Annotated in this window: 39 protein-coding genes and 1 pseudogene; 33 read left to right on the top strand and 7 right to left on the bottom strand. The window is 64.8% G+C overall.

Features of this window, described 5'->3' with window-relative positions; translation table 11 throughout:
• Positions 1-120: 120 nt before the first annotated feature.
• Both GGD61_RS37605 and GGD61_RS37600 read right to left on the bottom strand, forming a co-directional pair.
• Positions 121-1,548, bottom strand: a complete 1,428-nt coding sequence (locus GGD61_RS37605; protein ID WP_183232245.1) for a serine hydrolase — start codon at positions 1,546-1,548, stop codon at positions 121-123.
• A gap of 146 nt (positions 1,549-1,694) precedes the next feature.
• A pseudogene (locus GGD61_RS37600) lies at positions 1,695-2,757 on the bottom strand (helix-turn-helix domain-containing protein).
• A 339-nt stretch (positions 2,758-3,096) separates the two neighbouring features.
• On the opposite strand from GGD61_RS37600, the gene GGD61_RS37595 reads away from it, so the two are divergent.
• The 3 genes from GGD61_RS37595 (at position 3,097) to GGD61_RS37585 (ending at position 5,538) form a co-directional block, all read left to right on the top strand.
• The gene (locus GGD61_RS37595; RefSeq protein WP_018319445.1) at positions 3,097-4,014 is read left to right on the top strand and encodes a pirin family protein; all 918 of its coding nucleotides are present in this window, start codon (positions 3,097-3,099) and stop codon (positions 4,012-4,014) included.
• Between the two features lie 78 nt (positions 4,015-4,092).
• The gene (locus GGD61_RS37590; protein ID WP_092251509.1) at positions 4,093-5,007 is read left to right on the top strand and encodes a phosphoribosylaminoimidazolesuccinocarboxamide synthase; all 915 of its coding nucleotides are present in this window, start codon (positions 4,093-4,095) and stop codon (positions 5,005-5,007) included.
• A gap of 255 nt (positions 5,008-5,262) precedes the next feature.
• Entirely contained in the window at positions 5,263-5,538 is a 276-nt protein-coding gene (locus GGD61_RS37585; protein ID WP_092251505.1) for a hypothetical protein, read from the top strand.
• Positions 5,539-5,590: 52 nt separating this feature from the next.
• On the opposite strand, the gene GGD61_RS37580 is transcribed toward GGD61_RS37585, so the two are convergent.
• A complete protein-coding gene (locus GGD61_RS37580; RefSeq protein WP_092251503.1) occupies positions 5,591-7,084 on the bottom strand; it encodes an NAD-dependent succinate-semialdehyde dehydrogenase in 1,494 nt (497 codons plus the stop codon).
• Positions 7,085-7,203: 119 nt separating this feature from the next.
• On the bottom strand, positions 7,204-7,524 hold the full coding sequence (locus tag GGD61_RS37575) for a hypothetical protein (RefSeq protein ID WP_018319440.1): 321 nt from the start codon (positions 7,522-7,524) through the stop codon (positions 7,204-7,206).
• 347 nt (positions 7,525-7,871) lie between these two features.
• Between GGD61_RS37575 and GGD61_RS37570 the strand changes: the two genes are divergently transcribed.
• Positions 7,872-9,065, top strand: a complete 1,194-nt coding sequence (locus GGD61_RS37570; RefSeq protein ID WP_183232244.1) for a serine hydrolase — start codon at positions 7,872-7,874, stop codon at positions 9,063-9,065.
• A 119-nt stretch (positions 9,066-9,184) separates the two neighbouring features.
• Positions 9,185-10,879, top strand: coding sequence for an AMP-binding protein (locus tag GGD61_RS37565; protein WP_092251924.1), 1,695 nt, complete (start codon positions 9,185-9,187; stop codon positions 10,877-10,879).
• Positions 10,880-11,032: 153 nt separating this feature from the next.
• On the opposite strand, the gene GGD61_RS37560 is transcribed toward GGD61_RS37565, so the two are convergent.
• Positions 11,033-12,034 carry an adenosine kinase gene (locus GGD61_RS37560; RefSeq protein ID WP_092251499.1) on the bottom strand — a complete coding sequence of 334 codons (1,002 nt, stop codon included), beginning with the start codon at positions 12,032-12,034 and terminating at the stop codon, positions 11,033-11,035.
• Between the two features lie 125 nt (positions 12,035-12,159).
• Between GGD61_RS37560 and murJ the strand changes: the two genes are divergently transcribed.
• From murJ to trmB, 16 genes are all read left to right on the top strand, one after another.
• A complete protein-coding gene (gene murJ / locus GGD61_RS37555; protein ID WP_183232243.1) occupies positions 12,160-13,692 on the top strand; it encodes a murein biosynthesis integral membrane protein MurJ in 1,533 nt (510 codons plus the stop codon).
• An 82-nt stretch (positions 13,693-13,774) separates the two neighbouring features.
• Positions 13,775-14,827, top strand: coding sequence for a tryptophan--tRNA ligase (trpS, locus tag GGD61_RS37550; RefSeq protein WP_018319435.1), 1,053 nt, complete (start codon positions 13,775-13,777; stop codon positions 14,825-14,827).
• A gap of 92 nt (positions 14,828-14,919) precedes the next feature.
• A complete protein-coding gene (locus GGD61_RS37545; protein ID WP_026202179.1) occupies positions 14,920-15,414 on the top strand; it encodes a universal stress protein in 495 nt (164 codons plus the stop codon).
• 303 nt (positions 15,415-15,717) lie between these two features.
• Positions 15,718-16,287 (top strand): NifU family protein, encoded by a 570-nt coding sequence (locus GGD61_RS37540; protein ID WP_183232242.1) that lies wholly within the window; start codon positions 15,718-15,720, stop codon positions 16,285-16,287.
• A 212-nt stretch (positions 16,288-16,499) separates the two neighbouring features.
• Entirely contained in the window at positions 16,500-17,195 is a 696-nt protein-coding gene (tsaB, locus tag GGD61_RS37535) for a tRNA (adenosine(37)-N6)-threonylcarbamoyltransferase complex dimerization subunit type 1 TsaB (RefSeq protein WP_183232246.1), read from the top strand.
• Positions 17,192-17,677 (top strand): ribosomal protein S18-alanine N-acetyltransferase, encoded by a 486-nt coding sequence (gene rimI / locus GGD61_RS37530; RefSeq protein WP_018319431.1) that lies wholly within the window; start codon positions 17,192-17,194, stop codon positions 17,675-17,677. Before tsaB ends, rimI begins: the two co-directional genes overlap by 4 nt.
• Before the next feature lie 39 nt (positions 17,678-17,716).
• On the top strand, positions 17,717-18,172 hold the full coding sequence (locus tag GGD61_RS37525; protein ID WP_018319430.1) for a Fur family transcriptional regulator: 456 nt from the start codon (positions 17,717-17,719) through the stop codon (positions 18,170-18,172).
• Between the two features lie 79 nt (positions 18,173-18,251).
• The gene (locus tag GGD61_RS37520; protein WP_092251493.1) at positions 18,252-18,932 is read left to right on the top strand and encodes an HAD family hydrolase; all 681 of its coding nucleotides are present in this window, start codon (positions 18,252-18,254) and stop codon (positions 18,930-18,932) included.
• Between the two features lie 189 nt (positions 18,933-19,121).
• Entirely contained in the window at positions 19,122-20,516 is a 1,395-nt protein-coding gene (gene miaB / locus GGD61_RS37515) for a tRNA (N6-isopentenyl adenosine(37)-C2)-methylthiotransferase MiaB (RefSeq protein WP_183232241.1), read from the top strand.
• Positions 20,517-20,580: 64 nt separating this feature from the next.
• A complete protein-coding gene (locus GGD61_RS37510; RefSeq protein ID WP_018319427.1) occupies positions 20,581-21,579 on the top strand; it encodes a PhoH family protein in 999 nt (332 codons plus the stop codon).
• A gap of 83 nt (positions 21,580-21,662) precedes the next feature.
• Positions 21,663-22,151: an rRNA maturation RNase YbeY gene (gene ybeY, locus GGD61_RS37505; protein WP_246786149.1), complete on the top strand. Its 489-nt coding sequence runs from the start codon at positions 21,663-21,665 to the stop codon at positions 22,149-22,151.
• 1 nt (position 22,152) lies between these two features.
• Positions 22,153-23,271 carry a hemolysin family protein gene (locus GGD61_RS37500; protein WP_246786148.1) on the top strand — a complete coding sequence of 373 codons (1,119 nt, stop codon included), beginning with the start codon at positions 22,153-22,155 and terminating at the stop codon, positions 23,269-23,271.
• The gene (lnt, locus tag GGD61_RS37495) at positions 23,268-24,881 is read left to right on the top strand and encodes an apolipoprotein N-acyltransferase (protein ID WP_183232238.1); all 1,614 of its coding nucleotides are present in this window, start codon (positions 23,268-23,270) and stop codon (positions 24,879-24,881) included. The genes GGD61_RS37500 and lnt overlap by 4 nt, the downstream gene beginning before the upstream one ends.
• 221 nt (positions 24,882-25,102) lie before the next feature.
• Positions 25,103-25,516, top strand: a complete 414-nt coding sequence (locus GGD61_RS37490; RefSeq protein ID WP_018319423.1) for a helix-turn-helix domain-containing protein — start codon at positions 25,103-25,105, stop codon at positions 25,514-25,516.
• Between the two features lie 85 nt (positions 25,517-25,601).
• Positions 25,602-26,759, top strand: coding sequence for a M20 family metallopeptidase (locus GGD61_RS37485; protein ID WP_183232237.1), 1,158 nt, complete (start codon positions 25,602-25,604; stop codon positions 26,757-26,759).
• The gene (gene trmB, locus GGD61_RS37480; protein WP_092251482.1) at positions 26,756-27,466 is read left to right on the top strand and encodes a tRNA (guanosine(46)-N7)-methyltransferase TrmB; all 711 of its coding nucleotides are present in this window, start codon (positions 26,756-26,758) and stop codon (positions 27,464-27,466) included. Before GGD61_RS37485 ends, trmB begins: the two co-directional genes overlap by 4 nt.
• On the opposite strand, the gene GGD61_RS37475 is transcribed toward trmB, so the two are convergent.
• Positions 27,463-28,545: a DUF2336 domain-containing protein gene (locus GGD61_RS37475; protein ID WP_183232236.1), complete on the bottom strand. Its 1,083-nt coding sequence runs from the start codon at positions 28,543-28,545 to the stop codon at positions 27,463-27,465. The genes trmB and GGD61_RS37475 overlap by 4 nt on opposite strands.
• A 362-nt stretch (positions 28,546-28,907) precedes the next feature.
• Between GGD61_RS37475 and rimP the strand changes: the two genes are divergently transcribed.
• From rimP to pnp, 8 genes are all read left to right on the top strand, one after another.
• Positions 28,908-29,663, top strand: a complete 756-nt coding sequence (gene rimP, locus GGD61_RS37470; protein WP_018319419.1) for a ribosome maturation factor RimP — start codon at positions 28,908-28,910, stop codon at positions 29,661-29,663.
• Positions 29,664-29,665: 2 nt separating this feature from the next.
• Positions 29,666-31,276: a transcription termination factor NusA gene (gene nusA, locus GGD61_RS37465; RefSeq protein WP_018319418.1), complete on the top strand. Its 1,611-nt coding sequence runs from the start codon at positions 29,666-29,668 to the stop codon at positions 31,274-31,276.
• Between the two features lie 23 nt (positions 31,277-31,299).
• On the top strand, positions 31,300-31,983 hold the full coding sequence (locus tag GGD61_RS37460) for an RNA-binding protein (RefSeq protein ID WP_018319417.1): 684 nt from the start codon (positions 31,300-31,302) through the stop codon (positions 31,981-31,983).
• Between the two features lie 69 nt (positions 31,984-32,052).
• Entirely contained in the window at positions 32,053-34,761 is a 2,709-nt protein-coding gene (gene infB, locus GGD61_RS37455; protein WP_092251478.1) for a translation initiation factor IF-2, read from the top strand.
• A gap of 155 nt (positions 34,762-34,916) precedes the next feature.
• Entirely contained in the window at positions 34,917-35,363 is a 447-nt protein-coding gene (gene rbfA / locus GGD61_RS37450) for a 30S ribosome-binding factor RbfA (protein WP_092251476.1), read from the top strand.
• Positions 35,360-36,496 carry a tRNA pseudouridine(55) synthase TruB gene (gene truB, locus GGD61_RS37445; RefSeq protein ID WP_177236844.1) on the top strand — a complete coding sequence of 379 codons (1,137 nt, stop codon included), beginning with the start codon at positions 35,360-35,362 and terminating at the stop codon, positions 36,494-36,496. Before rbfA ends, truB begins: the two co-directional genes overlap by 4 nt.
• Before the next feature lie 2 nt (positions 36,497-36,498).
• On the top strand, positions 36,499-36,768 hold the full coding sequence (gene rpsO / locus GGD61_RS37440; protein WP_008131787.1) for a 30S ribosomal protein S15: 270 nt from the start codon (positions 36,499-36,501) through the stop codon (positions 36,766-36,768).
• A 376-nt stretch (positions 36,769-37,144) separates the two neighbouring features.
• Positions 37,145-39,307, top strand: coding sequence for a polyribonucleotide nucleotidyltransferase (pnp, locus tag GGD61_RS37435; RefSeq protein WP_018319413.1), 2,163 nt, complete (start codon positions 37,145-37,147; stop codon positions 39,305-39,307).
• 225 nt (positions 39,308-39,532) lie between these two features.
• On the opposite strand, the gene katG is transcribed toward pnp, so the two are convergent.
• On the bottom strand, positions 39,533-41,698 hold the full coding sequence (gene katG / locus GGD61_RS37430; protein WP_177236843.1) for a catalase/peroxidase HPI: 2,166 nt from the start codon (positions 41,696-41,698) through the stop codon (positions 39,533-39,535).
• 114 nt (positions 41,699-41,812) lie between these two features.
• On the opposite strand from katG, the gene GGD61_RS37425 reads away from it, so the two are divergent.
• The 4 genes from GGD61_RS37425 (at position 41,813) to GGD61_RS37410 (ending at position 44,844) form a co-directional block, all read left to right on the top strand.
• Entirely contained in the window at positions 41,813-42,739 is a 927-nt protein-coding gene (locus tag GGD61_RS37425) for a hydrogen peroxide-inducible genes activator (protein WP_183232235.1), read from the top strand.
• 7 nt (positions 42,740-42,746) lie between these two features.
• Entirely contained in the window at positions 42,747-43,202 is a 456-nt protein-coding gene (locus GGD61_RS37420; RefSeq protein ID WP_092251472.1) for a GNAT family N-acetyltransferase, read from the top strand.
• Positions 43,184-44,113, top strand: a complete 930-nt coding sequence (locus GGD61_RS37415) for a hypothetical protein (protein WP_244550559.1) — start codon at positions 43,184-43,186, stop codon at positions 44,111-44,113. The genes GGD61_RS37420 and GGD61_RS37415 overlap by 19 nt, the downstream gene beginning before the upstream one ends.
• 134 nt (positions 44,114-44,247) lie before the next feature.
• Entirely contained in the window at positions 44,248-44,844 is a 597-nt protein-coding gene (locus GGD61_RS37410) for a glutathione S-transferase family protein (RefSeq protein ID WP_092251470.1), read from the top strand.
• Positions 44,845-45,025: the final 181 nt, after the last annotated feature.

Below are 45,025 nucleotides of genomic sequence, written 5' to 3'. Positions count from 1 at the left end.
CTAGAGACCTCGCTGGCAATTGCCGTGACCGCGCCCCTCTCTCCTCATGTCCTCAGCCTCCAAGACCGATAACGCAACAGGCCCACAAGGGGAGAGGGGAAGTAGCGCCAAGCTCTACTTTCAATTCACCCCCGCCAGCTTCCCCTTCTCGCGCGTCGCGGCCACCACATCCCGCACCAGATCGAACACGCCATCGGCACCCAGCGGCCCGTTCGGTGAGCGACCGAGCCTCACGATCACCAGCTTCTCCGATGGGATCATGATCGCGTACTGCCCGATTGTGCCCTTGGCGAAGAAGGCATCGCGCGGCCAGCCGTGCGCGATGCGAAACTTTGCACCAATGCTGTCGCCCTGGTTGGTCCAGAAGCCGGCGCCGATGCCGACCCAGGCATGCGGCGTGGCCGACGCGGAATAATTCACCCAGCCCTCGGGCAGGATACGCTTGCCGCCGGCTATGCCGTCGTTGAGATAGAGCTGGCCGAAGCGCGCCCAGTCGCGCGCAGAGGCCAGCATTTCGCCGGAGCCCTCGATCATGCCTGAAGCGTCGAGCTGAAGCGTGACGTTGACCATGCCGAGTGGCGCGAACAATTCGCGGCGTGCAAAGCGGAGCGCATCGGCAGGCTTGCCGCCGGCGGCATCACGCAGCAGATGCGCGAGGACGAGGAAGTTGCCGTCGTGATAATTCCACGCCGTGCCCGGCGCGGTCGCAAGCGGCGCGCGCTCGGCAAAGCTGGCCATATCGTCTTCGGCGTATTTCATGGTGTTGACCGGTTCCAGCGCGGAGCCGAGCGAGGCCTCCAGCGAGCTTCCGAGCGCAATGCCTGCGGTGTGACGCAGCAATTGATCGACGGTGATGGGATGACGCGGATCATCCGGATTTTGCCAGGCAGCGACGGGCGCGGGACCGTCGAGCTTCAACTTGCCCTGGCGCACCAGAATGCCTGTCAGCGCTGACATCACCGACTTCGTCATGGAGAAACCGAGCAGTTGCGTCTCCGGCCCGATGCCGTCGGCATAGCGCTCGGCGATGATGCGGCCGGCCTTCATGACGACGATGGCGCGGGTGCGGCGATAAGGCGGCTGCGTGGGCTCGGCAAAGGCGCGGTCGAGCGCGGCTGCCAGGCCCTCGCTCTGCGGCGGCACGATCCCCGGGCCGGCGATCTCGGGGAGCAGCGCGGGCTGCCTGTCGTCAGGCGGCAACGCGACATCGGCGATCCCCTGCCCGTGCTCGAGCGTACAACCAAGTCCCTCGCGATAGACGGCATGGCTGCGGCCGATTCCGAACAGGGACACCGTGACATCCTTGCGCGTGCGATCGACCCGAAGATCCATCGCCCAGGTGAGCAGACCCGCGCCCGGCATCGCGTCGGTGGTCTCGGCGAGGTCGCGCATGAGATCGAGGCCGGAGACGAATATCTCCGAGCAGAGCGTGTGGGCGATGAAGCCGGTCGCAACCTTCGGCGCGTCGCGGGCGCGTGCGGCGCCGAGCGCGAGGCCGGCACAGGCGATGGTGGTGGTGAGGAGAATGATCTTGCGGCGGCGAGTCACGGGCTTTCTCCGGCTTTGGGGCGAGTGCGGGAGAGCAGGCCGGAGGCGGGCGATACGCGCTCGCCGGATTTGGAAAACGACCTCGTCGAAACTGATCGAGGCTAGTCAATTTCGGAATTCTTACGTGATTTCAAAGGTCTAAAAATCTAGGCCGCATTCACCTTCAGCCGCCGATATTCCGTCGGCGTCACCCCAGTCACCGCCTTGAAAGCGCGATTGAACGGGCCGAGCGACTGGAAGCCGGCATCCATCGCGATGGTGATGACGGGGACCTCGGCCTGGGCGGGATCGGCAAGCGCCGCCTTGGCCTCCTCGATCCGGTGATTGTTCAGGAACACATTGAAGTTGCGATAACCGAGCCGCTGGTTGATCAGCCGGCGCAGCCGGTATTCCGGAATTTTCAGCCGACCCGCCAGCACGCCGATGGTGATGTTCTCCTGACGATAGATCCGCTCGTCCGCCATCAGCCGCATCAGGGCGTCGATGAGTTTTTGATCGGCGGATTCATCGGCCGCAGGCTGACTGAAAACAACCGGCGGGGCGGGCGCCACCGCGGCCGGAAACAGATCCGCCCCATCGATGCGCATCATGGCATAGACGATCGCCGCGACGGTGCAGGCGAGCACGCCGGCATTGATGGTTTCGGCGACATCGCCGACGTGGTGGCCGACGACGGCGATCTGGAGCACCGCGTTCAGCCCGCCAATAGAGCGCGATTGCACAGACGACGAAGACACGAGCGCTGCGGCGGCGCTCGACTAGGTCAGCCGGCCAGGAGGCGATCATCTGCCCGACCGCAAGGGCGATGAAACCGAGCACGATCAGATTGATCACCGTCACCGAGAAGCGCACATGGCCGCTGGGTGCAATCCAGACGCAGCCTGCGAAGCTGAAGGCCGTCACCAGCGCCCAGACCCATCCGTGCCACCAGCGGAGGCGAAACTCGTCGTCGAACAGGGAGCGTGTGAACAGCCAGAACACTACGATGGTGCCAGTCGACAACGCGATCAGCGGTGCATGCCAGAGCGAGATCGGCGAGGTGACATCCACCGAATAGCTCACCGCATGCGCGGCCGAGCTGAGCGCGAAGGCGGCGCCGAGGCGGGCTGCCAGCACGTTGCGAAAGTCGTGCAACAGCGACGCCGCCAGCATCAGTAGCAGCGCAACGCTGGCAGCGCGGAAGGCGAGCTCGGTTGCGGCAAGGGTCATCGGCTGGGGCGAACGGGAGTGGTTGGAACCAGCCGAACATCGTTCGTTGGCGTTATTTTTTCAAGGACCATCCTTACTCACAACAGTCAGCGCCCGGTTTCACAGATCGTAGGGTGGGCAAAGCGAAGCGTGCCCACCGCTTCTTCTCGATCGGAGAAAGATGGTGGGCACGGCGCTAGCGCGCCTTTGCCCACCCTACGGCTCGATGCACCGCTTTCGCGGAGCATGACAGCGGAGTATGTGGAGCTATTGCCCCCGGCGACGGCCCCCGGCCTTTGTCGCGACGGCGACGTCAAATCCTGCTACGATCGCGCTCGCTTAATACGGAAGGAATCCCCCATGAGCTGGCAACCCTCGAACGATCCCGTGCTCGGCGATCCCATGTCCTGCGATGCGCTCGATCTCGTCATCGTGCCGCGCACGCGCGATCTCGGCGACGGATTCGCGGTGCGGCGTGCGCTGCCGCATGGCAAGCGGCAGATGGTCGGGCCCTTCATCTTCTTCGACCATTTCGGCCCCGTCCAGTTCGTCTCCGGCAAGGGCATGGACGTGCGGCCGCATCCGCATATCGGACTTGCCACCGTCACCTATCTGTTCGATGGCGCGATCATGCATCGCGACAGCGAGGGCAACGTCCAGGAGATCGCGCCCGGCGCGATGAATTTGATGACGGCCGGGCGCGGCATCGCGCATTCCGAGCGCACGCCCGAAGCGCAGCGCGCCTCGGGCCAGAAAATGCTGGGCCTGCAAAGCTGGATCGCGCTGCCGGCGGGATCGGAAGAGATCGCGCCGTCGTTCCAGCATTACGGCGCCGGCGATTTGCCGATGATCTCCGAGCGCGATTTCACCGCGCGGGTGATCGCAGGCACGTCGTTCGGCATCACGTCGCCTGTGGCGATGGTGTCGCCCTGGTTCTACACCGAGGTCACGGCCGCCGCCGGCGCGAGCGTGCCGCTCGATCCCGATCATGAGGAGCGCGCGATCTATATCGTCGACGGCGAGGTCGAGATTGCAAACGAGCGTTACGAGGCGCCGCGACTGCTGATCTTCCGCCCCGGCGACCGCATCACCGTGAAGGCGCTGAAAGCGACCCGGATGATGTTTCTCGGCGGCGATGCGCTGGAGGGGCCGCGCCACGTCTGGTGGAATTTCGTGTCCTCCAGCAAGGAGCGGATCGAGCAGGCCAAGCAGGACTGGAAAACCGGCCGTTTCGCGGCAGTTCCGCAGGAACATGAGTTCATTCCGCTGCCGGAATAGGCTAACCCGGTTGCCGGCCGTGCTGTCCAGTGCGGCCGGATATCCTGCCTGAAAGCCAAGTCCGCGAAAGCTCTGCCGATGACCACCATGCTCTCCAGCGACCTGCCCCTGACCAAGATCGGACGCGGCAAGGTGCGCGATATCTACGCCGTCGACGACGACCGCCTGCTGCTCGTCACCACCGACCGCATCAGCGCCTTTGACGTGGTGATGGGCGAGACCATCCCGATGAAGGGCGCGGTGCTGACGCAGATCAGCGCGTTCTGGTTCGGCAAGCTGGAAGGCGTGGTGCCGCATCATATGATCAGCGCCGATACCGACGAGATCATCGCGGCCGTGCCGGCGCTGAAACCGCACCGCGCCGAGATCCTTGGCCGCGCCATGCTGTGCAAGCGCACCACCGTATTCCCGATCGAGTGCGTGATCCGCGGCTATATCTCAGGCTCGGCCTGGAAGGAGTACGCCGCCAGCGGCACGCTCGCGGGCGAGAAGCTGAAGGCCGGCCTCGTCGAGAGCGAGAAGCTCGAGCCTTCGATCTTCAGCCCGGCGACCAAGGCCGAGACCGGCCACGACGAGAACATCACGATTGCGAAAATGCGCGAGGTCGTCGGCGACGAGGTCGCCTACACGCTGGAGAGCATGACGCGCGCGATCTACACGCTCGGCGAGGAGCTGGCGCGCGAGCAGGGCATCATCATCGCCGACACCAAGTTCGAATTCGGCCAGGACAAGGACGGCCGCATCATCCTGATCGACGAAGTCATGACGCCGGATTCCTCGCGCTTCTGGGCGGTCGATGCCTACAAGCCCGGCCAGCCGCAGGCGAGCTTCGACAAGCAGCCCCTACGCGACTATCTCGACGTCGAGCGCCGTGCCGGCCGCTGGAACGGCGACGCCCCGCCGCCGCCATTGCCGGCAAGCGTGGTGGACGCGACCAGCAAGCGCTATCTGGAGGCGTATCGGCGGGTGACGGGCACGGAGCTGAAGATCTAGGCGCGATACTGCCGCACGCCCCGCCTCCTACGTCGACCGTCATTCACACTTCGCTGTCGTCCCGGACAAGCGTAGCGCAGATCGGGAACCGTCCGACGAGCAGAGAATTCGGATTTAAGTGGAGCTCGTCCTTAGGGCGGCGCTTTGGCCCCATCTGGGCTGCGATCTCGACTCCATTGATCCAGATCAAACCGGGAGCCAACGATAAAAGGAAGCTGATCACCTCGGCTTGATACAACAACGAGGGAGGTTGCCATGAGGCTGGTCGGCATCAAGCGAACGCTACTTTTTGCAGCCGTTCTGGGCTGCGGAATTTTCGGCTCAACCGAATGGTCAAACGACGCCGGCATCGTGTTCGGCGTTTCAAGCGCCGAAGCCAGGGTCGGCCGACCGGCCACCCCAGCGAGCGTTGCCGGCGTTGCACGCCGAACCACGCGGCGCGCGGTCGTCGGTGGCGCGGCTGTGGGTGCGGCAGCCGCCGGCGCAGCATGCGTCCGCGTCTATGTGAACGGCGCCTACGTGTGCCGCTGATGCCTTCGCGCCGGCGAGTCCAAATCGCCGGCGCGGGAGCCTCGATTGCCGGTCAGATCCCAGCCATCATCACGTATTTGATCTCGACATATTCTTCCATGCCGTGACGTGAGCCCTCGCGCCCCAGGCCGCTTTCCTTGACGCCGCCGAAGGGTGCGACTTCCGTGGTGATGAGACCGGTGTTGACGCCGACCATGCCGGACTCCAGCGCTTCGGCGACGCGCCAGACGCGGCCGAGATCGCGGGAGTAGAAGTACGACGCCAGGCCAAACGGCGAGGCGTTGCACATCGCGACCACGTCGGCTTCGTCCTTGAAGCGGATCACCGGCGCGAGCGGGCCGAAGGTTTCCTCCTGCGACACCAGCGAGTCCGACTTGACGTCGGCCAGCACGGTGGGTTCGAAGAACGAGCGGCCGAGCTCGCTGCGCTTGCCGCCGGTCACGACCTTGGCGCCGCGCTTCACCGCATCAGCAATGTGGCGCTCGACCTTGTCGACCGCCTTCAGGTTGATCAGCGGGCCCTGCGTGACGCCGCTCTCGGTGCCGTCACCGATCTTCATCGCGGCGACCTTCTTCGACAGCTTCTGCACGAACTCGTCGTAGATCTTGTCCTGGGCGTAGAGGCGGTTGGCGCAGACGCAGGTCTGACCCATGTTGCGATATTTCGAGACGATGGCGCCTTCGACCGCAGCGTCGATATCGGCGTCGTCGAACACCACGAAGGGCGCATTGCCGCCGAGCTCGAGGCCAAGCCGCTTCACGCCGACGGAGGCCTGCTGGTAGAGGATCTTGCCGACGGCGGTCGAGCCGGTGAAGCCGACGAAGCGCACTGCCGGATGCTCGCACAGCACCTTGCCGATCGGCGGCGCGTCACCGGTGATGATGTTGAGCACGCCCTTGGGGATTCCGGCCTTCTCGGCAAGCACGGCGAGCGCCAGGGCCGACAGCGGCGTCTCGTTGGCGGGCTTGAGCACCACGGTGCAACCGGCGGCGAGCGCCGGGGAGACCTTGCGGGTGATCATCGAGTTCGGGAAATTCCATGGCGTGATCGCGCCGCAGACGCCGATCGGCTGCTTGATCGCGAGCAGCCGCGCGTCGGGCCGCTGCGTCGGAATGGTCTCGCCGTAGACGCGGCGGGCTTCCTCCGCGAAGAACTCGATATAGGCCGCGCCGATATCGACCTCGCCGAGCGCTTCCGAGAGCGGCTTGCCCTGCTCAGAGGTCAGGATCAGCGCGAGATCCTCGCGGTTGGCGATGATCAGCTCGAACCATTTGCGCAGGATGTTGGAGCGCTGCTTGGCGGTGTGCTTGGCCCAGGCCGGAAAGGCACGCTGAGCGGCCTCGACCGCCTTGGTGGTATCGTCGGCACCGAGCTGCGGCACTTTTGCAAGCTCGACACCGGTCGCGGGATTGTTGACGGCAAAGAGCGGCGTGCCGACCCAGGTGCCGTCGATGTAGCAGGCCTCCTTCAGGAGCGAGGGGTCTTTCAACCGGTCGCGCAGGGTGGCGGTGGCTTGCGTGGCGCGTGCGGCAGCGGGCGGGGTCATGGCGTTACTCCTCGAACGATCATTTCGGGGCGATCGGATCGGCCGGAATATAGGGACAAGCAGCGCGCAATGCACCGTCCCACAACGCACATCTGATGGGAGCTAAACCGGCAGCGGCCTTAGGCCGCGCCGCTCATATAGGTCTCGCGGCGACCGATCATGCGTTCGGCCGCGGCCTTGGCGTCGGCCTTCGACGAGGTTGCGCAGGTACGGTATTCGAGATCGGGAACGTCGGACGGGTTGCGGCGGCCAAACCAGTTCTTCGAGCCCACCGGCAGCAGCGCCAGCGCCTGCGCCAGATTGTCGACTGCACCGAAGGAATAGAGCGCGCCGGTCCCGGCGATCCGCACCTCGTAGATCCCAGGCGAGATCGGCGCCTCCAGGTTCTCGCCCCGTCCGGGACGGGGATAGCGCTTCCATTCGCTCCAGGTCGAAATCATCTGAGGTCCCCCCTCGCGGCCGCTCGGCGACCGCCAAATTTGCATCAAGTCTTAACGTCGGCCGTCGATTGGCCGAGTGCTGAACGCCGCAACGCACAAAATGTTTCAAGTGCTTCAAACACAGGAATCATATCGCCAGCGCCCATTCACGGTCACGGCGAGATGCGGTCATCCACCGCAGATTGTGACGGAGTGTTGCCGTTCGGCCTGCTTGTCGTCCTGCGTGGGGCACGGACCGTCAAGTCACGACATCGCGACCGAAGCGGGCATCTGGACGCGCTTGCCGCGCGGAGCGTGCGGGAGGACAATCGATTACTGCCAACAATAATCAAACTCGAGGAAACGCCATGCAAAGCAGAGCTGAGATCGACGAGATTCTGCGTCAGAAGAGCGACGCCAAGGAGATCCCCGGCGTCGTCGCCATCGCCGCCAGCGGTAACGACGTGCTGTATCAGGGCTCGTTCGGCAAGCGCGACCTGTCCAAGCCCGACGCGATGACAGCGGACAGCGTGTTCTGGATCGCCTCGATGACGAAGGCGGTGACATCGGCGGGCGCGATGCAGCTGGTCGAGCAGGGCAAACTGTCGCTGGACGCGCCGATCGGCGACGTGCTGCCCGATCTCGCCAATCCGCAAGTGCTCGAGGGCTTCGATGCCAAGGGCGAGGCGAAGCTACGGCCGGCCAAGGGGCCGATCACGCTGCGCCAGCTGATGACCCACACCGCCGGCTTCTGCTACAACATGTGGAACGGCGATCTGGCGGTCTATCTCGACAAGAACGGCATTCCCGCGATCACCACCTGCCAGAACGCGGCGCTGAAGACGCCTGTCATGACCGATCCCGGCACGCGCTGGGAATACGGCACCAACATCGATTTCGTCGGCAAGGCCGTGGAAGCCGTCAGCGGCAAGCGGCTGGACGCCTACCTGCGCGACAATCTTTTCGCGCCGCTCGGCATGAGCGACACGGCGTTCAAGATCACCGACAGCATGCGCAAGCGCCTCGTCGGCATGCACGCGCGCGGCGAGGACGGGCAGCTCGCATCGATCCCGTTCGAGCTCGAGCAGAATCCGGAATTCCACATGGGTGGCGGCGGCCTCTATTCGACCGCAGCCGACTACATCAAATTCACCCAGATGATCCTGAACAAGGGGAGCGGCAACGGCAACCAGGTGCTGAAGGCCGATACGATCGCCATGATGAGCCAGAACCAGATGGGCGATCTCAACATGACCAAGATGACGACGGCGGCGCCCATGTACACCAACGACGTCGATCTCTATCCGGAGCAGGTCAAGAAGTGGGGCCTCAGCTTCATGATCAACACCGCCAAGACGGCTGAAGGCCGCAGCGCCGGCAGCCTCGCCTGGGCGGGCCTTGCAAACACTTATTACTGGATCGACCCGGCGCGTGACGTCACCGGGGTGATCCTGATGCACCTGCTGCCGTTCGCGGATGGAAAGTGCCTGGAGACATTCGCGGGCTTCGAGCGCGGGGTGTACGCCGGGCTCGATGCGGGGAGCGGGCAGAAGGCGGCCTAGCCACTTAGTATGAGGTGCGCGGCGTCGCGCGCCTTCGCCGCAATCGATAACCTCGTGCCCAAGGCCATCGGCTTCAGGCACGAGGCACCAGCTTTGAGGAGACGAACTTGGCGGACGATCTGGCACATAAAGCCGACAGCTACGTTTGCGGCATCTCGGACACGCCGCTGCTCGGCGACACCATTGGCCGCAGCCTCGACCGCGCCGTGCGGCGCTGGGGCGATCGCGAGGCGCTGGTCTCGCCCAGCCACGGCGTCAGATGGACCTGGAGAGAATTCGCCGAGCGGGTCGATGCGCTCGCCGCCGGCTTTCTCGCGCTCGGGCTCGAACGCGGGGAGCGGATCGGCATCTGGTCGCTGAACCGGCCGGAATGGACGCTGACCCAATTCGCCGCCGCCAAAGCCGGCCTGATCCTTGTGACGATCAATCCGGCCTACCGCCTCAGCGAGCTCGAATTCGCCCTGAAGAAGGTCGGCTGCGCTGCAATCGTCACGGCAACCGCGTTCAAGACCAGCAACTACATGGACATGCTCAACACGCTGTTGCCGGAGCTGGCGGGCGCAAAGCCCGGACAGCTGCAGGCGGCGCGATTGCCGGCCTTGCGGATGGTGATCCAGATCGGCGGCCCGGCGGCCTCAGGCACTGTCGCGTTCGAGGAGGTCGCGCGCATGGGCCGAGCGGAGCATCGCGAAAAACTTGCCGCGCTCGGTGCTGCGCTCCAGTTCGACGACCCCGTCAACATCCAGTTCACCAGCGGCACCACGGGATCGCCAAAGGGCGTCACGCTGACCCACCACAATATCCTCAACAACGGCTATTTCACGGGACGCGCGATGCGGCTGACGGAGCAGGATCGCATCTGCATTCCGGTGCCGCTCTATCATTGCTTCGGCATGGTGATGGGCAACCTTGCCTCGGTCACGCTCGGCACCACCATGGTCTACCCGGGCGAGGGCTTTGATCCGCTCGCGACGCTGCGCGCGGTCGAGCAGGAGAAATGCACCGCGCTGTATGGCGTGCCGACCATGTTCATCGCGGAGCTCGATCACCCCGAATTCAAGAATTTCAATTTGAAATCACTGCGCACCGGCATCATGGCCGGCGCGCCCTGCCCGATCGAGGTGATGAAGCGCGTCAACACCGAGATGAACATGCGCGAGGTCACCATCGCCTATGGCATGACCGAGACCAGCCCGGTGAGCTTCCAGAGCGCGACTGACGATCCGCTCGAACGGCGCGTCTCCACGGTGGGGCGCATTCATCCACACGTCGAGGTCAAGGTCGTCGATCTCGAAGGCAAAATCGTCAAGCGGGGCGAACGCGGCGAGCTCTGCACCCGCGGCTACAGCGTCATGCTGGGCTATTGGGAGGAGAAGGAAAAAACGTCCGACGTGCTCGACGCCAATGGCTGGATGCACACCGGCGACCTCGCCACCATCGATGCCGCCGGCTATTGCAACATCGTCGGCCGCATCAAGGACATGGTGATCCGCGGCGGCGAGAACCTTTACCCGCGCGAGATCGAGGAGTTTTTATACCGTCACCCCAAGATCCAGGACGTGCAGATCTTTGGCGTCGCCGACACCCGCTACGGCGAGGAGCTCTGCGCCTGGATCCGCGTCAGGCCGGGCGAGACGCTGACGGCCGAGGAGGTCCGCGCCTTCTGCGACGGCCAGATCGCCCACAACAAGATCCCGCGGTACGTCGAGTTCGTCGATGAATTCCCGATGACGGTCACGGGCAAGATCCAGAAATTCGTGATGCGCGATGCCGTTGAGGAGCGGCTGGGACTGAAAGCGGCGAAGACAGCGTGAGGACTGAACACTTTGCCACGCAATCGCTGTCATTCCCCGCGGAGGCGGGGAATCCAGTACACTGCAGCTTCTCGATTCAATCACAACCGCCTCTGGAATACTGGATCGCCCGGTCGAGCCGGACGATGACAGCGAGGCTGGTGCGCGACTTTTCTAAACCGTCAGCCCGCGCTGCTGGGCCAGCTCCCTCAGCGACACAAGCGGACGTGCGCCGATGTGCTGGATCACTTCGGCGGCCGCGAGCGCGCCGAGCTCGCCGCACTGCTTGTGCGCGAGGTTACGTGAAAGGCCGTAGAGGAAGCCCGCTGCGAAGAGATCGCCGGCGCCGGTGGTGTCCACCAGTTTCGTGACCGGCGAGGCCGGGGCTGCGACGGCGTCGGTCGGCGTCACCACGACGCAGCCCTTCTCGCTGCGGGTGACCACGCCGAGACTGACGTCGTTGCGCAGCTGCTTCAGGGCGGTGTCGAAATCCGAGGTCATGTAGAGCGAATGCAGCTCGGATTCGTTGGCAAAGACGATGTCGACGGTGCCGTTGCGCATCAGCGCGAGAAACTCGTCGCGATAGCGATCGACGCAGAAGGAATCCGACAGCGTCAGCGCCACCTTGCGCTTGGCATCATGGGCGATCTTGGCCGCCTTGACGAAGGCGTCCTTGGCGTTCTTGGGGTCCCAGAGATAACCCTCGAGATAGACGATGCCGGCGCCGGCGATCTCCGCCGGATCGATGTCGGCGGGCGAAAGATCCTGGGCGGCGCCGAGATAGGTGTTCATGGTGCGCTCGCCGTCACCGGTGACCAGGATGTAGGAACAGCCGGTGGCGGGGCCGTCCTGCGCGGCGGGCGTGTTGAAGGCGACGCCGGCAGCGCGGATGTCATGGACATAGAGCTTGCCGATCTGGTCATCCTTGACCTTGCCGACATAGGCGGCACGTGCTCCCAAGCTGCCGATGCCGACGATGGTGTTGGCGGCAGATCCCCCCGAGACTTCCGTGGCCGGCCCCATGTCCTTGTAGATGGCGGCCGCCCGCGCCTCGTCGATCAGGGACATGCTGCCCTTGGTCATGCCATGCTTGCCCAAAAAGGCCTCGTCGGTCCTGACCAGCACGTCGAACAGCGCGTTGCCGATGCCGAGAACGTCATATTTCACGTCAGCCATTCACCTTGATCCTGTTTGGCGGATTGCGAACCCTGCGGAAATCCGCTTCCTGTCGGCCTGAAATCTGGCTCGCGGCCTATCACGACCGGGCCTGCGCGAGCAAGCAACGGTATGATAAAGAGCCGATGATCCGCTCCTTCCTGACCGTCTCGACGGGAACACTGGCCTCGCGGCTGCTGGGCTTTGCCCGCGATTCCCTGATCGCGGCGCTGCTTGGCACCGGCGCCGTGGCGGACGCATTCCTGGCTGCCTTCCAGCTGGTCAATGTGGTGCGCCGCCTGCTCAGCGAAGGCGCGCTGAACGCGGCGCTGGTCCCGGCCTGGCTGCGCATCCGTGACCGCGACGGCCCGGCGGCTGCGGCGGCGTTCGCCGGACGCGTGCTCGGCACGGTCAGTGCGGCGCTGATTGCGATCTCGCTCGTGATTGCCCTGCTGATGCCGCTGATCATGACGGTCATCGCGCCCGGCTTTCTCGGTACCGGCACGCTCGATCTCGCGGTCCAGAACGCGCGGCTGATGCTGCCTTATCTCGCCTTCGCCGGTCCCGTCACCGTGCTGATGGGCCTGCTGAATGCGCAAGGGCGATTTGCGCTCACCGCGTTCTCGCCGCTGCTGTTCAACATCGCGCTGATCGCCGCGATCGCTTTGCTCCTGGTCTGGCACGCCGACGCCGGCTTCGCCGCGTGGCTGCTGGCGGCCACCGTTGGCATCGCCGGCTTGCTGCAACTCCTGATGCTGCTGTCGCAGCGCAGTGCGCGCCTTGCCACGCCTCTGCGCGTCAGTTTCGACAAGGAGATGCGCAGCTTCTTCGCCAAGGCGATCCCCGGCATGATCGCAAGCTCGGGACCGCAATGGCTGATGGTCGCGGGCGCGATCATCGCATCGGCGACGCCGTCCGCGGTGTCCTGGCTCTATTTCGCCAACCGCCTGATCGAGCTGCCGCTCGGCATTGTCGGCGTCGCCATGGGCACCGTGCTGGTGCCGGAACTGACGCGCGCCGTGAGCGGCGGTGACCGTGATGCGGTGGCGCACGCGCAATCGCGGGCGCTGGAGCTGGCGACCGGGCTGGCGCTCCCCGCCACGCTCGGCCTGATCGTGCTGGCCGAGCCGATCGTGCGGCTGTTGTTCGAGCATGGCGCGTTCAGCGCGGATGATAGCGCGGCGACCGCGCACGCGCTGATGTGGCTGGCGCTGGGCCTGCCAGCGCACGTGCTGATCAAGGCGCTGTCGCCGGCCTTCTATGCCCGCAGCGACACGATGACGCCGCTGCTCGCGACGGCCAAAGGCTTTGTGGTGGCGGTCGTGCTCGCCGTGCTGCTCGGCCATTTCTTTGGCGCCAGCGGGATCGCGGCGAGCATCGCGGCCGGCGCCTGGAGTGGCGCGCTCTCGCTGCTTCGGAAGGGCACCAGGGAGTTCGGCTTCTCGGTCGACACTGCTGCCCGCAACCGGCTGCCGCGGATCGTGCTCGCCGCAGCCGCCATGGGCGCCCTGCTCTGGCTGACCACGGGCCTTGTGCCTTCAGACGCGCATGGCTTCATCCGCTTCGTAGCGCTGGGCCTGCAGATCGGGGCCGGCATCGCGGTCTATGGCCTGCTGCTGCAGATCCTGGGCGCGGCCTCGTGGCGCGAGGCGGTTAACGCCTTGAAGCGGCCCGTCTGAACGGGCTGCGCTTGCGAATTACCCTTGACGGGGCAGCGCCGCTGTTGGAAACGACGGCCGAATACCTATGGGAAGGCTTACCATGCCATTCGTTGAACGGGTCTTTTCGGGCGTCCAGCCGACGGGCAATCTGCATCTCGGCAATTACCTCGGCGCAATCGTCAACTTCGTGAAGATGCAGGAAACCCACAACTGCATCTATTGCGTCGTGGATATGCACGCGATCACGCAAGGGGTGGACGTCTGGGGCGGGCCGGCCGAGCTCGCGCGCAACACCCGCGAGGTGACCGCGGCGTTCATCGCGAGCGGCATCGATCCCAAGAAGCACATCGTGTTCAACCAGAGCCAGGTCTCCGGCCATGCCGAGCTCGCCTGGATCTTCAACTGCGTCGCGCGCATGGGCTGGCTCGGCCGCATGACCCAGTTCAAGGAAAAGGCCGGCAAGGACCGCGAGAATGCCTCCGTCGGCCTGTTCGACTATCCCGTGCTGATGGCGGCCGACATCCTGCTCTATCGCGCCACCCATGTGCCGGTCGGCGAGGACCAGAAGCAGCATCTCGAGCTCTCGCGCGACATCGCGCAGAAGTTCAACAACGACTTTGGCGACTCGATCCGCAACCTCGGGGCCAATGACGGGCTGTTCTTCCCGCTGCCGGAGCCCCTGATCACGGGCCCGGCGACGCGGGTGATGAGCCTGCGCGACGGCACCAAGAAGATGTCGAAGTCCGATGCGTCGGACAATTCGCGCATCAATCTGACCGACGACGCCGACACCATCGCGCAGAAGATCCGCAAGGCGAAGACCGATCCGGAGCCGTTGCCGTCAGAGGAGAAGGGCCTGGAAGCCCGTCCCGAGGCCGACAACCTCGTCGGCATCTTCGCCGCGCTCTCCGGCCGCCCCAAGGCGGACGTGCTGCGCGAATTCGGCGGCGGCCAGTTCTCCAGCTTCAAGAACGCGCTGGCGGAGCTGTGCGTCACCAAGCTGGCGCCGATCGCCGGCGAGATGAAGCGCCTCGTCGCCGACCCCGGCCATATCGATTCGATCCTGAATGAAGGTTCCGACCGGGCCCGCGCCATCGCCGACGAGACGATGAAGCTCTCCAAGGACATCGTCGGCTTCATCCGCCGACGATAGAGACGGTCGGCGCCAGCGCGCCGGCCGCATCTCCTCTCCCCAACCCTGCGGGAGTGTGGCAGCATGCCGGCCGTGCACATGCCGGGAGATGCATGACCAGCAAGCGCCTTTGCTTCGAGCCGGGTCACAAGCCCAAATGCCTCGTCGTCGTCGACGACACCGCCGAATGGGATCGCGCGGTCTACTATGCCAGCCGCTGGGCGATCCGCGCCGGCGGCGGCGTAGTGATGCTGCGCATCATCGAACCCGAACAGCAGAGCCAGGAATGGCTGGGGGTCGCCGACATCATGCGCGCCGAAGCGCAGGAAGCGGCGGAGGCCGCGCTCGACCGTGCCGCCGGCCGCGCCAACGGCATCGCCGCAATCACCCCGGAGCGGGTAATCCGCGAGGGTGTGCCGATGGAGCAACTGCTGGCAGTGATCGACGAGGACCCTGATATCGCCATGCTGGTGCTCGCCGCCAATCCGGGCGCGGAAGGGCCTGGCCCCCTGGTCGCGCTGCTGGCCCACGCGGTCGGAACCTTCCCGATTCCCGTGACCATCATTTCCGGCGCGCTCAGCGACCAGAGCGTGGATTCGCTATCGTAGGCTGCTGCTCTTCTTGCCCTCCCCTGGAGGGGGAAGGTCGCTACGCATGCAGCGAAGCGGAATGCATAGCGGGGTGGGGTGACGGTCTGTCCACCTCGCACACTGCCCGTGTTGAGAGATCACCCCACCCCGCTCGCGCTGCGCGCGATCGACCCTCCCCCTCCAGGGGAGGGTAAAGCGAAGCCAACCCTCTGAAATTCATAGACTAATATCTCACATCCCCTTGATCGTGCGTTCTCCGTCGCCATCTGCTAGTGGATAGAGCACGCGCCGGCCTTGAACCGGCGACGTCTGGAGAAAACCATGTTCATTCAAACCGAAGCCACCCCCAATCCCGCCACGCTGAAGTTCATTCCGGGCCGCGTCGTGGTCGACGGCAGCCCGATGGAATTTGCGAGCCGCGAAGCCGCCGCCCGCTCGCCGCTGGCCGAAAAGCTGTTCGAGGTGCCCGGCGTCACCGGCGTGTTCTACGGATCGGACTTCATCACCGTGACCAAGGCGAACGGTGAATGGCAGCAGCTCAAGCCCGCGATCCTCGGCGCCATCATGGAGCACTATATGTCCGGCGCGCCGCTGCTCGCCGGAGGCGAAGCGCACAGCGATACCGATCTCGACGACGAGGACGAGTTCTTCGACGAGGCCGATGCCGAAACGGTCGACATGATCAAGGACCTGATCGAGACCCGCGTGCGGCCGGCGGTGGCCAATGACGGCGGCGACATCACCTTCCGCGGCTTCAAGGACGGCATCGTCTATCTCAACATGAAGGGCGCCTGCTCCGGCTGCCCGTCATCGACCGCGACCCTCCAGCACGGCATCCAGAACCTGCTGAAGCACTTCGTGCCCGACGTGCTCGAAGTCCGGCCGATGTAAGCGCGGCATCGTAGGTGCCGTAGGGTGGGCAAAGCGAAGCGTGCCCACCATTTCCGCCATAAGATAAAGGTGGTGGGCACGGCGCAAGTGCGCCTTTGCCCACCCTACGAAGTAAGTCATATCGGAGGCCTGCAAATCGTGCGTGACGAATGGCGTATCGGTGCCTGGTTCGCTAGACTATTCGCCATTCACCACTCGCCATTCGCTTGTCCATGCTGATCCTCGCCATCGATACCGCGCTCGACGCCTGCTCCGTCGCCGTACTCGACACCGAAACGGCCGAGCTCGTTGCGCAGGAGCAGCTTCTGATGAAGCGCGGTCACGCTGAGGCGCTGATGCCGATGATCGCGCGCGTCATGCAATCGGCCAATCTCGCCTTCACCTCGCTCGACCGCATCGCGGTCACTATCGGCCCCGGAAGCTTCACCGGCCTGCGCGTCGGCATTTCGGCGGCGCGCGGCCTTGCGCTTGCGGCCGAGCGGCCGGCGATCGGCCTGACCACCTTGTCGGCCTATGCCGCCGCCATCGTCGGCCAGAGCAAATCGGCACCCGTGATCTCTGCAATCGACGCGCGGCACGACCATGTCTATTTCCAGATCGTCGCCGGCGACGGCAGCCAGCTGGTGCGGCCGAGCGTCGCTCCCATCGACGAGGCGATCGCGGCCTCGCAATTCGGCGCGCCGCATCTGGTCGGCAATGCAGCAAACATCCTCGCCGACCGCTGGCCGAAGGATGTCCCGCAGCCGGTCGCGGTCGACGCGCAGCCTGCGCCCGATATCGGCTGGGTCGCATGGCTCGGCGCTGCCGCCGATCCCGCGACGAATCCGGCGCGGCCGTTCTATCTGAAGGCGCCCGATGCCAAGCCGGCGGCACAGCCGCCATTTGCAGCACAAGCCGCGACCCCATGATGAGATGGCTGTCGGAATGGTGGCGCGGCGGCACCGCCGCCGTCGAGCCCGCATCCGTGCGTGACGCCGCTCAGCTGGCGCAGCTTCATGGCGCCTCCTTCGCGCGCGGCTGGGGCGAGGGCGAATTCGAGAGCATGCTCAGTGAGCGCAACACGCTGGTGCACCGGTTGCGCCTCGGCCGCAGGACCGTCGGATTCGCGGTGTCGCGGATCGGGGCGGATGAAGCGGAAATCCTCTCGATCGCGGTGGACGAGGCCTATCGCGGCCGCGGTCTCTCCCGCACGCTGCTGATGACCCATCTCGGCCACCTCGCGGGGCGCGGCGTGCGCACAATATTTCTCGAAGTTGAGGAAAATAACCAGCCGGCGCGGCGGCTCTACGAGAGGGCCGGATTCGTGGTGGTCGGGCGCCGCGAACGCTACTATAAGCAGCCGAACGGGGAACAATTGAACGCCCTTCTGATGCGACGTGACTTGTCGTAACATTGGTGGCAGAAAGCGCCCCCGCCAGGCAGACAAACTATGACCGCACTGAAACCTTCTTCCGCGTCCAAGGCGTCCGGCATCGAGGCGCGCTGTGCCGCCACCGGCATGCGCATGACCGAGCAGCGCCGTGTCATCGCCCGCGTGCTCGCGGAGGCGATCGATCATCCCGATGTTGAGGAACTGTACCGGCGCTGCGTTGCCGTCGACGACAAGATCTCGATCTCGACCGTGTATCGCACCGTCAAGCTGTTCGAGGATGCCGGCATCATCGAGCGCCATGATTTCCGCGAGGGCCGCGCGCGCTACGAGCAGATGCGCGACAGCCATCACGATCACCTCATCAATCTGCGCGACGGCAAGGTGATCGAGTTCACCTCCGAGGAGATCGAGAAGCTGCAGGCGGAAATCGCCCGCAAGCTCGGCTACCGGCTGGTCGATCACCGGCTCGAGCTCTATTGCGTCCCGCTCGACGACGACAAGCCGACGTCTTGAGTGGCATGATCTCCGCGCAAACGCGTTTCGCGTTTGTCGCGCGGGAAAACCGCTACACACTTTTCCGGATCATGCCTTAGTGCCGATAGACCTCATCATCTTCGATTGCGACGGTGTACTCGTGGACAGCGAGGTGATCTCCTGTCGCGCCCATGCCGACGTGCTGACGCGGCACGGCTATCCGATCACCTCGGAGCAGGTGTTCGAACGTTTCCTCGGCCGCTCAACGCGGCAGGCCAATCTGGAGATCGAGACCGAGCTTGGCCGCAAGCTGCCCGAGGCCTATCACGGCGATCTGCAGGACGAGCTGTTCCGCTCGTTCGAGGCCGACCTCGAGGCGATCCGCGGCATTCGCGATGTGCTTGATGTCGTCACGCAAGCCGTCTGCGTCGCCTCTAGCGGCTCGCACCAGCGCATGCGCGTCAGCCTGGGAAGCACCGGCCTCTACGAACGTCTCGCGCCAAATATCTTCTCGGCCTCGCAGGTGAAGAACGGCAAGCCGGCGCCGGACCTGTTCCTGTTCGCGGCGAACGAAATGGGCCTGCCGCCCGAACGGTGTGTCGTGATCGAGGACAGCCTGGCCGGAATTGCCGGCGCCCGGGCCGCCGGCATGACGGTGTTCGGCTTTTACGGGGGCAGCCACTGCGGGGAGGGCCATGCCGAGACCCTGCGTCAGGCCGGCGCTGACTTGACCTTTGCCGACATGCATCAATTGCCGGAGTTGGTCCGGCGGGTCGGCGCGGATGTCCTGGCGGGCTGAGGGGCTTCTTCCCGGTCATTCCGGAGCACGCGCGGAGGCGTGAACCCGGAATCTCGCCCAAAACCTCCCGGATTCCGGGTTCGCGACTGCGTCGCGCCCCGGAATGACGGCTCAAGAGGCTCCATTCGCTGGATTTTCGTCCCTCCAACCTATATTTGAAGGCCGTTCTCCACCTCCATTCCAGGTTCCATGACGCCGCCGCGCAAGCTGCACATCAAATCATATGGCTGCCAGATGAACGTCTACGATGCCCAGCGCATGGTGGACACGCTGGCTCCGGAAGGATTCGTGGAGACGGCCAGCGCTGAAGACGCCGACCTCGTCATCCTCAACACCTGCCACATCCGCGAGAAGGCGTCCGAAAAGGTCTATTCGGAGCTGGGCCGATTGCGTGTCGCCAAGGACGAGGCTGCGCGCGGCGGGCGAGCCATGCAGATCGCGGTTGCCGGCTGCGTCGCGCAGGCCGAGGGCGAGGAGATCGTGCGCCGCGCGCCTGTCGTGGATGTCGTGGTCGGACCGCAGAGCTATCATCACCTGCCGGAGCTGCTGAAGCGCGCCGGCAACGAAGGCCGCGCGATCGAGACCGAGTTTCCGGCCCAGGACAAGTTCGGCTTCCTGGCTCAACCCAAGCCCGACGCGATCCGGGCGCGCGGCATTTCCGCTTTCGTCACGGTGCAGGAAGGTTGCGACAAGTTCTGCACCTTCTGCGTCGTGCCCTACACGCGCGGCTCGGAAGTCTCGCGCCCTGTCGCCAAGATCGTCGACGATGTGAAGCGGCTCGCCGACAACGGCGTGCGCGAGCTGACGCTGATCGGGCAGAACGTCAACGCCTATCATGGCGAGGGACCAGACGGGAAAACCTGGCCGCTCGGCAGGCTGCTCGAGCATCTGGCGACAATTCCCGGCATCGCGCGGCTGCGCTATTCGACCAGCCACCCCCGCGACGTCGACGACAGCCTGATTGCCGCCCATCGCGATCTCGGTGCCCTGATGCCGTTCGTGCACCTGCCGGTGCAATCGGGTTCGGACCGCATTCTGGCGGCCATGAACCGGAAACATACCGCCGATGATTATCGGCGGGTCATCGACCGTTTCCGCGCCGCGCGCCAAGACATTGCTTTTTCATCAGATTTTATCGTGGGTTTCCCCGGCGAGGACGAGCAAGATTTTCTCGCCACCCTCGCGCTTGTCACGCAAATCGGCTACGCTGCGGCTTATTCGTTCAAATACTCCGCCCGGCCGGGAACGCCGGCCGCGGACATGCAGGAGACGGTGTCCCCCGCCGAGATGGACCAGCGATTGGAGCGGCTCCAGGAACTGATCGACAGCCAGCAATCGGCCTTCAACAAGGCCGCGATTGGCTCAACGGTCGACGTGCTGTTCGAGCGTCCGGCGCGCAAGGACGGCCAGATCGTCGGCCGCACCGCATTCCTGCAGCCCGCCCATGTGATGGCCTCGCCCGACATCATCGGACACATCCTGCCTGTCAGGATCGACAGCCTCGAACGCTACAGCTTTCTCGGTGAGCTCGTGACGCCGCGTGGGGCGCGCGAGCCCGCTTTATCGCCAGCCATCGGAGCCTGAACCCTTGCCAAAAAGCGCATCGGATTCGTCTTCTCTCGCTCCCAGCCGTAAATTTGACCGCGACATGCAAGTTCCGCCCGAGACCCAGGTCGTCATCGACTTCGACGACAACCGCGCCGCTTCCGCGCTGGTCGGCCCCTACGGCCAGCATCTGGCGCAGATCGAGCGGCGGCTCGGCGTCGTCGTCGATTCCAAGGGCAACCACATCACGATCGGCGGCACGCGCGACGGCTGCGACGCCGCACGCCGCGTGCTGGAGATGCTCTACGCGCAGGCCGTGAAGGGGCAGGATCTGGACCAGGGCGAGGTCGAGGGCGCGATCCGCGCGGTCATCGCCCAAGGCTCGCTGTTCGAGTTCGACGCCAAATCGGCCAAAGGGGCGACCTTCGACAGCATCAATCTGCGCAAGCGTCCGGTGCGCGCGCGCACCGCCGCCCAGGACTCCTATATCCGCGCGCTGAAGCGCCACGAGCTCGTGTTCGGCATCGGCCCGGCCGGCACCGGCAAGACCTGGCTCGCGGTCGCACATGCCGCGCAGCTGTTCGAGCGCAAGGAGGTCGACAAGATCATCCTGTCGCGGCCGGCGGTGGAAGCCGGCGAGCGGCTCGGCTTCCTGCCCGGTGATCTCCGCGAGAAGGTCGATCCTTATCTCCGCCCGATCTACGACGCGCTCTACGACCTCATGGATGCGCGCATCGTCGAGCGCGCACTCCAGACCGGCGAGATCGAGATCGCGCCGCTCGCCTTCATGCGCGGCCGCACCCTCACCAACGCCGCCATCATCCTGGACGAGGCGCAGAACACCACGTCGATGCAGATGAAGATGTTTTTGACGCGCCTCGGCGAGAACAGCCGCATGATCGTGACCGGCGATCCCTCGCAGATCGACCTGCCGAACGGCCAGACCTCGGGCCTGGCCGAAGCGACCCGCCTCCTGGGCGGCGTCGAGGGCATTGCCCAGGTTCATTTCAAAGCCGAGGACGTGATCCGCCACGAACTCGTGGCGCGAATCGTTGCCGCTTACGAAGGCTCGCCGCAGCGGCCGGCCGCCGGCAAATCCTGACGAGGCAACAGCCGGACCCAGAGGACGCGGATGAAGGCGCCTCATCGTTCCGAACAAAGACAATGTCACATCCGAACCTTCCCATGACTGAGGTCCTCGTCGTCGCCGATTGCTGGCAGCGCGAGCCCGATTCCGAAGCCGTGATCCAGCGCGCGGTTGCGGCCGCCGCCGAGAGTGTCGACGAAGACGTCGCCGACGCGGAAGTGGCGGTGATGCTGACCGATGATGCCGGCATCCGCACCCTCAACAGCAACTGGCGCGGCATCGACAAGCCGACCAACGTGCTGTCGTTTCCCGCACTCCAGCCGGAGGGCGAGTGGAAGCCGGGCGATGCGCCGCGCATGCTCGGCGATATCGCGATCGCCTACGAGACCATGCGGCGCGAGGCGGACGAGGAACACAAGCCGTTCGACCACCATTTGAGCCATCTCGCGGTGCACGGCTTCCTGCACCTGATCGGCTACGATCACGAGAACGACAGCGACGCCGCGGAGATGGAAGCCCTGGAGACGCAGATCCTGGCTCACCTTGGAATTCCCGATCCCTATGCAGACCGCGCAGGGACGCACTGAGATGCCGGACTCCGACCCGATTCAGGACAATCCACGCCACACGGCCAATCTGCCGGCCGTGGTGACCCAGGGCGAGGTGATGCGCCCGACCGCCGATGGCTGGCTCCTGCGCGCCATCCGCACGCTGTTCGGCTGGAAGGCGGGATCGGTGCGCGACGACCTCCAGGTCGTGCTCGATGCGACCACGCCCGACGACACCGGCTTCTCGGCGGTCGAGCGCACCATGCTGCGCAACATCCTCGGTCTGCACGAGCGCCGCATCGCCGACGTCATGGTCCATCGCGCCGACGTCGTCGCGGTGAAGCGCGACATCCCGCTCGGCGAGTTGATGGACCGCTTCGAGAGCGCCGGCCATTCGCGCCTCGTGGTCTACAACGAGACGCTGGACGATCCCGTCGGCATCGTCCACATCCGCGACTTGCTCGCCTTTATGACCGCGCGTGCGCGCGTGCCGGAAGCCACCAAGACCAAGCGCAAGAAGCCGCTGCCGGCCGGGCTCGACCTCCGCGCCGTCGATCTCGCGCTGCCACTCGAGGAAGCGCGCATCATCCGCAAGCTGCTCTACGTGCCGCCGTCGATGCGGGCGATCGACCTGCTCGCGCAGATGCAGGCCACGCGCATTCACCTCGCGCTGGTGGTCGACGAATATGGCGGCAGCGACGGGCTGGTTTCGCTCGAGGACATCGTCGAGCAGATCGTCGGCGAGATCGACGACGAGCACGACAGCGACGAGCCGCCCTCGATCGTGCGGCTGCCCGACAATGCCTTCATCGCCGACGCCCGCGCCAGCCTCGACGACGTCCGCTCGGTGATCGGCGAGGATTTCGTCACCGGCGAGGCCGGCGAGGAAGTGGAGACGCTGGGCGGCTATCTCGTCAGCTTCGTCGGGCGCCTGCCGGTGCGCGGCGAGGTAATCTCGGGTCCCGGCAATTACGAGATCGAGGTGCTCGATGCCGATCCGCGCCGCGTCAAGCGGCTGCGCATCTCGACGCGGAAGGAGCGTCCCGCGCCGCGCACCCAGCGCGAGAGCCGGCGCCGCGAGGCTGCGCCGGACAGCGGTCCATCGCCGGCCAATGACACGCCCAGCCCGCCGCCAAGCGACGGGACCGGCCAACAGTGAGCCCGTTCCAGCGACTTCGGCAGATTGCGCTTGCCATCATTCTCGCCTGGGGATGGAAACGCGCCGTCATCGCCATGGGGTGCGGAGCGCTGTCCGTGCTGGCGCTGGCGCCGTTCAACCTCTTCCCGGTGCTGTTCATCACCTTCCCGGTGCTGGTCTGGCTGATCGACGGCGCCGGCGCCGGACGCTATCGCGGCGTCCCCGCCGCGGCGCTGACCGGCTACTGGTTCGGACTCGGCTATTTCGTCCCCGGCCTCTACTGGATCGGCTACGCCTTCTTCGTCGAGGCCGACGTATTCGCCTGGCTGACGCCGTTCGCCGTGCTCGGCCTACCGGCCTATCTGTCCATCTTCACGGCGATCGGCTTTGCGCTGGCGCGCCTGCTCTGGACCAAGAACGCGACGCGCGTGCTTGCACTTGCGGCAAGCCTCACCGTCAGCGAATGGCTGCGCGGCCACCTGCTGACCGGCTTTCCCTGGAACGCGTTCGGCTATGCGCTGTCCGAGCCGCTGCCGCTAGCGCAGACGGCCTCGCTGGTCGGCCTGTGGGGCATGACGTTCCTGACGGTTGCGATCTTCGCGAGCCCCGCGACGCTGATCGACCGCACGCCCGATCGCCGCCTGGCGTGGCGGGCGCCGGCGGCTGCAATCGCGCTCCTGCTTGTCATGAGCATCTTCGGCGCGATCCGCCTGTCGCTGCATCCGACCACGATGGTCTCAGGCGCCAAGCTGCGCCTGATGCAGCCGAACCTGCAGCAGGACGCCAAATTCAATTACGCCGCCAAGTCGGAGGTGATGAAAAAATATTTGGCGCTGTCGGACCGCGCCTCCGGCCCGCAATCGACCGGCGTGCGCGATGCCACCATCCTGATCTGGCCGGAATCCGCATTTCCGTTCTTCCTGACCCGGGAAGCCGACGCGATGGCACAGATCGCCGATCTTCTGCCCAAGGGCACGGTGCTGATCACGGGGTCGGTCCGCGCGCCCGACCTGCCGCGCGGCACGCCGATCACGCGTGCCTATAATTCGATCTACGTCATCGATCACGACGGCAGCGTGCTCGCAGTGTACGACAAGTTGCATTTGGTGCCGTTCGGAGAATTTCTTCCCTACCAGGCACTGATGGAGAAGCTCGGTTTCGAGCAACTGACGCGTGTGCGCGGCGGCTTCATTCCCGGCACGGTGCGGCATGCGCTGCAGGTGCCCGGCGCGCCGCCCGCGCTACCGCTGATCTGTTACGAGGCAATCTTTCCCGGCGAGGTGGCTGGACGCAACGAACGTCCGGGCTGGATCGTGAACCTCACCAATGACGGTTGGTTCGGCATCTCGACCGGCCCCTATCAGCATCTGGAGCAGTCGCGCATGCGCGCGATCGAGCTGGGATTGCCGCTGGTCCGCTCTGCCAATACCGGTATCTCTGCGGTGATCGATCCAATGGGCCGCACCGTCGCCAGCCTCGGTCTCGGCATCGAAGGCATTTTGGATGCAAGCCTGCCTGCCGCGATATCACCGACCGTCTATGCGCGGGTTGGCGATGTGCCGCCCGCCATGCTCGTCGCGCTGGCCGTGATTCTAGCGGTCCGCCGACGTGTCACCAAGCGGAAGGCCTGATCGCGCCGTCGCCGCGGAGGCGGCCGGAAACTTTTGACAACCGTAGTCCCACGGTTGACAGACTGCACATGGGCTCCCCATTCTGCACCGGCTGCAAAAGACAGTGGGCATTGCTAAATTTCTCCGCAATGTTTCCCAATAAGAGGGTCTGATTTGACGATGCTTGCACCTGAGGCACTCCAGTTGATTGCGCTGAAGGTGGTGTTTGGAGGGCTGAGGAAATGTCGAAAGCGCCCAACCCTGTTGACAAATATGTCGGCAGTCGCGTGCGTATGCGCCGCATCATGTTGGGCATGAGCCAGGAAAAGCTCGGTGAAGCTTTGGGCCTGACTTTCCAGCAGATCCAGAAATACGAGAAGGGCACGAACCGGGTCGGTGCGAGCCGCATCCAGCAGATCGCCGAAATTCTCCAGGTGCCGGTGTCGTTCCTGTTCGAGGGCGGCCCGAGCGGCGTGCCGGGTCCGGATGGCTTCAGCGAAGGCGCCTCGCCTTCCTATGTGTCGGACTTTCTCGCGACGTCCGAAGGACTTGCACTGACCAAGGCGTTCACGCGAATTACCGATTCGAAGATGCGCCGCTCGATCGTCGATCTCGTCGAGCAGATTGCGGCTCGCGAAGGTCCCGACAAGCGCTGATCGCCAGCTCAATGGCGATTTGAGACGGCGTCAAATCTGGCCTATGTCGTCATTTGTGGCCGCGCTTTGATGCGCGTCCGCTTCGATGATGCGATTCAAAGGCACAGATGCGTCCATGGCCAGCTCCAATTGGTTCGATTCCCAAACTATTCTCGATGGCATCCGCCGCTGGGTGGAGGTCGAGACGCCGACGGAAGCGCCCGAGCAGGTCAACAGGCTGATCTCAATGGTCGCGGAGCAATACCGCGATCTGCCTGTCACGCTCGAACGCGTCGCCGGCGTCGATGGTTGCGGCGATCATCTCATGGCGCGCTCGAATTGGGGGCAGGACCGGCCGGGCATCCTGGTGCTGAGCCATCTCGATACCGTCCATCCCATGGGATTCATCGAACGTCTGCCGTTCAAGGTCGAAGGCGACGTCGCGTACGGTCCCGGCATCTACGACATGAAGGGCGGCGCCTACATCGCCCATCACGCGTTTGCCGCGCTGTGTGCCACAGCCGATCGCTCGCCGCTCGGCATCACGCATTTGTTCACCTCCGACGAGGAGATCGGAAGTCCCACCTCGCGCGCACTCATCGAGACGGAAGGGCGCAAGGCCAAATACGTGCTGGTGACGGAGCCGGCGCGCGACGGCGGCAAGATCGTCACCGGGCGCAAGGGCGTCGGACGCTTCAAGGTGTTCATCAAGGGCGTGCCCGCGCATGCCGGCTCGCGGCCGGAAGACGGCCGCAGCGCCGTGCGCGAGCTTGGCAACGTCATCCTCGCCCTGGAAGGGATGAACGACCTGACACGCGGCGTGAGCGTCAATGTCGGCGTGGTGCGTGGCGGCACGCGCCCCAACGTCACGCCGGAAGCGGCCTATGCCGAGGTCGATCTGCGCGTGCTGAGCCTCAAGGACGCCGAGGAGTTCGTCGGCAAGATCCTTGGGCTGACGTCGAAGACCGACGGCGTCACCGTCACCGTCACCGGCGAGCTCAACCGTCCGCCCTACGAAAAGAGCAACGCAGGCGCCTCGCTGTACGAGCACGCGAAGACACTCGCCGGCGAGATCGGCTTCGATCTGGTCGACACCCACACCGGCGGCGGCTCGGACGGCAATTTCACCGCGGCCCATACCGCAACGCTCGACGGCCTCGGCGTCGACGGCAAGGGCGCGCACACTCACTATGAGCAGCTCCATATCTCGTCGCTCGCGCCGCGCGCGCGGCTGCTCCACCGCCTGTACCAGACGCTGCGATGAGCGAGCGCAAATCGGAGCCCGGTCGCGATGACAGCGAGCGCGCGTTCTTCGGACGCCGCAAGGGGCACAAGCTCAGGCAGCATCAGGCCGAGCTGATCGGTCAACTGCTGCCGCATCTGGCGCTCGACATCGACGGCGAGGCGCCGGCGGATGCAAGCGAGATCTTCGGCTCCGCGACCGAAGACGTGCGGCTCGAGATCGGCTTCGGCGGCGGCGAGCATCTCGCGGCCGAGGCCCAGAGCTTCGCCACGACAGGCTTCATCGGCTGCGAGCCCTATGTCAACGGCATGGCCAAGATCCTCGCGCAGATCGAGGCCGCCAACATCGGCAACATCCGCCTGTTCGCGGGCGATGCCGCCGAGCTGCTGGCCTGGCTGCCCAAGGCATCGCTGTCGCGGATCGACCTGATCCATCCCGATCCCTGGCCGAAGCGGCGGCACTGGAAACGGCGCTTCGTCCAGGACAGGACGATCGCCGCGATGGCGCGCGTGCTGAAGCCGAACGGCGAATTCCGCTTCGTCTGCGACATCGACGATTACTGCGCCTGGACGCTGTCGCATCTTGCGCGTTCGCAGGATTTCGTCTGGCTGGCCGAACGCTCCGACGATTTCAGGCAGCCGTGGGCGGGCTACACCATGACGCGCTACGGCCGGAAGGCCGCGCGCGAAGGACGGAAGGCTGCGTATTTGCGGTTCAGACGACTCTAGATCGTCTGCCGGTTGCGCCAGAAATTGACGACGCGCTCGGCGGTCGTCGGCATCAGGCGCGTGAAGTTCACGCGCGCGGCCTCGATATCGGCATCGGCCGGCGTGCGATGCGGACCGTACCAGAGCAGGATGAGCGCGCGCACCGTGGGCCAGCCGAGATTCAGCACGCGGCCGAGAATGAGGATCGGGTCGTAGCGGTCGCCTGCGATCAGGCGGTCGAGCACAGAGAGGCGAACGCCGGACATCGCCGAAAGCGAGGCGATCGATTCCTCGTATTTGTTCGCCTTGGCGAAGCCGAGCAGTGCGCTCTCGCCGAGATGGCCCTCGCGATGCAGGTTGAGCACCGTGCGCTGGGCTGCGGAGAAATCGCGCCGCGGTCCCGGCGGCAGCGCGGCCTCCTCGATGGCCACCATCGCGCGCTTGATCTCGACCTGGCGCGCGGGATTGACCACGCTGGAGAGCCGGCGGCGGATGACGTCGAGCGTGCCGTCGAGAAGCTGTTTCAGGTTCTCGCCCGAGAGATCACGACGCTGGCCGATCTTGAGCGTCAGCACACCGTCCTGCGCCGCACGCTTGATCAGCTCGGAATAGCTGCCAGGCGAGAACACCGCACCGGCATTGCCCGCGGCGCGGCGCACCACGTCGCGATCGCCGCGCTCCACCAGCACGTCGGTGATGACGGGAGACAAAGCCGGGCGCTCCGTCATCGCAAGCAAATGTCCCTGGCCCTTCAACCGCGCAATCTCGACGAGCGCGGCATCATCGAGCACGGGCGAGCGGCGCAGCACGGGGCCGGCCACCATGATCTCGTTCTCGCGCGCGAGTTGATTGACCAGATGCGGCGGCGCGTTGTTCAGGTGCGAGAAGCGCTCGGCGAGGTCGACGCGCGAGGCAAGCTCCGCATGCGGGACGAGATCGATCAGGAGGTTGTCGAAGAGATCGATGAGCTCGGGCCGAAGATTGGCGGAATCCTGGAAGAACAGCTCGGAGATGGCGCGCGCGATTTCGCCGCGTCGCCGCGGATCGACGCGTTTGACGATATCGTCCAGTCCGGGAATGAGCGACGTGGCAACGGTCATGAAAACGCAACTCGTAGGGGGCACGCCGCGGGCGCGCCCTTGGTCCAAGCCGCCCCACAATCAGGGAATTTAGCCCCCCGAGGTGAAGGAAGCGTTAGGCCCGGGGCGCCGCGAATCGGGCGCAAAAAGCCCCGTCTGGCCCGCGATGGGCCTTGTCCGGGAGGACAGAAAGCGCTATATCAGCGCCAATTCATCTTCTCATACGATCCGCGTAGTGAGAGTGGGCCCGAAAGGACCCGCTCTTTTTTATTACCCGAACGCGGCTTGGCGGAAGATGCGGCCCGACGCGCTGTCGGGAAGTTCCGAAGCGGGCTTTGAAAATCGTAACCAAGCCTTAACCATCGAGCGCCTTGACCCCTGATATGACCGAACCGAACACTGGTTCCACGGATGCCGAGTTGCTGGCCGAGCCGAGGCTCGTGGTCGAGCCGGGCGTGGCAGCACGTGTGTCCGCGGTCGCAGCACCGGTGCTCGAGGGCATGGGCTACCGTCTGGTGCGGATCCGCATTTCCGGGGAAGCCGGCTGCACCGTGCAGATCATGGCCGAGCGGCCGGACGGCTCGATGCAGCTCGAGGATTGCGAGGCGATCTCGCGGGCGCTGTCGCCCGTGCTCGATGTTGCCGACCCCATCGATCGCGCCTACCGGCTGGAAATCTCCTCGCCGGGAATCGACCGGCCGCTGGTCCGCCGTTCCGATTTCGAGCGCTATTCCGGCCATCTGGTGAAGATCGAGATGGCGGTTGCCCATGAGGGGCGCAAGCGGTTCCGCGGCATGATCGGTCCGGTCGAAGGCGATCGCGTGCATCTGCGTCGCGACGACGTCAAGGCGGGCGACGATCCCGACGTGCTCCTGACGATGGAGGATATCGGCGAGGCCCGCTTGGTGCTGACCGACGAGCTGATCGCCGAATCGATGCGCCGCGGCAAGGCCGAGGAGCGCCAGATGCGCCGCGATCTCGGCCTGGAGCCGCCGCAGGCGCCGCACGCCAAGATCAGCGAAAAGACCACCAAGAACACCAGGCCGAAGAAGAAGCCGGCCCCGACCAATACGAAGAAGCATCGCCTGGCCGCCGAACGCGCGCGACGGGGCGAGATCGAGCCTGACGAAGGAGACTAGCCATGGCAGTCAGCGCCAATCGACTTGAGTTGCTCCAGATCGCCGATGCCGTTGCGCGCGAGAAATCGATCGACCGCGGCATCGTCATCGCGGCGATGGAGGACGCCATCGCCAAGGCGGCGCGCGCCCGTTACGGCAGCGAAACTGACGTTCATGCCGAGATCGACCCGAAGAAGGGCGAGCTGCGGCTGTCGCGCCACATGCTGGTGGTCGAGAAGGTCGAAAACCATTCCAACCAGATTTCGCTGGTGGACGCGCAACGCGCCAATCCCGGTGCCCAGGTCGGCGACACCATCGCCGACACCCTGCCGCCGCTGGAATATGGCCGCATCGCCGCGCAATCGGCCAAGCAGGTCATCGTGCAGAAGGTGCGCGAGGCCGAGCGCGACCGGCAATATCAGGAATTCAAGGATCGCATCGGCGACATTGTCAACGGCGTCGTCAAGCGCGTCGAATATGGCAGCGTGATCGTCGACCTCGGCCGCGGCGAAGCCATCATCCGCCGCGACGAGATGCTGCCGCGCGAAGTCTTCCGCAACGGCGACCGCGTCCGTGCCTACATCTTCGACGTCCGCCGCGAGACGAGAGGTCCGCAGATCTTCCTCTCCCGCACCCATCCGCAGTTCATGGCGAAGCTGTTCGCGCAGGAAGTGCCGGAAATCTATGACGGCATCGTCGAGATCAAGGCGGTTGCCCGCGATCCGGGCTCGCGCGCGAAAATCGGCGTGATTTCCCGCGATTCCTCGGTCGATCCGGTCGGCGCCTGCGTCGGTATGCGCGGCTCGCGCGTGCAGGCCGTGGTGAACGAATTGCAGGGCGAGAAGATCGACATCATTCCGTGGTCGCCCGACATCGCGACCTTCGTGGTCAACGCGCTGGCGCCGGCCGAAGTCTCCAAGGTCGTGATCGACGAAGACCGCGAGCGCATCGAGGTGGTCGTGCCCGACACCAACAACCAGCTTTCGCTGGCGATCGGCCGCCGCGGCCAGAACGTGCGTCTGGCCTCGCAGCTCACCGGCTGGGACATCGACATCCTGACCGAGCAGGAGGAATCGGAGCGCCGCCAGGCCGACTTCGAGAACTCCACCCGCGTCTTCATGGAATCGCTCAACGTCGACGAAGTGGTCGGCCAGCTGCTGGCGTCCGAAGGCTTCACCTCGGTCGAGGAACTCGCCATGGTGGACCTCAAGGAACTCGCCGGCATCGAGGGCTTCGACGAGGAGACCGCGCAGGAGCTGCAGAGCCGTGCCCGCGAATATCTCGAGCAGCAGGAAGCTGAGATCGAGGCCAGGCGCAAGGAGCTCGGTGTCGAGGACGCGGTCAAGGACGTGCCCGGCGTCACCTCGAAGATGCTGGTGAAGTTCGGCGAGAACGACATCAAGACGGTCGACGACCTCGCCGGCTGCGCCACCGACGATCTGGTCGGCTGGACCGAACGCAAGGAAGGCGGCGAGCAGACCAAGTTCCCCGGCGCGCTCGACGGTATCGACATCTCCCGTGACGATGCCGAGGCGATGATCATGCAGGCCCGCGTCAAGGCCGGCTGGATCACCGAGGCCGATCTGGCCAAGCCCGCCGAGGAGGCTGAGGCGACCGAAGATCAGCCGGCTTAAGGGCAAAGGAGAATGTCGCCCGGATGCTCACCGATACTGATCCCGAACTCGACCATGGCCCGCGGACCGAAAGGTCCGCGACCATGCGGATGTGCGCGGTCAGTCGGCAGGTCCGCCCGATCGACGAGCTGATCCGCTTCGTCATTTCGCCGCAAGGCGACGTAGTTCCAGATCTCAAGCGCAAGCTGCCCGGACGCGGCATGTGGCTCACCGCCTCACGCGGGGTGGTTGCGGAAGCCGTCCGGCGTCACCAATTTAGCAAGGCCTTCAAGCGCGAGCTGCGCATCCCTCAGACGCTTCCTGCCGATATCGAGGCGCTCCTGGTTCGGAGCGTGACGGAAGCCCTTGGGATCGCCGCCAAAGCGGGTCAGGTCGTGGCCGGCTTCGGCAAGGTCGAAAGCGCCCTTCGGGAAGGCACGGCCGGGGTCCTGATCCACGCCAGCGACGGGGCCGCGGACGGAATCCGCAAATTGGACATGCTGGCGCGTCAAAATGCCGGAAATCGCGGCGCCAAGCCGCAGATTCCCGTCGTCACCGCGTTGAAATCGTTAGAATTGGATTTGGCACTGACCCGGTCAAATGTGATACATGCTGCCCTGCTCGCGGGCCCGGCGAGCAAGTCATTCCTGTCACGTAGCCAGATGCTGGTCCGATACCGGATGGCGGACGCTGACAAGACTGCCGAAAAGCCCGGCCAGGATTTCTGAGAGATACGACGACCCGATAGGACGGTGCGGCAACGCACAACACTGATAAATCAGGATTAGGACTGCTGAATGGTTGATACCAAGACCCCTGACGACAAGAAGCTGAGCGTTCCGAGCAAGACGCTATCGCTCAAGCCGCGCGTCGAAACGGGCACTGTCCGCCAGAGCTTCAGCCATGGCCGCAGCAAGCAGGTCGTGGTCGAGAAGCGCGGCAAGCGCCGCATCGACGGCAGTGCCGAACCGCAGGCTCCCACGGTCGTCGCGAAGCCGGCGCCGGCCGCGCCAACTCCGACGCCCGCTCCGTCGCGCCCCGCGCCGCCGCGCAACGCCGGATCCGGCGTGGTGCTGCGTACGCTGACCGAGGACGAACGTTCCGCCCGCGCCAGCGCGCTGGCCGATGCCAAGGTGCGCGAAGTCGAAGAGCGCCGCCAGGCCGAGGAAGAGGCCCAGCGCCGCGCTGTTCGCGAAGCCGCTGAACGCGTCGAGCGCGAAGCTGCCGAATCCCGCCGCAAGGCCGAGGAAGAGCGTCACCGTCACGAGGACGAAGCCAAGCGCAAGGCAGAGACCGAGGCCAAGAAGCGTTTTGGCGAAGGCGAGCAGCCGGCATCCGCGCCGCGCCCCGCAGCCGCCGCCCCGGCCGCTCCGGCGCCGCGCCCCGGCGCCCCCGCAGCGCGCCCTGGTACCACCACGGCACGCCCGGGAACATCGACCGCGCGCCCGGGAACGACCACAGCGAGACCGGCAGGTGGCCCGTTGGGCCGCGCTCCCGCGGTTGCTGCCGGCCCGGACGAGGACGATGGTCCGCGCCAGATCCGCCGCGGTCCCGGCGGCGCCGCGCGTCCCGTGGTAGCCCCCAAACCCACCCACAAGCCCGGCCCGCAGAAGGAGCGCGGCCGCCTGACCGTGGTCACCGCGCTCAATGCCGACGAAGTCCGCGAGCGTTCGATCGCCTCGTTCCGCCGGCGTACCCAGCGCCTGAAGGGCCACGCCTCGAACGAGCCGAAGGAAAAGCTCATCCGCGAGGTGGTCATTCCGGAAGCGATCACAATCCAGGAACTCGCCAACCGCATGGCCGAGCGCGCGGTCGACGTCATCCGCATGCTGATGAAGCAGGGCGCGATGCACAAGATCACCGACGTGATCGACGCCGACACCGCGCAGCTCATTGCCGAAGAGCTCGGCCACACCGTCAAGCGCGTTGCTGCGTCCGACGTTGAAGAGGGTCTGTTCGACGCCATCGACGATTCGACCGACACCGAGACCCGTTCGCCCGTGGTGACCGTCATGGGTCACGTCGACCACGGCAAGACCTCGCTGCTCGACGCGCTCCGTCATGCCAACGTCGTCTCCGGCGAAGCCGGCGGCATCACCCAGCATATCGGCGCCTATCAGGTGCTGTCGCCCGAAAGCGGCAAGAAGATCACCTTCATCGACACGCCCGGCCACGCTGCGTTCACCGCGATGCGCGCCCGCGGCGCCAAGGTGACCGACATCGTCGTGCTGGTGGTTGCGGCCGATGACGGCGTCATGCCGCAGACGATCGAAGCCATCAACCACGCCAAGGCGGCGCGGGTGCCGATCATCGTTGCCATCAACAAGATCGACAAGCCCGATGCCAAGCCCGAGCGCGTGCGCACCGAGCTGCTCCAGCACGAGGTGCAGGTGGAATCCTTCGGCGGCGAAGTCGTCGACGTCGAAGTGTCCGCCAAGAACAAGACCAATCTCGACAAGCTGCTCGAGATGATCGCGCTCCAGGCCGACATCCTCGACCTCAAGACCAATTCGGAACGGCCGGCCGAGGGCACCGTGATCGAGGCCAAGCTCGACCGCGGCCGCGGTCCGGTCGCGACCGTGCTGGTCCAGCGCGGCACACTCCGGGTCGGCGACATCATCGTCGCAGGCGCCGAGATGGGCCGCGTCCGCGCGCTGATCTCGGATCAGGGCGAGACCGTGCAGGAAGCAGGTCCCTCGGTGCCGGTCGAAGTGCTCGGCTTCAACGGTCCGCCGGAAGCCGGCGATCGTCTCGCCGTGGTCGAGAACGAAGCCCGCGCCCGCCAGGTCACCAGCTACCGTGCGCACCAGAAGCGCGAGAACGCGGCTGCCTCGATCTCCGGCATGCGCGGCTCGCTCGAGCAGATGATGTCGCAATTGAAGACCGCGGGCCGCAAGGAATTCCCGCTGATCATCAAGGCCGACGTGCAGGGCTCGCTGGAAGCGATCCTCGGCTCGCTGGAGAAGCTCGGCACCGACGAAGTCGCAGCCCGCATCCTGCATGCCGGCGTCGGCGGCATCTCGGAATCCGACGTGACGCTGGCCGAAGGCTTCAACGCCGCGATCATCGGCTTCTCGGTTCGTGCCAACAAGGAGGCCGCTGCGGCCGCCAAGCGCAACGGCATCGAGATCCGCTACTACAACATCATCTACGACCTCGTGGACGACGTGAAGAAGGCGATGAGCGGCCTGCTCGCGCCGACCTTGCGCGAAACCATGCTCGGCAATGCCTCCATCCTGGAGATCTTCAACATCTCCAAGGTCGGCAAGGTCGCCGGCTGCCGCGTCACCGATGGCACCGTGGAACGCGGCGCCAATGTGCGCCTGATCCGCGACAACGTCGTCGTGCACGAAGGCAAGCTATCGACGCTGAAGCGCTTCAAGGACGAAGTGAAGGAAGTCCAGTCCGGTCAGGAATGCGGCATGGCCTTCGAGAACTACCACGACATGCGCGCAGGCGATGTCATCGAGTGTTATCGCGTGGAGACGATCCAGCGCTCCCTGTAAGTCCAAATCTTACCGAAGCGACTGGATCTTTTTGAGCTGAAATTGCGGGAGTGCGATGGCCGGATTTATTCCGGCCATCGCACCGCATTCGTTTCAACAGGACAAATGACAATGCTCGTGTCCCAAACGCGGGCATGACGAGGTGATTTTCGAGAATGCCACGCCATCATCAGAAAAAAAATTCCGCATCCGGCGGAGGCTCGCAACGTCAGTTGCGCGTCGGCGAGCAGGTTCGCCACGCGATGGCCGATATTCTGGCGCAAGGCAATGTGCATGATGCGGATCTCGAAGGTCACATCATCACCGTGCCGGAGGTGCGGATGTCGCCCGACCTGAAGCTCGCGACAGTCTATGTGATGCCGCTCGGTGGCCACGACACCGCGGTCGTCATTGCTGCGCTCGAACGCAACAAGAAGTTTCTGCGCGGCGAGGTCGCGCGGCGCGTTAACCTGAAATTTGCACCTGATCTTCGTTTCCGCGTCGACGAACGATTCGACGAAGCGGAACGGATCGAGAAGCTTTTGCGAACACCTGCGGTTCAGAAGGACCTCGAACAGGATTTGGAACAGGATCCGGAGACGGATCGGGAAGAAGAACGATGACGATGGACCCGGCTCACGACACGATCAGCGGCGAACAGGCCGATCAGCGCGACGTGCAGAAAAATAATTTTGCGGACGACAATTTTGCGGGCCTGGGCGGCAATTCCCAGCCGCATCAGGAGCCGCGCCGCGTCAACAACGATCCGCGTGCCAATGCCAAGCAGAAGGGCAACCAGGTTCGCCGCGACCGGCGCGACGTCCATGGCTGGGTCGTGCTCGACAAGCCGATCGGCATGACCTCGACGCAGGCGGTCGCGGTGCTCAAGCGCCTGTTCAACGCCAAGCGCGCCGGACACGCCGGCACGCTCGATCCGCTCGCCTCGGGCGGGCTGCCGATCGCGCTCGGGGAAGCCACCAAGACCGTTCCCTTCGTCATGGACGGCCGCAAGCGCTACCAGTTCACGGTGTGCTGGGGCGAGGAGCGCGACACCGACGACATCGAGGGCCGGGTGACCGCGACCTCCGACCAGCGTCCGACCCGCGAGGCCATCCTGGCCCTGTTGCCCCGCTTCACCGGGGTGATCGAGCAGATCCCGCCGCGTTATTCCGCGATCAAGGTCCAGGGCGAGCGCGCCTACGACCTCGCCCGCGACGGCGAGGTCGTGGAGCTGGCCCCCCGCCCGGTCGAGATTCATCAATTAACCCTTGTGGATCAACCGGATAGAGATCGGGCCGTATTCGAGGCCGAATGCGGCAAGGGCACCTATGTCCGGGCACTGGCCCGCGATATGGGCCGGATTCTCGGCACTTTCGGCCATATCTGCGCGCTCAGGCGGACCCTGGTCGGCCCATTTGGCGAAAACGACATGATTCCGCTGGATCGGCTGGAGGCTTTGTGCGATAGAGCCGCGTCCGGCGAGGGTAGCCTCGCCGACGCGCTTATGCCCGTTGAGACCGCGCTGGACGACATCCCGGCACTGGCCGTCACACGGGCTGATGCGGCAAGGCTCCATCGGGGCCAGGCCGTTTTGTTGCGCGGACGGGATGCGCCCACTTGTAGCGGCACAGTCTATGTCACGGTGGCAGGCCGTCTTCTCGCGCTTGCTGAAGTCGGCAATGGCGAAATCATCCCCAAGCGTGTGTTCAACCTGACCGGCCTGACTGCCAGCCCCGGTCGCAACGAGAGAAATTGACGATGTCGATTGCCGCAGAACGCAAAGCGGAAGTCATCAAGACGAATGCCAACAAGGCCGGCGACACCGGCTCGCCCGAGGTTCAGGTCGCGATCCTGTCGGAACGCATCAACAACCTCACCAACCATTTCAAGACCCACGTGAAGGACAACCATTCGCGTCGCGGCCTCTTGAAGCTGGTTTCGACCCGCCGCTCGCTGCTCGACTACCTCAAGAAGCGGGACGAGGCGCGTTACAAGGCGCTGCTCGAGAAGCACAACATTCGCCGTTAAGAGTTCTTGCGCGCGCCAACGGCGCGCGTTTTCGCACGTGGTTTCGAACGAAAGCGCTTATTTTTAGCTTTTTGATCGAGGTTGCGCGCACGTCGGAGACGGATCGTTGATGATTCGCATCCGGGGCACGATCAGCGAAGACCGCGGTTCGGTGTTCGCATTCGTGCCGACTGACAGTCCAGCAGCAATCCGGCGGCTGGGCACAACGGGCAAGGCGCCCGTATGACCCGAAAGGATGGACGCCATCCGAAATCTAAAAACCATGGCAGGATCGCAGGACGCTGATCACCCGCTTCGATCAGCGCCCCGCAATCTTGCGCATGGTTTTTGTTTTTCGAGCCGTCCTTCTTTCGAGAACCCATGAAAGAAGACATCTATGTTCAATAAGCATTCGGTCGAGATCGACTGGGGTGGACGCACTCTCAAGCTGGAAACCGGCAAGATCGCCCGTCAGGCCGACGGCGCCGTCGTCGCCACCTATGGCGAGACCGTGGTGCTCGCCACCGTCGTCGCGGCGAAGGCGCCGCGCGAAGGCGTCGACTTCCTGCCTCTGACCGTCGACTACCAGGAGAAGACCTACGCTGCGGGCCGCATTCCCGGCGGCTATTTCAAGCGCGAGGGCCGTCCGACCGAGAAGGAGACGCTGGTCTCCCGCCTGATCGACCGTCCGATCCGTCCGCTGTTCGTCGACGGCTGGCGCAACGAGACCCAGGTGATCGCCACCGTGCTGTCGCACGACATGGAAAACGACCCTGACATCGTCGCGCTGGTGGCTTCGTCCGCTGCGCTGACCCTGTCCGGCGCGCCCTTCAAGGGCCCGATCGGCGCCGCTCGCGTCGGCTTCGCCAATGACGAATTCATCCTCAACCCGACGCTCGACGAGATGGTCGACACCCAGCTCGACCTCGTCGTCGCCGGCACCGCCGACGCGGTGCTGATGGTGGAATCGGAAGCCAAGGAACTGAACGAAGACATCATGCTCGGCGCCGTGATGTTCGGTCACCGCCACTTCCAGCCGGTGATCAACGCGATCATCGAGCTCGCCGAGAAGGCGGCCAAGGAGCCGCGCGAAGTCACCGTCATCGACAATTCGGCGCTCGAGAAGGAAATGCTCGGCCTGGTCGAGCAGGAGCTGCGCGCCGCCTACGCCATTCCGGTCAAGCAGGATCGCTACGCTGCGGTCGGCAAGGTCAAGGAAAAGGTGATCGCCCACTACTTCCCGGAAGGGCAGGAGCCGAAATACGACAAGCTGCGCATCGCCGGCGTGTTCAAGGAGCTCGAAGCCAAGATCGTTCGCTGGAACATCCTCGACACCGGCAAGCGCATCGACGGTCGCGACAGCAAGACCGTGCGCAATATCGTCGCCGAAGTCGGCGTGCTGCCCCGCGCTCACGGTTCGGCGCTGTTCACCCGCGGCGAGACCCAGGCGATGGTCGTGACCACGCTCGGCACCGGCGAGGACGAGCAGTACATCGACGCGCTGTCGGGAACGTACAAAGAGACGTTCCTGCTGCACTACAACTTCCCTCCCTACTCGGTCGGTGAGACCGGTCGCCTCGGCGGCACCAAGCGTCGCGAGATCGGCCACGGCAAGCTGGCCTGGCGCGCGATCCACCCGGTGCTGCCGCCGCACCACGAATTCCCCTACACCACGCGCGTGGTGTCGGAGATCACCGAGTCGAACGGCTCGTCCTCGATGGCTTCGGTCTGCGGCGCTTCGCTCGCGCTGATGGATGCCGGCGTGCCGTTGAAGCGGCCGACCGCGGGCATCGCGATGGGCCTGATCCTCGAAGACAAGCGCTTCGCGGTTCTCTCGGACATCCTCGGTGACGAGGACCATCTCGGCGACATGGACTTCAAGGTCGCCGGTACCGAGCAAGGCATCACCTCGCTCCAGATGGACATCAAGATCGAGGGCATCACCGAAGAGATCATGAAGGTCGCGCTCGCCCAGGCCAAGGATGGACGTATCCACATCCTCGGCGAGATGGCCAAGGCGCTCACCAACGCCCGTGCCGAGCTCGGCGAATACGCGCCGCGCATCGAGACCTTCAAGATCGCCACCGACAAGATCCGCGAAGTGATCGGCACCGGCGGCAAGGTGATCCGCGAGATCGTCGAGAAGACCGGCGCCAAGGTCAACATCGAGGACGACGGCACCGTGAAGGTCGCCTCTAGCGACGGCGAGGCCATGAAGGCTGCGATCAAGTGGATCAAGTCGATCGCCTCCGATCCGGAAGTCGGCCAGATCTATGACGGCACTGTCGTCAAGGTGATGGAGTTCGGCGCCTTCGTGAACTTCTTCGGCTCCAAGGACGGTCTCGTCCACATCAGCCAGCTCGCGTCGGCCCGCGTGCAGAAGACCTCCGACGTCGTCAAGGAAGGCGACAAGGTCAAGGTCAAGCTGCTCGGCTTCGACGATCGCGGCAAGACCCGCCTGTCGATGAAGGTGGTCGATCAGACCACCGGCGAAGACCTCGAGGGCAAGGACAAGGGCGGCGAGGGCGAGAAGGCCCCGCGCGAAGCAGCCGGCGAGTAAGCCTCCCTACACTGCAGAAAACGAAAGGGCGGCCGAAAGGCCGCCCTTTTTGTTTGTGCCGCTCCGGGCGAGATGCGCCCCTCTCCCGCTTGCGGGGGAGGGTTGGGGTGGGGTGCTTCCGCAAAGAGACTCCCAACGACGAGAGAGCCCCCACCCGCGCCTTCGGCGCGACCTCCCCCGCAAGCGGGAGAGGTTGCACCGAGCCCGAGGTGAGATCAGCCGACCTCAGCCCACGATGTCGTAGCGGTCGAGGTTCATCACCTTGGTCCAGGCCTTGGCGAAGTCCTTTACGAACTTCTCCTTGGAGTCCGAGGTGGCATAGACCTCGGCGAAGGCGCGGAGCTGGGAGTGCGCACCGAAGATCAGATCGACGCGCGTGCCAGTCCACTTCACCGCGTTGGTCTTGCGGTCGCGGGCCTCGTAGCTGCCGTCGGCCGCCGGCGTCCACTGCGCACTCATGTCGAGCAGATTGACGAAGAAGTCGTTGCTGAGCGTGCCCACCTTCGAAGTGAGAACGCCATGCTTTGAACCGTTCGCGTTGGCGCCGAGCACGCGCAGACCACCGAGCAGGACCGTCATTTCCGGACCGGTGAGCCTGAGCAGCTGGGCGCGATCGACGAGGGCTTCTTCCTGCTGCAGGAACTGATGCTTCTTGCCGACATAGTTGCGGAAGCCATCGGCCCGCGGCTCGAGCGGCGCGAAGGACTCAGCATCGGTCTGCTCCTGCGAGGCATCCATGCGGCCCGGCGTGAAGCCGACCTTCACGTCGACGCCGGCATCCTTGGCGGCCTTCTCGACCGCGGCGGTACCGCCGAGCACGATGAGGTCCGCGAGCGAGACCTTCTTCGCGCCTGAAGACGCGTTGAAGTCCTTCTGGATCGCTTCGAGCTTGCCGAGAACGTTGGAGAGCTGAGCCGGCTGGTTCACCTCCCAATCCTTCTGCGGGGCAAGGCGGATGCGCGCTCCGTTGGCACCGCCGCGCTTGTCCGAGCCGCGGAACGTCGAGGCCGACGCCCAGGCGGTCGAGACCAGCTCGGAGACCGACAGACCCGACGCCAGGATCTTGGTCTTCAGCGCAGCGATGTCCTGCTCGCTGGCCAGCTCGTGATTCACGGCCGGAATCGGATCCTGCCAGATCAGCGTCTCCTTCGGCACCAGCGGGCCGAGATAGCGCTGGATCGGCCCCATGTCGCGATGGGTGAGCTTGAACCAGGCGCGGGCAAAGGCGTCCGCGAACTGATCCGGGTTCTCCAGGAAGCGACGCGAGATCTTCTCGTAGGCCGGATCGAAGCGCAGCGAGAGGTCGGTGGTCAGCATGGTCGGCCGATGCTTCTTCGACTTGTCGAAGGCGTCGGGAATGATCGCGTCGGCGCCCTTGGCCGTCCACTGGTTCGCACCGCCCGGGCTCTTCGTCAGCTCCCATTCGAAGTTGAAGAGGTTCTCGAAGAAGTTGTTGCTCCACTTGGTCGGCGTCGCCGTCCAGGTCACTTCGAGACCGCTGGTGATGGAATCACCGGCGAGGCCCGAAGCGTGCTTGCTCTTCCAGCCGAGGCCTTGATCCTCGAGCGCGCCCGCTTCCGGCTCCGGACCGACCAGCGAAGGATCGCCGGCGCCGTGTGTCTTGCCGAAGGAATGGCCGCCGGCGATCAGTGCAACGGTCTCTTCGTCGTTCATCGCCATGCGGGCGAAGGTCTCGCGGATGTCCTTGGCCGCAGCGACCGGATCCGGCTTGCCGTTCGGGCCTTCCGGATTGACGTAGATGAGGCCCATCTGCACCGCGCCGAGCGGCTCGGCGAGCTGGCGTTCGCCGCTGTAGCGCTCATCACCAAGCCACGTGCCCTCGGGACCCCAATAGAGCTCTTCCGGCTCCCAGACGTCGGCGCGGCCGCCGGCAAAGCCGAAGGTCTTGAAGCCCATCGATTCCAGCGCGACGTTGCCGGCGAGAACCATCAGGTCGGCCCAGGAGAGCTTGCGGCCGTATTTCTGCTTGATCGGCCACAGCAGCCGGCGCGCCTTGTCGAGGTTGGCGTTGTCGGGCCAGCTGTTGAGCGGCGCGAAACGCTGCTGGCCGGCACCGGCGCCGCCACGGCCGTCGGTGATGCGGTAGGTGCCTGCGCTGTGCCAAGCCATGCGGATCATGAGACCGCCATAGTGACCGAAATCGGCGGGCCACCACTCCTGCGAGTCCGTCATCAGCGCGGTCAGGTCCTTGACCACCGCCTTAAGGTCGAGCGTCTTGAATTCCTTGGCATAGTCGAATTCGTCGCCCATCGGATCGGATAGGCCGGAATTCTTGTGCAGCATCTCGATGCTGAGCTGAGTTGGCCACCAATCGCGGTTCGCTGGCACGCGTTTTCCACCCGAAAACGGGCACTTCGAAGTGTCGTCCATGAATACCTCCTCTGGTGGCGTCGAACTCGCGCCTTTGACCAGGTAGAACCACTCTAAGCGTCGCGTCCTATCAGGTAAAGTTGACTTTAATGATCGCTGCGATAGGATTTTCTGATGATAAACCTGACGCTGCGCCAGCTCCGGTATTTCGACGCTCTGGCGCGTCACGGCCATTTCGGCCGCGCGGCCGAGTCCTGCTCCATCTCGCAACCGGCCTTGTCGATGCAGATCAAGGAGTTGGAGGAGACGCTCGGCGGCCTGCTGCTGGAGCGCAGCGCCCGGCAGGTGGCGTTGACGCGGTTCGGCGAGGAGCTCGCGCAACGCGTCCGCGACATTTTGCGCTCGGTCGATGAGCTCGGCGATTTCGCCCGCGCCTCGCAGGACCGCTTCGCCGGCCGCCTGCGCATCGGCATGATCCCGACGATCGCGCCGTATCTGCTGCCCACCATCACCAAGAATCTCACGCACATGCATCCGGAGCTCGACATCCGTGTGCGCGAGACCATGACGCCGCGATTGATCCAGGAGCTGGTGGAAGGGCGGCTCGACACCGCCATCGTGGCGCTGCCGGTGTCCGAGCCTTCGCTCACCGAGGTCGCCCTGTTCGAGGAGAAATTCCTGCTGGTCCGGCCGAGCGCGGATGAAGGGACCCCGGCGCCGTCGCGCGAGATGATGCGCGAGATGCGGCTGTTGCTGCTCGAAGAGGGACACTGCTTCCGCGATCAGGCGCTGTCGTTTTGCAACATGCAGTCGGCGCCGCCGCGCGAGATGCTGGATGCCAATTCGCTGTCGACGCTGGTCCAGATGGTCAGCGCCGGCATCGGGGTCACATTGATCCCGGAGATGGCGGTGCCGGTGGAGACACGATCGGCCTCGGTCTCGCTCGCGCGCTTCCGCGATCCGCAGCCATCCCGCACCATCGGCATGGTCTGGCGCAAGACCAGCCCGCTGGCGCGGCAACTGCTGCAAATCTCCGAAGTGGTGTGCCTGTCGGCCGGCAAGGTGCGCGCACGCCCACCTGTACGCAGCCAGCGAGCCTGAGGCTCCAATGTCGCAACCGATCATCCGCCTCGCCTGCGCCGACGAATATGACGAGGTCGGCCGCGTCTGGATGGAGAGCTGGGTCTCGACCGGGCTCGGCGAGGCCAGCGACTTTCTGCTCGCCAATCTCCGCGCCCGCATCCGACGCGAGATCGAGAACGGCTGGAGCCTGTTCGTCGCCGATGATCGCGGCACGATCGCCGCCATGCTGGCGCTGCATGTGCCAAAACTCTATCTGGATATGCTTTTCGTTGGACCCGCTTATCAGGGGCAGTCGCTCGGGCGAAAGCTGCTCGCCTTCACCCGCACGCAAATGCCGGATGAGATGCATCTGCGCTGCGTCCGCGAGAACGAAAAAGCCTGGCGCTGGTACGAGCGCGAAGGTTTTGTGTTCGAGAAAGAGGAGATCGAGCCGTCGAACGGGTTCATGATGAAATATTACCGGTGGCAGAAGACGTCATAGGTTCTGCTTGCGGAGGCGCCCCGCACGCTCTAGTTTGCGGATTACATCTCAGCAACTTCCGCTACCGATTCATGTTACGCAATCTCGCCGTCGCCGCCCTGTTCGCGTCGCTTTGTGCATCGACCGGATGGGCCCAATCTCCCTCCGCTCCACCAACTGCCACACCCCCGGCAACAGCCAAGCCTGTTGCGAAAAAGGCTGCGCCGAAGTCCAAGCAGCCGGCAGCGAACAAGCCGCAAGCGGTGGACGTCGGCCCCTGCAAGCTCGGCGTAATCTCCGTGATCGGGGAGCGCTACTCCGTCCAGAAATTCGGGCTGACCATCTTCGAGAACGAGGAGGCCGAAGTTCCTATCGACTGGGGTCTCGACGATCTCGTATTTGCGCGCGTGAAAGCGGCAACAGGCGGCGATCCCGGTGTTCGCAGGATCGCCTACCCCAAGGGTGCCTTCGAACCGTTCTATCATCCGAAATCGCGATTCATTCCCGATCCCAACGAACGCCTGCCAGCGATCGTGCGTGGCATCACGCCGAACGTGAGCTGCGATCGCTATCTGGTTGCGACGACGTACAAGGGAGAATTGCCGGGCAGCCGCATGATGTTGAACGGCATCGGCACATTCAATCAAGGGCTCGGAAATCTGATCCGGCATTCGCATTTGTTCGCGAACATCTCGATCAACCTGATCGACGGCCGGAGCTACGAGGAGATCAAGCGCCCCTTTGTAAATTTCGGCGCGAACTTCGCCGCAAGTATGCGACTGACCGAAGACCCGCTTAACAAGCTCGACAATGACCAGTTCCCCAACCCGCCCGCGACCGCTTCGAGCAGCGCGATCCTGCGCGAGAGAACGCGGGCGCTCATCACCGACAGGCTCGATCGGGGGCTTCCCGGCTATCTGAAGCAAGACTGACACGCACTCATTCGCGTCGACCAAGATGTTGACCACCGAACGCTGCATCAGACCAACCGTAGTGCGTTGCGATTTCGAAGCAGACACGCGATGAATAGCCTCGCCCGCCTCACGCAGATGGAAGGTTCCGCGCCATGATCAAGCTCTATTGGTCACCCCGCTCGCGTTCGTTCACGACGCTCTGGCTGATGGAAGAGAGCGGCCTCGCCTATGAACGCGTGCTGACTGACATCTCGACCGGCGCCCAGAAGGCACCGGACTATCTGAAGATCAATCCGATGGGCAAGGTTCCCGCGCTCAGCGACGGCGACGCCGCGCTCGGCGAAGCCGCCGCAATCTGCGCCTACATTGCCGACCGCTATCCCGAGACGAAGCTTGCGCCTGCCGTAACCGATCCGCGCCGCGCCCGCTATCTGCAATGGCTGTTCTTCTCGCCGGGCTGCATCGAGCCCGCCATCATCCAGATCTTCACCAAGATCGAGATCCCGACCTCGACCGCCGCCTGGGGCAGCGCGACGCAGGTGTTCGACGTGCTGGAGGCTGCGCTTGCCAAGGGGCCGTGGATTCTCGGCGAGGAGTTTTCGGCCGCCGACATCACGATCGGCTCGGGCCTGAATTACGCGGTGCGCCTGTTCAAGATGGTGCCGTCGCGCCCCGCCTTCGATGCCTATATCGCGCGCTGCATGGCTCGGCCCGCGTTCCAGCGCGCGGAGAAGATCGCGGCGGGTTAGCCGAACTATCGTAGGGTGGGCACAGCGTAGCGTGCCCACGTCTTCTATCTATGGCGACCGCTGAGAGATCGTGGGCACGTCGCTTGCGCGCCTTTGCCCACCCTTGTAATAGCGCGATCGTTTATCTTTGACCTGTTCCATGAGGAATGGCCTGCCGCGGTTTGCACCCCGCGACAGGCCG

Source organism: Bradyrhizobium sp. SBR1B (genome assembly GCF_014198205.1).
Lineage (GTDB): Bacteria > Pseudomonadota > Alphaproteobacteria > Rhizobiales > Xanthobacteraceae > Bradyrhizobium.
Note: the sequence above shows the minus strand (reverse complement) of the source record. Positions and strands in the feature narration are given on the sequence as shown.

What these genes read in the sequence shown, in the direction of transcription:
- GGD61_RS37595 (WP_018319445.1), top strand. Translation starts at nt 3,097, where the DNA reads ATGAGCTGGCAACCCTCGAACGATCCCGTGCTCGGCGATCCCATGTCC.
- GGD61_RS37590 (WP_092251509.1), top strand. Translation starts at nt 4,093, where the DNA reads ATGACCACCATGCTCTCCAGCGACCTGCCCCTGACCAAGATCGGACGC.
- GGD61_RS37585 (WP_092251505.1), top strand. Translation starts at nt 5,263, where the DNA reads ATGAGGCTGGTCGGCATCAAGCGAACGCTACTTTTTGCAGCCGTTCTG.
- GGD61_RS37580 (WP_092251503.1), bottom strand. Translation starts at nt 7,084, where the DNA reads ATGACCCCGCCCGCTGCCGCACGCGCCACGCAAGCCACCGCCACCCTG.
- GGD61_RS37575 (WP_018319440.1), bottom strand. Translation starts at nt 7,524, where the DNA reads ATGATTTCGACCTGGAGCGAATGGAAGCGCTATCCCCGTCCCGGACGG.
- GGD61_RS37570 (WP_183232244.1), top strand. Translation starts at nt 7,872, where the DNA reads ATGCAAAGCAGAGCTGAGATCGACGAGATTCTGCGTCAGAAGAGCGAC.
- GGD61_RS37560 (WP_092251499.1), bottom strand. Translation starts at nt 12,034, where the DNA reads ATGGCTGACGTGAAATATGACGTTCTCGGCATCGGCAACGCGCTGTTC.
- murJ (WP_183232243.1), top strand. Translation starts at nt 12,160, where the DNA reads ATGATCCGCTCCTTCCTGACCGTCTCGACGGGAACACTGGCCTCGCGG.
- trpS (WP_018319435.1), top strand. Translation starts at nt 13,775, where the DNA reads ATGCCATTCGTTGAACGGGTCTTTTCGGGCGTCCAGCCGACGGGCAAT.
- GGD61_RS37545 (WP_026202179.1), top strand. Translation starts at nt 14,920, where the DNA reads ATGACCAGCAAGCGCCTTTGCTTCGAGCCGGGTCACAAGCCCAAATGC.
- GGD61_RS37540 (WP_183232242.1), top strand. Translation starts at nt 15,718, where the DNA reads ATGTTCATTCAAACCGAAGCCACCCCCAATCCCGCCACGCTGAAGTTC.
- tsaB (WP_183232246.1), top strand. Translation starts at nt 16,500, where the DNA reads ATGCTGATCCTCGCCATCGATACCGCGCTCGACGCCTGCTCCGTCGCC.
- rimI (WP_018319431.1), top strand. Translation starts at nt 17,192, where the DNA reads ATGATGAGATGGCTGTCGGAATGGTGGCGCGGCGGCACCGCCGCCGTC.
- GGD61_RS37525 (WP_018319430.1), top strand. Translation starts at nt 17,717, where the DNA reads ATGACCGCACTGAAACCTTCTTCCGCGTCCAAGGCGTCCGGCATCGAG.
- miaB (WP_183232241.1), top strand. Translation starts at nt 19,122, where the DNA reads ATGACGCCGCCGCGCAAGCTGCACATCAAATCATATGGCTGCCAGATG.
- GGD61_RS37510 (WP_018319427.1), top strand. Translation starts at nt 20,581, where the DNA reads ATGCAAGTTCCGCCCGAGACCCAGGTCGTCATCGACTTCGACGACAAC.
- ybeY (WP_246786149.1), top strand. Translation starts at nt 21,663, where the DNA reads ATGACTGAGGTCCTCGTCGTCGCCGATTGCTGGCAGCGCGAGCCCGAT.
- GGD61_RS37500 (WP_246786148.1), top strand. Translation starts at nt 22,153, where the DNA reads ATGCCGGACTCCGACCCGATTCAGGACAATCCACGCCACACGGCCAAT.
- GGD61_RS37490 (WP_018319423.1), top strand. Translation starts at nt 25,103, where the DNA reads ATGTCGAAAGCGCCCAACCCTGTTGACAAATATGTCGGCAGTCGCGTG.
- GGD61_RS37485 (WP_183232237.1), top strand. Translation starts at nt 25,602, where the DNA reads ATGATGCGATTCAAAGGCACAGATGCGTCCATGGCCAGCTCCAATTGG.
- trmB (WP_092251482.1), top strand. Translation starts at nt 26,756, where the DNA reads ATGAGCGAGCGCAAATCGGAGCCCGGTCGCGATGACAGCGAGCGCGCG.
- GGD61_RS37475 (WP_183232236.1), bottom strand. Translation starts at nt 28,545, where the DNA reads ATGACCGTTGCCACGTCGCTCATTCCCGGACTGGACGATATCGTCAAA.
- rimP (WP_018319419.1), top strand. Translation starts at nt 28,908, where the DNA reads ATGACCGAACCGAACACTGGTTCCACGGATGCCGAGTTGCTGGCCGAG.
- nusA (WP_018319418.1), top strand. Translation starts at nt 29,666, where the DNA reads ATGGCAGTCAGCGCCAATCGACTTGAGTTGCTCCAGATCGCCGATGCC.
- GGD61_RS37460 (WP_018319417.1), top strand. Translation starts at nt 31,300, where the DNA reads ATGCTCACCGATACTGATCCCGAACTCGACCATGGCCCGCGGACCGAA.
- infB (WP_092251478.1), top strand. Translation starts at nt 32,053, where the DNA reads ATGGTTGATACCAAGACCCCTGACGACAAGAAGCTGAGCGTTCCGAGC.
- rbfA (WP_092251476.1), top strand. Translation starts at nt 34,917, where the DNA reads ATGCCACGCCATCATCAGAAAAAAAATTCCGCATCCGGCGGAGGCTCG.
- truB (WP_177236844.1), top strand. Translation starts at nt 35,360, where the DNA reads ATGACGATGGACCCGGCTCACGACACGATCAGCGGCGAACAGGCCGAT.
- rpsO (WP_008131787.1), top strand. Translation starts at nt 36,499, where the DNA reads ATGTCGATTGCCGCAGAACGCAAAGCGGAAGTCATCAAGACGAATGCC.
- pnp (WP_018319413.1), top strand. Translation starts at nt 37,145, where the DNA reads ATGTTCAATAAGCATTCGGTCGAGATCGACTGGGGTGGACGCACTCTC.
- katG (WP_177236843.1), bottom strand. Translation starts at nt 41,698, where the DNA reads ATGGACGACACTTCGAAGTGCCCGTTTTCGGGTGGAAAACGCGTGCCA.
- GGD61_RS37425 (WP_183232235.1), top strand. Translation starts at nt 41,813, where the DNA reads ATGATAAACCTGACGCTGCGCCAGCTCCGGTATTTCGACGCTCTGGCG.
- GGD61_RS37420 (WP_092251472.1), top strand. Translation starts at nt 42,747, where the DNA reads ATGTCGCAACCGATCATCCGCCTCGCCTGCGCCGACGAATATGACGAG.
- GGD61_RS37410 (WP_092251470.1), top strand. Translation starts at nt 44,248, where the DNA reads ATGATCAAGCTCTATTGGTCACCCCGCTCGCGTTCGTTCACGACGCTC.